Source organism: Arthrobacter sp. NamB2, assembly GCF_005281365.1.
GTDB lineage: Bacteria > Actinomycetota > Actinomycetes > Actinomycetales > Micrococcaceae > Arthrobacter_D.
Genome location: NZ_SZWI01000010.1, coordinates 1 through 50,758, shown reverse-complemented (window position 1 = coordinate 50,758; position 50,758 = coordinate 1). Strand labels below are relative to the sequence as shown.

Genomic DNA, 50,758 nt, shown 5'->3' with positions numbered 1-50,758 from the left:
TTCACCACAGCGCCCGGAGCCGGGAACACCCCCGGCCCGGGCGCTGCTTCGCGCCAGCACACATCTACAACCCGCCCGTAGGTGATCCAGAACACCTGCTGACCGTGGCGGGCGATGTCCGGTCCCTCTACCGGGGCTGGCTACCGCACACCTCCGCTTCTTCGTGCTCACGGCAGATGCCGGCGGTAGTGCGGCCGCGCTGCCGCCTGAGTTGGATGCCGGCCTAGGCTGCAATGACGGAGGCTCTCGGGCACGGTGGAGAGCCGGGCCGGACCTTCCTCAGTGGATGCGACGCCGCCAGTCAGCAGGAACTCGGCCCGCCGGGCCCGGCACGGTCTGGTCCAACGGCCGACTGGTGGGCTCGGCGAGGGGCGGGCCGTCGAGGAATTCCCCGCTCCGATAGTTCCAGAACCAGTCCTCGCCCGGTTCGAAGGACATGGCGATCGGGTGGCCGCTGCCGGCGGCGTGGCCCGAGGCGTGCTGCGCGGGCGAGCTGTCGCAGCACCCCACGTGACCGCAGGCTGCGCAGCGGCGGAGGTGCAGCCACCAGCCGCCGGAGTCCTCGCACTCGGCACATCCGGTACCCGATGGAGCCGCGCTCGTATCGATGGCGTCGTTCGTCATTCCCGTCGTCCTTCCTGGTGGTCCTTCGCAAAAGCTACTCCTGCCAACGCGGCGAACCGATCAACCGCGTCCTCGGGCAGCGACGCGGCGGCCACGAAGCCGTCGGGCCGGACGAGGTAGAGGGTACCGGGCTCGAGAGCGGTCCGACCCGTGGTCGCGAACGCGTGCAGTGCAAGGCCGAGGTGGCGGGCGACGCCGTCCGCCTCGTGGATGCGCCCTCCATCCGCCGCATAGACGTGCACCTGCCATCGGGCAGATCGAAGCACCCCGAAGTTCGCGCCGGTCCATGGCAGACGGCGCCCGACGACGGGGTGGCGGCGCCCTCGACGCGCATTCTCGTCCATCGGGTAGCGGATGCGGATCTGCCCGAGATACCCGGCGAGGCGGCGCCCGATCGGCAGATGGGGAAGGACAGCGACGCCGATGGGCAGCGCCACGCGCGGCGCGAACCTCCGGACCGCGGTCATCACCACGGAACGGGATACGACGCCGCGGAACAGCCTGTCCGTGGTGCTCAGGAGATGCAGGGCGACGGGCCTGCGTTCTGCTGCGTAGCGGTCCAGCGATGCCGGGGATGCGCGGGCGGCGACGACATCCGCGAGCTTGAACGCGAGGTTGTGTGCGTCCTGGAGGCCGGTGTTCATGCCCTGTGCCCCGACGGGCGAATGGACATGGGCTGCATCACCGGCGAGGAAGATCGGTCCGGCGCGGAAGCGTGCGGCAATGCGGTAATGCAACCGGTAGGTGGAGAACCAGCGGTAGTCCTCGTAGGTCACGCCGAACGCTTCAGCCAATCGGTACCGGGCGAACTCTTCAGTGACGGCGGCGACGTCGTCGTCGCTCGCTACCCCGATGAGGCGCTGGCCGCTCCTGCCGGCGTCGTCCGGCTTCATGGGGAAGGCCAGCAGGAATTCGGCCGCTCCCTGGCGGATGTTCACGGAAGCGGGGGCGAGACCGCTGACCCCGACCGCGTCGACGAGGTAGAACGTCTGTCGGCTGGTCCTGCCCTCGAAGGGGATGCCGCACAGCGAGCGGACGGCGGATGACGCGCCGTCGCACCCGACGGCGAACCGCGCGCTGATGGTCCGCAGTCCCTCCGCGCTCTCGACGACCGCGCGCACGGCGGACTCCGACCGATGAAGGTCCACAAGCCGGTGCCGCCAACGGACCCAACCACCCAACGCCTGCAGGTTGTCGGCGAGAATCCGCTCGTTGGCGCTTTGCTCCAGTACGTACATCCCGGGGTACGGCGTGATCCCCCTGCCGAGGTCGGTCAGCGGGACCGGCGCGAAGGCGACGCGCCCGAAGCCCTGGCGCATCGACTCCACCCGGACAACCTGCCCCAGCACGAGGTCGGCGACGCCGAGCTGGTCGTAGATCTCCATGGAGCGGGAGTGCACGCCGAGCGCCCGCGACTCCACCGTGGGCCCGTCCTTGCCGTCGATGATCCCGACGCGCACTCCGGACTTCACGAGCCAGTTCGCCAGCATCAGTCCCGTCGGTCCGGCTCCGACCACGAGGACCTCGACGTCGTCGTTCCGGTGGTCCGCGCCCTCCGCCTCAGGCACCGGACGGGGATTCTCAGCGCTCAAGGATGGTGCAGACGCAGGCCCGGTTGCCCTCGGGATCGGCCAGGACGGTGAAGGCGGGTGCCTGGGCTGCGTCGACGACGGTGCCGCCGGCGGCGACGGCGGCCGCTATGCGTGCCTCAGCGGCGTCGTGCGGGACCCAGACGTCGAGGTGGAAGCGCTGCCGTGGGGTCTCGTGCGCATCGGTGTGCTGGAACCACAGCAGGGGGACGCGGCCGGTCGGGTCGGCGACGTCGTCCCCGTCCACCGCGCGTGCGTCCCCTGTCAGGAGTGCGGCCCAGAACGGGCCGGCTGCCGCTACGTCCGCGGTGTCGAGGGCGAGTTCGACGACGACGGCGGCCGAAGGGTCGGCCGGAATGCCGCGCTCGCTAGCCAGGGTGCTGATGCCGCGGGCCAGGTCGACGTCGCGCTCCGTCACCCCTGATGCGTCGTGGCTGATGAGCTTCACGTCCACGTGTGTATACGTCAGCACGATGTCCGGATGGTGGTTCGCCTCCTCGGCCAGTTCACCGATGGCCGAGACGAAGGCCAGGCCCGCGGAGAAGTCGCGCGTCAGGAAGCGGGCGTGCAGCGCCTGCGCCAGTTTGCGCCAATCGTCGAGGCCGGCGTCGAGGATCTGCGCTGTGTCGAGGATGCTCATGCCGTCAGTATGTCGTCCTCACTACGGCATGAGAAGGCCCGGCGGAGCCCAGTGCCTGCCCGTCCCGGCCCGAGGTGCAGTGCGGGCACCCCTGTGATTTGACTCCAGACCACACACCGTTCAGGGTTCTATGTCTGTCACATTCATCCAGCCCGCGCACCTTCAGCCAGTCCGTGTGACTGCGCGTGGGGAAGGAAAATTTGCCCACATGTCTGATCCCGCACTCTCCGTGCATACTTCCGCTGCATCCGGCGCAGGAGACCATAGTCGATCCCCGCAGCTGACGCGTGCGCTCAGCAACCGGCACATCCAGCTGCTGGCCATCGGCGGTGCCATCGGCACGGGTCTCTTCATGGGCTCCGGCAAGACCATCTCGCTCGCGGGGCCGTCCGTGATCTTCGTGTACATGATCATCGGCTTCATGCTGTTCTTCGTCATGCGCGCCATGGGAGAGATCCTGCTTTCGAACCTCGAGTACAAGTCCTTCAGCGACTTCGCCGGGGATCTGCTCGGTCCCTGGGCCGGTTTCTTCACCGGATGGTCCTACTACACCTCTGGGTCGTCACGGGTGTCGCCGACATCGTGGCCATTGCGGGCTACGTCGACATCCTCGCCCCGGGCACTCCGCTGTGGATACCGGCGCTGGCCACCCCCGTGGTGCTGCTGCTCCTGAACCTGCCGACGGTGAAGGCCTTCGGCGAGGCAGAGTTCTGGTTCGCCATCATCAAGGTGGTGGCGATCCTCGCGCTGATCGTCACCGGGATCGTCATGATCGCCACGCATTTCACCTCGCCCGGTGGGCAGGTCGCCGCACTCGCGAACATCTGGAACGACGGCGGAATGTTCCCGCACGGGCTGTTCGGTTTCATTCTCGGATTCCAGATCGCGATCTTCGCCTTCGCCGGTATCGAACTGGTCGGCACGGCTGCGGCCGAGACCAAGGATCCCGAGAAGACACTGCCCCGCGCCGTGAACTCGATTCCCGTGCGCGTACTGCTGTTCTACGTAGGTGCTCTCATCGTCATCATGGCGGTCAACCCGTGGCGCACCATCGACGCCTCCACCAGCCCTTTCATCGGCATGTTCACCCTCGCGGGGCTCGGAATCGCCGCCGTCGTCGTCAACCTCGTCGTCCTGACCTCCGCGGCTTCAAGCGCGAACTCGGGCATCTACTCCACGTCGCGCATGGTGTACGGGCTCGCACACGACGGCAACGCCCCTCGGTCCTTCGGGAGGCTGAGCTCGCGGAAGGTTCCGCAGAATGCGCTGCTGTTCTCCTGCATCTTCCTGCTGGCCGGGCTCATCCTGCTGTACTCGGGCGACTCCGTGATCGGTGCGTTCACGATCGTCACCTCCGTCGCCTCGGTCCTGACGATGTTCGTCTGGTCGATGATCCTCATCAGCTACCTGGCTTTCCTACGCCGCCACCCTGAGCGTCACGAGCAGTCCGCGTTCAAGATGCCGGGCTCTGCCTTCATGCCCTACGTGGTGCTGGCGTTCTTCCTGTTCATGCTCGTGGCCCTCGCGCAGGCCGACGACACCCGGCTGGCCCTCGTCGTGGCTCCGCTGTGGTTCCTCCTTCTCGGTGGCGCATGGTTCGTGAATAGGAAGACTCCGCTGCAGCAGGCGCGCATCGAGAGGCACAGGGCAGCGGTAGAGGCAGAGAAGCCTGCAGTGGTCGCCGGCTAGCGGCGTGCTGCATCCCCACGAAGGACTGCTCCCGCAGGAAGCGGTCCTTCCGTTCTCCGGCTCCGGTCGAACGGCTCGAGTGAGTTGGTTGGTTGCTTCCGCCCGATGAGCGAAGCGTTCAGGGCGCCGATTGCCGTTGCGCTGTCGGCCATCAAGTGCCCCGAGGGCGCAGCAGCGCTCATCCCGGGCCAGTCGGTCACGTGCACCGCGACCTACACGACGACCGCAGCCGACCTTGCTGCCGGTGCGGTCATCTTCGGTGGTCTCTCGGCCCTGCTCCTCGGAGCCGGCGCACTGGACGTGGCCAGGACACGCCGCAAGGACCAGTAGGTCCGATACACCCCTGGTATGGTCCTCCCTGGTGAGGGAGGGACACACCAGGACATGAAAAAACAGCAGCGCCCGGCGTCGGGGGGTACCCCGATACCGGGCGCTGCTGCACGTCAGTGAACATCCAGACTTCATAGCGCCGATGTCCGCCTGCTGAATCCGCAGGTTCCTTCGGCATGTCCGTTGGGCCAAGCCGAGTCGTGATGCAGCGTTCCGTTCGGCAGCCAGCGCTCGGTCACGCAGAACACCGCGCCATCTATAGCGGCCTCAAGGGGTCCTGTGGTGATGAATGGCAAGGCGCGTGCAGGACACACGTAACACCGGCGAGGGCATAGAGTCGATGGCAGGCTCGATCCCCGATGAATCTTCGCCGGGCGACGCGAAGTAAAACCCGTCTCCCACAATCCGAAGGAGCACGCGCTCGATGAACGACACACGTATCTCTGCAAGCCGCACGATCGATGCACCGGCCGACGCCATCTTCACCTTCCTTTCGAATCCGGCGCACCACGCTGCCTTGGACGGCTCCGGAATGGTGCAGTCGGACAGCAAGTCCGACCGCATCACCGCCGTGGGCCAGATGTTCACCATGAACCAGAACTGGGACAAGATGGGCGGTGACTATCAGACGGACAACCATGTGGTGGGCTATGACGAGAACAAGCTACTCGCATGGAAAACTGCGCCGGCGGGGGAGGAGCCTCCGGGGTGGGAGTGGGTGTGGCGGTTCGAGACAGCCGGTCCCGGTTCCACCGAGGTGTCCGTCACCTACGACTGGTCCGGCGTTACTGACAGGGAAACCCTGAAGAAGCTGAGTTTCCCTGAGGTGTCGCAGGACGCGCTGGACTCGACGCTGGCCAATCTTGCAGCGCAGGTGTCCGAAGCTTAGGTCCGTTTCCTAAGAGCAGGACGACGACGGCCGGTTCCCTCCTGCCCAGGGGCCGGCCGCCGTCGTCCTTGCACGTGGCCGCGACCGGAATCCAGAGGCCCGGCAGCCACCTACTCGGAGCCCTTCTTCTATCCGTAGACTCGGCTCAGCGCGGCATGGAGCTAGGGGCACACAAACAATCACGATCCCGAAAACATCTAATGGCAGGGCCCGCCCCGGCATGATCGCCCTTGGCATGGCCCCCCTGACCTGGGCGCAGGGCACGACAGTCCGTGCGGGCATGTGGCCGATGTTCTCGAGCGCGCTGCTGACCTGGTCGCAGGAGCTCCCTACGCCATCCTGATGGATCTTCGGGCCCATGGAACGGATGCTTTCGGCCGGCTCTGAACAGGCCAGTCATCCCGCGCGATACTTCCTCTCGTCATTCCTGCTTCCGCGTTGCGGCAGTCCACGGGCTACGGGCGGGCGGGCTGCTTCCGGCCCAGGAGCGAGGCGTTCAGGCTCCCGATGGCCGCTGCCGTCACGACGCTGTACAGGACCGCGGACTGCAGCGCCCGGCCGGTCTCGGTGTGTGCTGCGACGAGGATCGGGGTCACGACAAGGATGGTGGCAAGGAACCAGAGGGCCCTGCTGTGGACGAACCGCATGTCTCCTCCTTCTTCCGACCCTTCAACGCTAGGCCGATGGCGCGGCCGGCGCGTCATCCCTGAGTAGGAACGGCAGGCGAACGGTGTCATCCCTGCGAGCGCACTGCCCGTACGGGAGCAGGACGACCCACTACCCCTCACCGGTCCACTGCGCGCTCGAGGGGGTTGTCGGCGACCCGAAGGGCTGCCATGGCAGTCCGAGAAGGAGGCATGAAAAGGGAGGAGAGGCACGACGGCTCGTGCCCCTCCTCCCGATGATGCGTATCAGGTAAGGTCGCGGGTCTTCGCGAATCGCTCGATCGCCCTCTGCGTGGAGCGGTTGGTCAGCACCTGGATGGTGGTGCTGACGGCTCCGGAGATGATGGCGAAGACCAGGGCGGAGCGCAGGGTGTTTTCCAGCCCGTCCTTGCTCTTGGGGGGCGCCTCGCCCGTGATCTTCTCCCAGAGGAAGTCCACGAGCTTCGTCCCCACGTATCCGGCACCGACGCTCATGCCTACACCGAGCAATTTGAACACTACTTGCATGGTTTCTCCTTTTGATCCGATAGTCCTGCGCCTAGCCTAACCGCGGCTCAGGAGCCATGCAGGGAGTAGGCAGCAGGTGTAGGATCGGTAGCGCTCAACCAACAAACGACAGGGGAGCGCCGATCCGCAGCTGGCTGCGGAACGGGCGCTGAGAGTGCGGACCGCCGCAGACCCTCGAACCTGATCCGGCTAGTACCGGCGAAGGGAGTCGAGTTCTCAGAGTGCTGTGCGCTGCCTCCGCTGCAGCCCCGCGCTATCCCCTCCTGTACCTCAGGAGGAATCATCATGGCTTCACCAACAGCCCTCAAGGGCACCACCCCGCGCTCAAGCCAGTGGCGCGTCGTCGACATCGTGGTGGCCTCGGTCATCGCGGTCGCCGTCGGCGTCCTCTTCTTCGCCTGGTCCGCGGGCTACTCCGGCATCAGCCTGCTCACCGCAGGGTTCCCGCCCCTGGCGGGCCTGTACTCCGGCGGATGGCTCATCGCCGGTGTGCTGGGCGGACTCATCATCCGCAAGCCCGGAGCCGCGCTCTACTGCGAAGTGCTGGCAGCGGCGGTATCGGCCCTCATCGGCACGCAGTTCGGCATCCTCGTCCTGGTGTCCGGCCTCATCCAGGGACTCGGGGCAGAACTGGTCTTCCTGCTGTTCCTGTACCGGAAGTGGAACCTGCCCGTGGCGTTGCTCGCCGGCCTCGTCGCAGGCCTCGCCCTCGCGATCAGCGAGAACATCATGTACAACGCGCTCTGGACGATCGAGTTCAAGCTCATATACACGCTTTTCGCCGCGATCTCGGGAGTCGTCATCGCAGGGCTGCTGTCCTGGCTGGCGATGCGCGGACTCGCGAAGACCGGGGTGCTGTCCTCGTTCGCGGCCGGCCGCACGGCGGACGTGTGACACCAGCGCACGCTCCGGCCCCGGGAGCAGTGCACGTCCGTGCCCGGGGCTGGGGCTGGCGCCATGCCGGCCGCAGAGCTTTCGCGGCTCGCCACCTCGACCTCGACATCCAGGCGGGGGAGCGGGTGCTGCTTCTCGGCGCGTCCGGTGCCGGCAAGTCCACCGTGCTGCACGGGCTGGCAGGGGTGCTGGGATCCAGCGACGAAGGCGAGCAGGAGGGCGAGCTGCTGCTCGACGACGCCGCGCCCGCCGCCGCACGGGGACGTGCAGGGCTGGTGCTGCAGGACCCTGAGACGCAGGTGGTCCTGGCACGGGTGGGTGACGAGGTCGCTTTCGCCGCCGAGAATCTCGCCGTGCCCCGCGACGAGATCTGGCAGCGCGTGGGACGCGCGCTCGACGACGTCGGGCTGGACCTTCCACTCGATCACCCGACCACTGCGCTGTCCGGCGGGCAGAAGCAGCGCCTGGCGCTCGCTGCCGTCCTCGCGATGGAACCGGGGCTGCTCCTGCTCGATGAACCCACCGCGAACCTCGACCCCGACGGCGTGCTGGAGGTGCGCGACGCCGTCGTCCGTGTCCTCGAACGCACCGGGGCGACGCTCGTCGTCGTGGAGCACCGGGTCGCGGTGTGGGCAGACGTCGTCGACCGCGTGATCGTGCTCGACGCCGGGGGAGGGGTCCTCGCGGACGGCGCGCCCGCAGCGGTGCTGGGTCAGGAACGCACGCGCGACCGCCTGGCCGCGGCGGGCGTGTGGGTCCCGGGTTGGCAGCCTCCCGTCGGCGGCCCCCTGCCGGGCACAGGCGGGGAGGTACTGCTGTCGAGCCGCGACCTGACCGTCGCTCGGACGAAGCGGGGGCCAGCCGCCGTCGAGGGCCTCCGGCTCGAGGTGCGGACTGCGGAAGCCCTGAGCATCACCGGGCCGAACGGTGCCGGGAAGTCCACGGCGGCCCTCACCCTCGGCGGTCTGCTCCGCCCGCGTTCGGGAAGGCTCGACGCGTCGGAAACCCTCGCCGGCACGGCCGGCACCGACCCCTTCCGGTGGCGCTCGTCGCAGCTCGTGCAGCGCATCGGGACCGTCTTCCAGGAGCCGGAGCACCAGTTCCTCACCGCGACGGTGTCCGAGGAACTCGAGTTCGGCCCGCGGAGGGTCGGCGGGAACGACGACCCACGACGCACCGCCGACATCGCCGAGCGTCTTCGCCTCACCCACCTGCTGGAGGCCAATCCCTTCACGCTGTCCGGTGGGGAGAAGCGCCGGCTGTCCGTGGCGACGATGCTCGCCACGGCACCGCGGATCCTGATCCTCGACGAACCGACCTTCGGGCAGGACGCCGGAACCTGGGCAGAGCTCGTCACCCTGCTGCGGGAACTGATCCACGACGGCGTCGCCGTCCTCTCGGTGACCCACGACACCGAGTACATCGCGGAGCTCGGCGGCGCGACCCTGCGCATCGCGGATGGCGCGGGACGGCTGGTGGCGCAGTGAGCAACGACTACCTGACACCCGTTCTGACCGGGAGGACGCTGGTGCGGGCCAACCCCGTCTCCAAGCTGTTCGCCGCCGTCGCCATCACCCTTGCCCTCCTCGTGAGCATCGACTGGGTGAGCGCGGCGGTGGTCCTGGCCTGCGAACTCGCGCTCATGCCGATGCTGGGCATCAGTGTGTGGGGCCTGGCACGGAGGATCTGGCCCCTGCTGGTCGCCGCGGTGATCGGCGCCTACGGCACGGCACTGCTCGCCGAGAAGACCGGAAATGTCCTGCTCGACGTCGGCCCGTTCCTCTTCACCGAGGGGTCCGTCACCGCCGGAATCGCCGTCGGGCTGAGGGCATTGGCACTCGCGCTGCCGGGGATCTTCATCCTCCTCACCACGGACCCCACCGACCTCGCCGACGCACTGGCCCAGAAGCTCCACCTGCCCCACCGCTTCGTCCTGGGCGGCCTGGCATCGCTACGGCTCGCGGGCCTGCTCGTGGAGCAGTGGGAGACGCTGGGGCTGGCCCGCCACGCCCGCGGCATCGGGTCGGACGGCTCGATCGTCGCCCGGACGCGCAACCTGCTGGGACAGTCCTTCGGGCTGATCGTGCAGGCGATCCGTAGGGCCACCCGCCTCGCGACGGCGATGGAGGCACGCGGGTTTGGTGGCGGGACGCGCACCTGGGCACGCGAGAGTACCTACGCCCGGCTTGACGCGGTCGTCGCCGTCGTCGGGCTTTTGATCGCTGCGGGCGCGGTGACGGCGGCCGTCCTGGCCGGGACGTGGAACTTCATCCTGTCCTGACCGGGTCGACCGCCGTCCTTCGATGGGGTGCGCGATGATCCGCCGTGGTGCCTAGAGGACGTCCGAGAGGAACGACTTCAGGCGGGGTGTCTGCGGATTGTCGAAGATCGCGGCCGGAGGGCCGGACTCCACGACGACGCCGCCATCCATGAAGGTGACCGTGTCCGAGACGTTGCGGGAAAAGCCCATCTCGTGGGTCACCACGACCATGGTCATTCCGGCCGCGGCGAGGTCCGCCATGAGGGCCAGGACTCCCTTGACCAGCTCCGGGTCGAGAGCGGAGGTCGCCTCGTCGAAGAACATGACCTCCGGGTCCATCGCCAGTGCGCGCGCGATCGCGACGCGCTGCTGCTGTCCACCGGACAGGTTGCCCGGCCGGACGTCGGCCTTGTGCTTGAGTCCCACGAGGTCCAGCTGCGCAAGTGCCTTGTCCCGCGCTTCGTCCGCCGGCATCTTCCGGAGCTTGCGCAACGCCAGCGAGACGTTGTCCACCACGGTCTTGTGGGGAAAGAGGTTGAACTGCTGGAAGACCATCCCGATGCGCCGGCGCAGCTCGTCCGGGTTGTCCTTGAGGACGGACCGGCCGCCGAGCAGGATGTCGCCCTGGTCGGGTTCGATCAGCCGGTTCAGGACGCGCAGGAGTGTCGACTTGCCGGAGCCGGACGGGCCGATCACCGACGCCGTCGTGCCGCGCTCCACATGCAGGTCGATGCCGCGCAGGACATGGTTGGACCCGAAGGACAGGTGCAGGTTCTTCCCCGTCAGGGTTCCCGATTCGATCGTCTTCACGCCTTCGCTCCTTCGCCGATCCTCGCGGCCAGTTCGTCCGGTTCCGGCTTCTCCTTCTTGCCCATGCGCAGCCGGTGGTCGATGAAGTTGACCAGGTGCGTCAGCGGGATCGTCAGGCACAGGTACAGGACGGCGGCCGCGATGAGCGGCGACAAATTGCCCGTGGTGCTCGCCGCGTCATTGCCCACCCGGAAGAGTTCGCGTTCACTGGCGACGAGGCCGAGGAAGTAGATGAGCGAGGACTCCTTGATGAGGGCGATGAACTGGTTCACCAGGGCGGGCAACACGCGCCGCACGCCCTGGGGAACCACCACGAGCTGCATCGAGGAACGGTAGCTGAAACCGAGCGCACGGGATGCCTCCAGCTGACCCTTCTCGACGCTCTGGATACCGGAGCGGAAGATCTCCCCGATGTAGGCCGCGGCCATGAGCGACAGGGCGAGGATGCCCATGGGGAACGGGCTGGTGCTGCCCGTGAGCTGCCGGAAGATCGGCCCGAGCCCGATGCCGATGAGCAGGATGATCACCACGGCCGGCACGCCACGGAAGATGTCCGTGTAGACGCGGGCCGCCCAGCGCAGGGCCCGGTTGCGGGAGATCCCCATGATGGCGAGGACCATTCCGAGGACCGTTCCGATGATGCCGGAGGCTAGGGCGAGGATCAGGGTGTTCGGCAGTCCGACCGTCAGGAGGTTCGGCAGGACGGCGGCCATCGCCTCCCAGTCGAAGAAGGTCTGCGCAAGCTGTTCAAAGGCATTCATGCAGGGTCAGCTACTTTACTTCCACGGCTTTGCTGCCGGGCTTCCAGTCCGAAGGCATCTCGCGGTCCGGGTACCACTCCTTGGTCAGCTCGGTCCAGGTACCGTCCTCGATCACGGCGTCGAGGCCGGCGTTGAGCGCGTCGATGAGGGGCTGGTTCTCGCTGTTCACCGCGTAGGCGGTGAAGTTCTCGGTGTTGATGATGGTCTCGGCGATGGTGGTGTCGTCGCCCTCCTTCACCTGGCCGGTGGCCTGCTGCGACGGCGCTACCCACGCGTCGACCTGCCCGTTCTTCACGCTGGCGTACACCGTGTTGTAGTCCGCGAACCGCACGGGCTCGAGCCCGAGCGTGTTGGTGACGTAGTCGTCCTGCACGGTGCCCTGGACGACGCCGATGCGCGTGCCGTCGGACAGCGAGTCGAAGCCCGTCACGGAGGAGCCGTTCTTGGTCACGACGGCCATGTAGCCGAAGTCGTAGCCGTTGGTGAAGCCGACGTTCTCGCGGCGGGCGGCCGTCGTGGAGATCGACGACGATCCGACGTCGAACTGCTTGTTCTGCACCTGGGCCAGCAGGGCGGAGAAGTCGGTGGACGCGAACTCGACCTCGAGGCCCAGCTTGTCGCCGATCGCACGCAACAGCTCGTTGTCGTAGCCCGTGAACACGCCGTTCTCGATGAAGATGTTGGGCGGTGCGTCCGAGAGGGTGCCGACCCGCAGGGTGCCATCGGTGATGAGTCCGAGCTCGGAGGTGTCGATCTCGTCGATCGGCGTGGTGTCGGCGGTCGTGTACTGGTCCAGCGACTGCTGGTCGCTACCGGCCAGGGCGTCGGTGGTCTCGGCGGGCTCGCTGCTGGTGCTGCCGCAGGAGACGGTCAGGGCGAGAAGGGGGACGGCGAGAGCCGCGAGAACCTTGCGGGAGATGTTCATGATGTCCTTCGTGAAAGCCGGCCCGTTGTACGGGCGCTGATGGTGATGCGGGGTGCCGGGTGACGGCAGGGAGGAAGACGGCTGGCTGCTGGGTGACACGCTCGCTGTTCTGGGCTGTGCGCGCTGTGGCGGCACCGGCCGGAGGAATTCCGGGTGGGACCGCACGACGCCGTACTTGCCGACCGGGGGACTTGGCCCGGCGGCCGAATCTTCACCTGGAGCACCCCACTACGGGAGAGGGTTGCTGTCCAGCCGGCCAGGGCCTATGGCTGGATCTCTTGATTGCATGAAAAACGCTAGGGCAGCACGAAGGCCCGGGTCAAAACGCAGGAGGCACGAAACCCGCCGTTGACGCCGGAATAGTGCCCGCAAGGGCACTTTTGTGGTGGAAATTACACGAAACGGTCCACGAGCTCGGTGAGTTCAGCGGTCAGGGACGGCGAGGTGCGGAGCTCCTGGCCGTCGAGGGAGAGGACAGGGGCGAGCAGGCGGATGCTCGAGATCAGCCAGACGGCGTCGGCCTCGAGGAGGTCGTGCGGCTCCAGCGGTCCGTAGCCGAGCTCCCACCCCTGCTCCTTCGCCGCGGCGAACAGTGCGCTCTGCGAGGTCCCCGCCAGGATTCCGCTCTCGAGCTGGGGAGTGAGGAGGGTCTTCTGCCCGTCGCGGTCGTAGGCGAGCAGCACCGTGGAGGTGGGCCCCTCGAGGACCTTTCCGTCGGAGGACGTGAAGATGACGTCGTCGGCACCGTGCGCCCTGGCGTACCTGACCGCGGCCATGTTGACGGCGTACGAGAGCGTCTTCGCTCCCATCAGCAGCCAGGGAGCGCGCTGGGCGACGGTGCTGTCGTACCCCCGCTCGAGGAAGAGGACCTTCAGGCCCGCCTCGCGCTGCGCCACCGTCGACGCAGGGACCGGCGCGACCTGCACCCATGCCGTCGCGCGCCCGGCACCCTCCACCCCGCGCGTCGCGAGGAGCTTCACGACGGCGCTGTCCTCGTCGGGCTCCGCCGCAGCGAACTCGCGCAGGCCCGTGCGGATCGCGCGGCTCCAGGCGGCGGCGTCAGGCACCACGAGGTCCAGGGCGGCAGCCGACGACGCCAGCCGGGCCAGATGTGCCTGCTCCTTGCGAGGTGTGCCGCCGACGGCGAGGAGGGACTCGAAGATCCCGTCCCCGCGGGTTGCTCCGAGGTCGGTGGCCATCAACTGCGGCTGCGACGCGTCGACGACCTTGCCGTCGTCGTACGCCGGGTCCAGGAACACGAGAACAGTCATGGCGGACATCGTATCGGCTGGGCTCGCGCTTCCCCGTGCCACCCGGCGTGGCACACCGGGTCGTAGGCCTACCCGGCGTTCGGCTGCGCTTCGGCAGCTGCGATCGCTCTGTTGGTGAGGATGGGCATCATCCCGAGCAACGCGAGCGTGAGCAACCCCATGATCCCGAACATCGCCTGCAGGCCCAGCCATTGGGCCAGAAGGCCTCCCGTTGCCGCTCCGAGCGGCATGGTGCCCCAGGCCAGCAGGCGGTAGGCGCTGTTGACCCGGCCGAGCAGGCGGTCGGGCGTGATGCGCTGGCGTAGCGACACGGTGATGACGTTCCACAGCACGATGAGGAGGCCGCCCAGGAGGAAGATCGGGCCGAGGACGAAGGGGCTGCTGGTCAGGGCGGGTGCGCCCACGAACAGCGCACAGCCCACGATCGTGAGCATCAGCGACACAGCGCGGCCCAGTCCCGCCTCGATCCGCTCTGCGGTCAGCGACCCGATGAAGGAACCGACGGCCGACGTCGTCAGGAGCACCCCGAATCCCACCTCGGACAACCTCATCTCCGACGACGGGCCCACGGCGAACAGAACGAGGACCGCGAAGGCCGCGCTGGAGGCGAAGTTCAGCACTCCGGTCATCGCTGCCAGCGTCCGGAGGACTTTCTGGTTCCACAGGAATCCCAGGCCTTCCCTGATGTCGGATCTCAACGTCGTCCTCCCCTCCCGCTCCACACGGAATGTGCCCGGAAGCAGGAGCAGGCCACCGACGGCCGCGCACCACAGCGCTGCAGGCACGACGAGGCCCGCAATAACGCCGATGCCCACCAGCAGCCCGCCCAACGGGGGGCCGACGAACTGATTGGTGGTGAGCTCGACGGTGTAGAGGCGGCCGTTGGCGCGCGAGAGCTGGTCCCGGTGCACCACCTGGGGCAGGATCGACTGCGCTGACGTGTCGTACAGAGTCTCCGCCACCCCCACTATCAGGGCGACGACGTAGAGAGCCCAGATGGAGCCCAGATCCAGCAGCAGCACCGTGACCAGCAGCGCGGGAAGTACTGCGCGGCTGAGGTTGGCCCACGCCATCAGTCTGCGCCGATCCATCCGGTCCGCCAGAGCCCCGGCAGTCAGGGCGAAGAAAAGCCAGGGGAGCGTTGCCGCGACCGTGAGTCCGGCGATCAGCGTCGGAGACTGGGTGAGCTGGATGGCCAGCAGGGGAAGCGCGATCTTGAAGACGCCGTCCGCGAGGTTGGACAGCCCGGAGGAAACCCACAACTTCCAGTAGGACGCGCCGAGCGGCGTCCGATTCCCCTGGTCGGTCCCCACTGAAGGATCAGTCATGGGGTGAACCATGCCATAGAGACGGAAGCCTGGGTCCCTGAAGCACAGTGCCCGGGTGGGCAATAGTCAACTTTTTTCACTATTCCCCTCAAATTGCGCTAAAAGTGTTGAATGACGCTTAAAACCTCGTCGTCGAGGCGCTCCCCGTACGGGCTCTTCCACGTCCCGTTCGCGGTCGCGGCTTCCTTTGCCCTACTGACCGGCTTCACGGCGATGGTTTTCGGTCTGCCACTGCGCGACCCCGACGGTTTCCTCGGTCCCAGCTATATCCGCCTGCCGTTGCTGCTGGTCGCGATGATCCTGGCTGACGTCCTCCCCCGGACCCTGTGGAGGAAGCCCACCCTGCGGACCGCGCATCGTGTGGCGCTGGTCGAGTTCCGGCGTCGCTGGCCCGGGCCACGGCTCGTGCTGACGTCCGTGGGCCTCGCGACCTTCTACCTGGCGTATGTCTCGTACCGCAACATGAAGAGTTTCCTCCCGTTCGTCCGCGACAGGGTCGTTGATCCCTTCCTGCAGGAGACCGACCGGTGGCTCATGGGTGGCGACCACCCAGGTGACGCGCTCCAGCAGATGCTGGGTACCGGAGTGAGCGCGCATGTGCTGTCCGCCGTGTACCTGTCCTACCTGGTCTTCGTGCCCCTGTCGGTCGCCGCCGCGCTCGTGTGGTCCCGCACGATCTCCCACGGAGTCTGGTACGTCAGCGCGTTGTCCTTCAACTGGATACTGGGCGCTGCAAGCTATTACGTACTACCGTCCCTGGGCCCGATCTACATCGAACCGAAGCACTTCACGGACCTGGCCGACACGGGGGTCACCAGCCTGCAGGAGTCCCTGTACCGCAACCGGGTGCGGGTGCTCGCGGACCCGCATGCCACGGAGTCGGTGCACGGCATCGCGGCGTTCGCTTCCCTTCACGTATCCGTCGTCTTCACTGCGGCCCTCGTGGCTCACCTCATCCGCCTTCCGCTCGTGGTCCGGGCGGTCCTGTGGGCCTACGTCGTGCTGACGGCCCTTGCCACCGTCTACTTCGGCTGGCATTACGTCGTCGACGTCCTCGCAGGCGCGGCCCTGGGTGCGCTCGCCACCTGGCTCGCGGCGAAGGCCACCCGGTCCAACGACCTTCCGATCCGGATTCCGGCCGCCCAGGCAAGCAGGGTCACCGCACCGAGCCAGTAGCGGACAGGGTCACGGCTCGACGGTCCTGACTCTCCCTGCGGCGCTTCCATCGGGGAATACCGAACGGAGGGCCGACAGGACCCCGCGTGCCTTCGTCCGCACCTCGTCCCACTCCTCGGCCGGATCCGAATCGGCCGTGATCGCGCCGCCGACTCCGAGCGTGAGCCGGGCTCCGCCGTCGTCCTCCTGCACCACGAGTGTGCGGATGACGACGGCGAGATCAGTCGCCCCCGTGAGGCTGAAGTACCCTGCTGCTCCCGAGTACGGTCCGCGGGGCGTCCGCTCCAGCCGGTCGAGGATGTCCATCGTGCTGATCTTGGGTGCTCCGGTCATCGACCCGGCGGGGAACGCGGAGGCGACGACGCCGGCCCTCGCGCTGCCCGGCCGTAACCGGGCATCGATGGTGCTGACCATCTGGTGCACGGTGGCGTAGGTCTCGATGTCGCAGAGCCGGCTGACCGTGACGGACCCGGGCATCGCATGGTGGGAGAGGTCGTTGCGGAGGAGGTCCACGATCATGATGTTCTCCGCGCGGTCCTTCGCGGAGGCCCGGAGGTCCTCGAGGAGTGCGGCGTCGGCGGCGGGATCCATGGACCGGCCCCGGGTCCCCTTGATGGGCTCCGCCCGCATGAGGCCTCCGGCCGTGAGCTTCAGGAAGCGTTCCGGCGAGGTACTCGCGACGGCGAGACCGGGGAAGCGGAGGAAATGCGCGAAGGGGGCAGGGCTGACCTCACGCAGCCGAAGGTAGGCCTGCAGGGCGTCGAAGCTCTCCGCGTGGGCGGTCAGCGACGTCGTCAGGCACACCTCGTAGGTGTTTCCGTCCGCGATCTCGGTCTTGGCCAGGTCGATCTTCGCGAGGTATTCCTCGCGGCTGTCACGGGTTCGGAAGGATGGCACCGGTCGCGGCACCGGTGGCCGGTTCGTCGCAGGGGCCGTCGCTTCGACCGCGGCCCGTGCATGTTCGAGCCAGTCGTCGCGCTCGGGATCGGGCCGCCCGTCGGACAGGAACAGCAGGAAGACGGAGCCCTCGAGATGGTCGACGACGACGGCCCGCCCGGCGAAGACGAGGGCGGCATCGGGCAGCGCGCCGTCGGGCGTCGAGGTGTCCGAACCGCCTGTCTCCCGCTTCAACTCGTACCCGAGGTACCCCAGCCAGCCCAGCCCGAACTCACAGGCGAAGCCCTCGGGCACACGCACGGCCCGGCGCCCCCAGACGTCGTCGAGCCAGCGGAAGAAGGGTGCCCGGACACGGGCGGTGACCGCGCCGGCGCTGATCTCCGTGACGCCGGCACGGTGCAGCGCCTGCTGCCCGAACACCCCGCCGGCATCCGCCAGGATGCTGAACCGGTTACGGTCGGTGGGCGGGCCGGTCGTGGCTGCATCGGAGCTGTCGAGCCAGACCGCTGCGGGCGACAACCCGTACAGCGCGGTGAAGAGTTCGGCGGTGTTCGGGGTGGCGTCGATGCGCTCGTAGTCGAGCGTCAGTCCACGACGGCCCGCGCGCTCCGGAGCCAACAGGACCGCGCACGACGGCAGGCCGGTCAGGGCCAGGCGCACCGCACGGGGCGAAGGCGGGCCCCGGTGGCCCTGCATGATGATGTCCGCTGAGACGGAAGGGTCGTCCTCGCTCAGCCAGGCAACCTCCTGCTCGGCCCACCGCTCCCAGAACGGCGCGTACGTGGCGCCGTCCCGCTCGATCGCCGTCCGGCGCCGGACATCGGGGTCGGCCTCCACCCAGACGACGGCGTCCAGGTAGGGACGGGCCGCCGACGCCCCTGCGCCCACGCCTTCGAGCAGCACGATGTCCGCCCCCGGTGTCACGCGTTCCTCGCCGTCCTCACCGCGGGTCCAGTCCCACGCGTGCCATCGGGCGGTGCGCCCCTCGCCGAGCGGCCGGAGGACGTGCTCCACATAGCGGCTGATCCCGTCGGCGAGCCCGTCCCAGCCGGGATAGATGTCTTCGAGATGGAAGAGGCTGACGCTGTGGTGCTCTCGGAGGAGGGCCGCGAGTTCCACGGCGAGGGTCGTCTTCCCGGCGCCGGACCGGCCGTCGACGGCGATGAGGAGGGGTCGGGTGCCGGGCACGGCTCAGGCCAGCGCGAGGAGCGCGCCGACGCCCACGAAGAGCGACCCGAAGGTGCGGTTCAGGATCACCTGGCCGCGGTCGTCGCGCGTGAAGCGCCGGAACGAGCGTGCGGTGCCTGCGTAGAAGAACCACATCACCAGCAGGTCGATGGCGATGACTGTTGCCGCGAGCACCCCGTACTGGCCGAGCAGGGGCTGATCCGGCCGGATGAACTGGGGGATCAGGGCGAGGAAGAAGACGATGGCCTTCGGATTGAGCAGATTGACCCACACGCCGCGTCGGAACATCGAGAACGGACTCTCACTACTCTGCAGCGCCCGGACGTCACTGGGCTCGGGTCGCTGCAGGAACTTGCGCACGCCGAGGTACACGAGATACGCGGCCCCGGTGTAGCGGATCAGGTTGAAGGCGAGGGGGGAGTTGCTGACGAGGATGCCGACGCCGGCTGCGGCGATCGCGATGTGCACCAGCAGTGCCACCTGCTGGCCGAGGACCCCCCAGATGGCACGCCGGAATCCGACGGTCAACGCATTGCTCATGGTGTTCACGGCGCCGGCACCAGGGACGAAGCTGATGAGTGTCTGGGCGCCGAGCAACGCCAGCCAGAGGGAGGGATTCACCCGTTCATGGTAAGCGCCGCTCGTCAGGCGTCCGAACCGTCGGCATCGAGCTCGTTCCGGACGTACCGGACGACGCCGTCCACTGCGCCGTCGACCATCTTCCACGTGGCCTCGAAGTCGCTGGCATCGCCGTACCAAGGATCGTAGATGCCCAGTTCCTCGAGGTCGGTGTCCGTCGTCGAGGGATCGAACTCGCGCAGGAGATGGATGCGGTCACGCGCGTCGTCGTCGGGCGCCTCCTCGCGCAGCTCCCGGTAGTGGTCGAGGTCGAGGGCGAGGATGAGGTCGCGCTCGCGGTACCAGCCCGGTTCGAACTGGCGCGCCCGGTGCAGGTGGCTCTCGATGCCGAGCTCGGTCAGCTTCGCCGCCGCCCGCTCGTCGATGGGCCTGCCGGCCTCCCAGCCGGTGGTACCCGCGGAGTCGACGGCGACGTCGTTCTCCATGCCGGCCTTCGCGAACGCACGGACCAGCATGAGTTCGGCCATGGGCGAGCGGCAGATGTTCCCGGTGCAGACGGTGACGATGCGGTACATCCGGACAGCCTAGCTGCGGTGGTCGCCGCCGGGGGCCCGCCGCTCAGTCACGGGCCAGGATCTCCACGCTCGGCATCAGGAACACGCCGTCGTCCATGCGGGCCCACCTGCGCCAGCCCGCGGCCAGCCGGTCGAGGGTCTGCTGGTCCGCGATGCCGCGCTCCAGGGTCTGCTCCGCGAAAGCCGAGTGCAGCACGCGCTCCGCCCACGACTCCGCGTGGAAGTTCCGCTCCTCGGGTGTCGCATACACCCAGTTCGACGACGACACCTCGACGACGGCGAACCCGGCTTCGGCCGCCCACCCCGGGAGCCTCCTGCCCGCGTCCGGCTCGCCGCCGTTGCCGCGAGCCAGGTCCCGGTACAGTTCCCGCCACTCCTCGAGCTCGTCGACGGCGGGGTACCAGGTCATCGCGCCGAAGTCCGCGTCGCGGGCGGCGACGATTCCACCGGGACGTACGACGCGCCGCATCTCGCGGAGCGCCGCCACGGGTTCGGCGAGGTGCTGCAGTAGCTGGTGTGCATGGACGACGTCGAAGGACTCGTCCGGGGCGTCGAGGTCGTACACGTTCCCCACGCGGAACTCGACGTTCGCGAGATCGACGTGGGCCTCGGCTGCCTGCGCGATGACGTCCGCCGAGCTGTCGATACCGAGCACTGTCCCCGGCGCCACGATGTCGGCCAGTCCGGCAGTGATACTGCCGGGCCCGCAGCCGATGTCGAGGATGTCCATGCCGGCTTCGAGGAAGGGCTCGAGATAGGCCGCGGATGAAGCGACGGTGCGCGTCGCGTGTGCTGCCGTCACGCTGGGATGGTGACCGTGGGAGTAGACCTCGTCGTTCATGCTTCGAAGGCTAGCGCGCGGCGGGCGAATCAGTCAGCGCCGGCGTCTTCCCGCGCCTCATTCTTGGCGGCAACGGTGGCTTCGGTTATTTTCCGCATCATGTCCCGCAGGAGTTCCAGCTGCTCCTCCGGGTACTGGTCGAGGACGGCTCTGATGTGCCGCGCCAGCGGAGCGAACAGTGACGCGCCGGTGACGCGGGCCTTCTCCGTCATCTCCAGGTGGACCTGCCGCCGGTCGACGTCGCTGCGACGCCTGGTGACGTGCCCCGCGGCGTCGAGGCGGTCGATCAGGGCGGTCGTCGCGGGCGAGCTGAGGTTGAGCTCCTCGCGCAGCAGCCCGGGAGTCACGGTGACCCCTGCGCGTGCCGCCCCGACCATGATGCTGAGGGCCTGGAGATCGGTGCGGTACAGGCTGTCGCGCTCGCCGGCCGCCTCGACGTACCGGTCCGTCTCGATGGTGAACTGCTGCATGAGAGCCATGAGCTCGTCCCGCGTGGCCATGAATCCTCGTCTTTCTTTCTCCAAGTCTAGGCAGACCTCGAATATCTCCATCATGGATATACTCGATGAAAGAGATATCGCGAGGAGAGGGTTGCATACATATGAGGAACCATTCGGTGCGGGTGCTCCTGCCCGTCGTCGTCGTCCTGATCTGGTTGGTGGGCGCAGCCGTGGGCGGCCCGACCTTCGGGCGGCTCGAGGAGGTGTCCAGCAACGACCAGGCATCGTTCCTCCCGGCGAGTGCAGAATCCACCGAGGCCGGCGAACTGCAGCAGCAGTTCAGCGACTCTGACGCCGTTCCGGCGGTCATCATCGCCGAGTCCGACAGCCCGATCGACCTGCGCGACCTCGGCCCCTACGAAGCACTCGGTTCCGCGCTCAGCGGGGTCGAGGGGCTCGATGCCCCGGCCGGGGGGCCGCCGTCCGTCGCAGGCCCCATCCCCTCGGAGGACGGATTCGCGGTGCAGTACGTCGCCTTCGTCTCCGCCGATGCCGAACCCACCGAGGTCGTGGACGGTCTGCGCGCGGTCCTGGCGGACGAGCTGCCCAGCGAGGTCAGGGGATATGTCACAGGACCGGCAGGCTTCACGGCGGACCTGGCGGGCGCCTTCAGCGGCATCGACGGCATCCTGCTCGGCGTCGCACTCGGAGCGGTGTTCATCATTCTCCTCGCCGTCTACCGCTCCATCGTGTTGCCGTTCCTGGTGCTCCTCACCTCGGTGGCCGCACTGGCAACATCGATCCTGCTCGTCTTCGCGATCGCGAAGCTGGACTGGATCCAGCTGAGCGGCCAGAGCCAGGGCATCCTGTCGATCCTCGTGATCGGGGCAGCCACCGACTATGCGCTGCTGCTCGTCGCCCGGTTCCGCGAAGCGCTCGCCGAGAAGGAGACCCCGTGGGAGGCGATGCGCGTTGCCTATCGCAGCTCTGTCGAACCGATCCTGGCCTCCGGCGCTACCGTGATCCTCGGACTGCTGTGCCTCCTGTTCTCGGACCTCAACTCGAACCGGAGCCTTGGCCCCATCGCCGCGATCGGCATCCTCTTCTCACTCGGGGCGGCCCTCACGCTCCTCCCCGCCCTCCTGCTGCTCCTCGGCCGGTCGGCCTTCTGGCCGCTGCGTCCGCGCTACGACGTGGCCAAGAACGCCGCTCGGCACGAGGGCATGCATGCGGCGCCGAGCGAGGCGGGTCCGGAGACGGGACTCGAGCAGCTCAGGGGTGTCTGGAAGCGCGTCGCCCTCCTCGTCGCACGTCGCCCTCGCGTCCTGTGGATCGCCTCGTTGCTCCTCCTCGTCACGGGCGCCCTCGGGTTGACCCAGCTGCAGGCCAGTGGAGTACCGCAATCCGCGCTGATCCTGGCTCCGTCCAACGCCGTGGACGGCCAGGAGGCCCTCGCGCGCCACTTCGACGCCGGCTCCGGCAGCCCCGTCCAGGTCGTCGCTCCGCAGGCCGATCAGGATGCGGTACTCGAGGTGGTCACGTCACAGCCCGGCATCTCGGACGCGGAGGTGACCTCGGATCCGAGCGGTGTGGCTGTCGTCATGAACGGACGCATCCTCGTCAGCGGGACCCTCGCGGACCAGGCGGACTCCGACCAGGCCGAGGACGTGGTGCGCGCCCTGCGGACCGAGCTCGACGACGTCAGCCCGGACGCCCTTGTGGGTGGTGTCACGGCGACGGCCATCGACACGAACGACACGGCACTCGCTGACCTCGTGAAGATCATCCCCCTCGTGCTGCTGGTCATCCTGGTAGTGCTGATCATTCTGTTGCGCTCGATCCTTGCGCCCGTGCTCCTCGTGGCCAGCGTCGCGCTGTCCAACGCGACGGCGCTGGGGATATCGGCCCTGGTGTTCAACGGGATCCTCGGTTTCGAGGGCGCGGACGCCTCCGTGCCGCTTTTCGCCTTCGTCTTCCTGGTGGCGCTCGGCGTGGACTACAACATCTTCCTCATGACCCGCGTGCGTGAGGAGTCACTGCGGATCGGTACGAGGCCCGGCATCCTCCGGGGGCTCGGGATCACGGGAGGGGTGATCACATCCGCCGGCGTCGTCCTCGCCGCGACCTTCGCGGCACTGGGCGTCATCCCGATCCTGTTCCTCGCGCAGATAGCGTTCATCGTTGCGTTCGGTGTCCTGCTGGACACCGTCCTCGTGCGCTCGCTGCTGATCCCCGCGCTCGCCTACGACATCGGACCGAGGATCTGGTGGCCGTCGACGCTGGGCGCTGTGCCGTCGCAGCGGTAGTTTCCGCAGGCGGCACCGGGCTCGGCCTTGCGATCGTCCAGGCTCTCGTCGAGGCCAACGGTCGGGATATCGATGGGACCGGCGTCCCGGCAGAAGGCAGTTCCGGGTCGAGCTGCCGCTCGTGCAGCCGGTCCCACCAGGCCTACCAGAAGCCCGGCCAGGACTGTCATACGCAGAGCTCCTCCATCCTCTGCCTGCCGCGGGGTAAATCCTCCAGCAGAGCGGAAGCGCCGACGGCTGCGTCCTTCCGCAGGCTTTGCGCAAGAACATGCGGCTCCTCCGTCGGTGGCAGCAGGGATCGATACCCTTGTCCCATGTCCAGCCCTCCCATCCCGCCACGTCCTGGCCTGCAGCAGGACGGCGGGCCGGCGACCCTGCCGAAGGACGCCGTCGGCGATCCGGTCGCGGGAGGCAGAGCCGCCCCGTTGATCGATCTCCGCGTCCTTGAGGACATGGAGGACGACTTCTCCGACCCGTCCGTGGTCGGACGGTTCGCGCTGGACTTCTCGGCGACGCTCGACGGGAAGGTCCGCCGACTGGAGCAGCGGCTCCAGGACGGTGACCTGGCAGGAGCCCGGGACGCCGTCCTCAGCCTGACGACGTCGTCGGTGATGGTGGGAGCCCGCCGGCTGGCCCAGGCGGCGCTGGCCGTCCAGCGTTTCCTCTCGGCTGCAGACCTCGACGCCTGCCGGCGCTCGATCACGCTGCTGCGCGCCTGCGCCTCCGACACCGAGCACGAGCTCCGCGCCACCTATCCGAGGCGACCCTGACTGCGACGGCCACCTAGCGGGGATCAACGCTCCGCGGCATGATGCGGAAGCCGACGCCGCGCACTGTGGTGATGAGGTCAGGGTCCGCGTCCGCCCTCGCGAGCTTCTGGCGGAGATTGGCGATGTGCACCTCGATCGCCCGCTCATCCGTGCGGCTGACGAAGTTGTAGCCGCGGTAGTCCGTGCCCCGGGATACCCGGACCAGTTCCTCCTTGGTCCGGACCGCCCCGTTGCTCCTCAGGAGTTCGTGCAACAGGTTGAACTCGGTCTTGGTCAACGGCAGTTCGACGCCGGTGCACGTGACGGTCCGGGCATCGCCGTCGAGTACGAGGGCGCCCCGTGTCAGGAGCTGACCTGCCGGGTCGTTGTCCGTGAGTCCTGCGGTCGTCCCACTCGAAGCGACAGGCGCGGACGACTGGAGCGGCACGTCCCGTGCTTCTTCCACCTGCGACTTCCGTCCGATGCGGGGCCGCCGGAGCATGGCGTCGATACGCGCCCTCAGCTCCCGAGGGCGGAACGGCTTCAGGACGTAGTCGTCCGCTCCCGCCTGCAGTGCCGTCAGGATGTCCATCTCGTCGCTTCGTCCGCTCAGGACGATGACGTAGCAGTCCGTCGTCGAGCGGATCCGCCGCAGGACCTCATGCCCGTCGATATCGGGCAGGCCGACGTCCAGGGTGACCACCGTCGGATGTTCACTGCGCACGACGGCGACCCCGTCCCTGCCGGTCGCCGCACCACTGACCTGGAAGCCACACTGCTCGAGGATGGCGCAGACGAGGTTCCGGATGTCCAGATCGTCCTCGATGACGACGGCCGAGCGGCGGTCCGTGGAGGGGGAGCTACTCATGACCCGGAGCTCCGCGCCGGTTCCGCAGCGCACGACGCCGGCCGGGATCAGGGTATGCAACCGCGGAGGGATCGGCTGCTGCGGGGACCGTATGAAAGTGAGGCGTCCGAGGCATTGTTCGTGGACCTGTTCCCTTCGGCGGCCCGGCTGACCGCGTGGGTCCCGTGGCTTTGCGTCCCCGGCTCGCACCGGGTTTGCCCTTATCGACGAGCGGTTGCCCGCCCTTCGATATTAGCAACCGCCCGGGGCGCTTCCGCGACCGGACACCCCCTGCCCGGCGCGCGGTGCAGTCGTCCCCGCGTCCTCACGGAGCCCCCGTCGCGGGCCGGCGGAGGACGGCGGCGGCCTGCCGCACGGCCTCGCCGACCGTCGCCAGGGCCGTCGAGCCGTGGCGCCACTGCTGCCAGTAGAGGCGGACGTCCACGGGACCGCCGGGTGAAAGCGGCACGAGGTCCTGCGGATCTTCACCCAGTTCCAGTTCGGAGACGAGTCCCCAGCCCATGCCGAGCCTGATGGCATCCTTGAACTCCTGGGCTGCAGGAACGTAGTGGCGCGGAGGGTCGAGGACGCGGCGCGTCCGTGACCGGAGGTACTGGTCCTGAAGGTCGTCCTTCCGATCGAACACGATCACGGGGGCCAGGGCGAGCTGCTCCGCCGTCGCGCCGTCGCGGAACCATGTCTGCCGGAATTCACGCGTGCAGACGGGGATGTAGCGCATGATGCCCAGCGCATGGGAGGAGCAGCCGGGCATGGGCGCGTTGACGGACGTGATGGCCGCGGCCGCGGCGCCGCTGCGCAGTAGTTCGAGGGAGTACTCCTGGTCCTCGCGCAGCATCTCGATCTGCAGCGACTCGGCAACCGGAACCAGGGCGGGAAGCACCCAGGTGTGCAGGGAATCGCCATTGACCACGATCGTTATGCGTTGCCGCGGGCCGTCGTCGGACGCCTCGAGTTCGGAGGCCAGATCTGCGGAGAGCAGATCGAACTGGCGGGCGAACCGGACGATGGCGAGACCGGCTTCCGTCGGCAGGAGTGGCCTGCTCCGCGTGATGACAGGGCGTCCCACGGCGACCTCAAGGGCACGAATGCGCTGACTGACCGCGCTGGGAGTCACCGAGAGGGCGGCGGCCGCGGCTTCGAAACTGCCCCCGCTCACGATGGCTGCAAGAGCATGTGCCTGCGCAGGATCGATCCGCTTCATAAGCAACTCTTACCATGCTGAAGTACGTTTAGCTGGTCTGAACCAGCGAACGACCCTAGATTGAGTCCGTGCTCGCTTCCGCTGCCACCGGCCTCGCTGCCGGCCTCACCCTGATCGTCGCCATCGGTTCCCAGAATGCGTTCGTGCTCCGGCAAGGGCTGCGGCGCTCCCACGTGGTGCTCGTCGTGACCGTCTGTGCGTTCTCGGACCTCGTGCTCATCGCGCTCGGGGTCGGGGGCCTCGGGGTTGTCATCGAGCGGATGCCGATTCTCCTCGAGGCGGTGCGGTGGGCGGGTGCTGCCTTCCTGGCCGGGTACGCCGTGCTGGCCGCGCGACGAGCCGTGACAGGGGAGGAGCTCGACACGTCCGGGGAGCGCAGCGCGATGTCCTGGCGCACCGCTCTCGGGACCTGCCTCGCCCTGACCTGGCTGAACCCGCACGTGTATCTCGACACAGTCCTCCTGCTCGGGTCCCTGGCGAGTACTCACGGTACGCCGGGCAAGTGGTGGTTCGCGGCGGGTGCGGGACTTGGAAGCCTTCTCTGGTTCACCGCACTCGGCGTCGGTGCCCGGTACCTCACGCCACTCTTCGAGCGGCGTTCTGCATGGCGCGTGCTCGACGCGCTGATCGCCGTCGTCATGCTCGCCCTGGCGGTCACGCTGGTCGTCTGAACTGAAGCAGGCCCGATGCCGGTCGGTGCCGGCGCCGCTGACGACGGCTGCCGGTCAGGATTCAGGTGTCCTGGCCGGCCTGGTCCTTGCCGTTGGCTTGCTCCTCGATCCAGTCCATCGCCGCGTCGGAGAGGAAGACACCATCTGGGCCTCGCTGTCCCAGCCACCACGCGTCCGACGCCACGAGGCCGCCGGCCCTGCTGATGTCGGCGACGACCTCGGGCGTCAGCGCCTCGCCGTTGTGGGCAGCCAGCCACTCGCGCGTTACGGGCATCACGCGCGTCCACCACTGTTCAAGGTCCATGTCGGCAGTATGTATCGCTCGGCCACGGACGGGCTAGGGGGGGAGCTGCCAGAACGATTCGTGGACATGCCTGTCGATGTCGTCGCGTACCAGCCGCATGCGCTCGATACCGTCGATGCCGGGTACCGGGTGTCCCACCGCTGCGGCATGTGCTGCAGACGTTGTGACTGGCGAACGCGCAGCGCCGACGTCAGGCCGTGGTGCTGGTCCCGTTGATGGGGAGGAGTTCGCTGATGAGCTGTTCGATGCGGCCTTTGATCTCGTCACGGATCGGGCGGACGGACTCGACGCCCTTGCCGGCGGGGTCTTCCAGGACCCAGTCCTCGTACCTCTTGCCGGGGAAGTACGGGCACTCGTCTCCGCAGCCCATTGTGACGACGACGTCGGAGGCCTTCACGGTTTCGGTAGTGAGGATCTTCGGGGTCTCGGCGGTGATATCGATGCCCTCCTCCTTCATCGCCGCGACGGCTGCAGGGTTGACCTGGTCCGCTGGTTGGGAGCCGGCGGACAGGACCTCGATGCGCCCCTCGGACAGGTGGTTCAGGTAGGCCGCGGCCATCTGCGACCGGCCCGCATTGTGGACGCACACGAACAGGACCGACGGCTTCTTGCGCGCCAGGTCATCAGCCGACTCGTTGGTATCAGGGGTATGTCCTGCTGTCTCGGTGGTCATGGTGATCCTTCGGGTCTGGCTCTGTCCCGGTGCTTCGGACAGGCCTCGTGAATAGTGAAAAACTCCTTGGCGCGTCGATCCCGGCGCTCACTGGGCCACCATACTCAAATGCAGGACCCTGTTCTGCGTCATCGCAGTTCTCTTGACGTTGATCGAGAAGGTGCTCTTCATCACTCACTTCTTCCCGACCAATGCGCTCACCATCCCACTGGGTCCCCGGACCCACCTTTGCATCACCGAGGGCATCATCATCGGCGTCGTCGCGGCACTGACGGGACTCAGCGGAGTCGTACTAATGCTGCACCGTCCAGCGCGAAGACCTGCCGGCGGACAGAACCAAGCCATGAGACATTGGTCCCGGCTCGTCATTGCCGTGACCAACGCCCAGAGGCCTTGTCTTCTCCGTCTCCCGAGTGAGAAAGGGCCGCAGGGCGACGGATGGGTGGGCCCTAGACCGATCTGGTTTCACCGGCCCTGTCCCTGTACGCGTCATCGACATTGCCCCCCAGTGCCAGTTCGACTCGTGCGGCGAGGTCGCGTACCGCGTCACCGTCATAGGGAAGCACCTGTTCGTCCATCGACTCGAGGATCAAATCGACCTGATCCTCGATGTTTCCGCGGTGCGTGTCGTCCCTGGCGTTCACGGCGCAGTCCCTGAGCATGCGCAGCAACGCCGTGAGGACCAGTGGCTCGGAGCATCCGAATCGGCGTATCGGCGCACACACCAGGTCCAGGTAGTACCGGTGGTCCCGGTCCGGTGTCACGACCCGCGGTGTGCCGTGCTCGTCGTTGTGCTGCTGCGGACCGAGCTTGCGCCCCTGTAACTGCACGAGCAGATCAGCGCAGTAGCCCACAGCATGAGCCGCGGTGATCGGGTCATTGATCGACGGTGAGATGGCTTTGACCGCGATGTCGGTGAGCTGGCGCAACCCCAACGCTGCATCCTGCTCCAAGGTTCGCTCGAAACCCAGGTCAACCGCCCGGATCACCGCTTCGCGAACCAGCTCCCCGACCTCCGCTGACGCTGAATCGCCGTCGTCGGCCCAGATGCTGGCCAAAGGCGTACCGACCGTCACATGGTCACCGGGCCGGACGCCGACGAGGATGAACGCGCCGTGCTCGGCTGCTGCCTGGACCAGGTCCTCGGGCCAGACAGCCTTGATGAAGCCGCTGCTCGGCGACACCACCAGAGTTCCCCGCTCGGGTCCGGGGAGACCGGGCCGTGGATTCTTGGAATGATCCGCGTACTCCGGGTAGGACTGCCGTGTCGTCCGCGAGGCTTCCGCATGGACGGAAACCATCATCGTGTCCACCCGCAACGACTTCACGATGTGGCCGACGAAGAACAGCAGCGCCAGCGCGGAACCGATACCCAGGACAAGCACGACGGCGGGCACGAGCACCGGCAACGGACGATCAGCGTCCATTCCCCGTAGTCCGGTCACGGACACCACGAACGTCGACACGAGAATGGCCAGTACCACCTGCGTCACCCGGTCCCGAGCGAACTCACGGAGCAACCGTGGCGAGAACTGCTGGGACGCCAGCTGAAGTGCGACGACCGTCAACGAGAAGATCAGGGTCGTGGCCGTCATGATCGAACTCGCGACCGCCTGCAGCAGCGTCGTCGCCGCGTCCACGCCGCTGGGCCATAACCAGGTCGCCCAGACAGGACCAGGATCCGGACGAACCATCAGAAGCAGGATCGTCACGACCACGGAAACGACGGCCGCGACGAACGGCCAGAACCACAACGTGGCACGCAACGCTCCGTCGAATCGGGACCTCTTACCAGTACTCATATGCTCCTTCAGGTCCAAACAGCCAGGCCTAGTCAGCTATACCCCATCAGATCATCACCGGCCACGTGCGCCGCCAGTCCTGCATCCGAGGTCAGACAAACGCAGGTGACCCGGGGAACGAGTGGGTCCTTGCCCTGCCTGACCTTCCCGCCTTGGTGTTGATCATCGGTTCCTCCTGATGGTGCGCGAGCCTCCCACGTTCCTCGGCGCTACCGGCGACGAGCAGGTGTCATTCGTGGTCGCCGCGATCGCGGGTACCGTGGGCGGATGGCAGCCACAGATTCCCGTCAGCAGCACATCGTCAGCACCCTCGTCGAAGCGCACCAGGACCTCATGAGCGTCGATCCGCTGGCCTTCCGGGCGAGATTCCGCAAAATGGCGGCGGATCCGTACGCCTTCTACCGTGGCAGCGCCTCGCTTCTCTACACCGACATGGCGACGCTCGACGATGCCTGGGCCGACGAGCGCACGGGCCGCGTATGGATCCACGGTGACCTGCACGCGGAGAACTTCGGGACCTACATGAGCAACGAAGGGCGGCTCACGTTCGACGTCAACGATTTCGACGAGGCGTACGTGGGCCATTTCTCCTGGGACCTTCGCCGCTTCGTCGCCTCGCTGACGCTGCTCTGCTGGCAGAAGGCCCTGCCGTCGCAGGCGGTGAGGGACCTCGCGCGCATCTACCTCGAGGCGTACCTGGGGCGCGTCGAGGACTATGTGGACGATGAGCAGTCCGCGTTCGCCTTCGGTCTCGACAACACCGACGGCACTATCCATCACGTCCTGCAGCAGGCCCGGGCGGCACGGCGGACGCGCCTGCTCGACTCGCTCACGCTGATCGAGGACTACGAGCGCCAGTTCCGCGACGACGGCACCATCCGGACGCTGGACGACGGCGAGTACACCGAGGTGGCAGAAGCCTTCGATCGCTATCTCGGCACTATTCCCGACAGCGAGCGCTCGCGCCGGCGTGTGTTCTACCGGGTCAAGGGAATCGTCGGGAAGAAGGGCTTCGGTATCGGCAGCGCCGGTCTGCCGACGTACAACGTGCTGATCGAGGGTTTCGACGAGGCCCAGGAGAACGACATCATCCTGACGATGAAGCAGTCGAACATCGCCGCACCCAGCCGGATCGTCCATGACGAGCGTGTCCGCAGCTACTTCAGGGACGACGGCCACCGCGCGGTCATCAGCCAGCGATCCCTCCAGCCCCACACCGATCCCTTCCTCGGCTACACGACCATCCGCGGCGTCTCGTTCGTGGTCTCGGAGCTGTCGCCCTACAAGCGCGACCTCTCCTGGGAGGACCTGACGGAGCCGGAACAGATGGGGCCCGTACTCGAAGCGCTCGGGCAGGCTACCGCGAAGATCCACTGCTCGACGGACGAGGACAGCGACCACGATCTGGTGCCGTTCCGCACCGAGACCGCGATCATCGCCGCTGTGGACCGCTCCCGTGCCGACTTCATCGAGGACATCATCGCCTTCGGTGAGCGGTACGCCGACACAGTCCGGGAGGACCACGCACTGTTCGTCGACGCCTTCCGCGAAGGGCTCATCACCGCTGTCCCGGCGGCCTGACGAGGAGGAGTTGAGCCAACCACGCTCAACTTCATTTTGAACTCCGGCGGCCCGGCGCTATACTTGAGTGCAGAACGCTCAATCTACGCGCCCGGCGGATGAGCGCCTCGCAAATCCCGGGCAGTCGAAAGGAAATTGCATGTCACGTGCAGTAGGTATTGACCTCGGAACCACCAACTCGGTCGTCTCGGTCCTCGAAGGTGGCGAGCCCACCGTCATCGCGAACGCCGAGGGCGCGCGCACCACGCCGTCGATCGTCGCTTTCTCCAAGTCCGGTGAGGTGCTGGTCGGCGAGATCGCCAAGCGCCAGGCCGTCAACAACATCGATCGCACCATCGCGTCGGTCAAGCGCCACATGGGCACCGACTGGACCGTCGACATCGACGGCAAGAAGTACACCGCGCAGGAGATTTCTGCCCGTACGCTGCAGAAGCTGAAGACGGATGCCGAGAGCTACCTTGGCGAGAAGGTCACGGACGCCGTGATCACCGTGCCCGCGTACTTCAACGACGCCGAGCGCCAGGCCACCAAGGAAGCCGGCGAGATCGCCGGACTGAAGGTGCTGCGCATCGTCAACGAGCCCACCGCGGCAGCGCTCGCCTACGGCCTCGACAAGGGCAAGGAAGACGAGCTCATCCTCGTGTTCGACCTCGGTGGCGGAACGTTCGACGTCTCCCTGCTGGAAGTCGGCAAGGACGAGGACGCGTTCTCCACCATCCAGGTCCGCGCGACCGCCGGTGACAACCGCCTCGGCGGCGACGACTGGGATCAGCGCGTCGTCGACTACCTGCTCTCGCAGGCCAAGGCGAAGGGTGCCGACCTCTCAAAGGACAAGATCGCCCTTCAGCGCCTGAAGGAAGCCGCAGAGCAGGCGAAGAAGGAGCTGTCCTCGGCGACGTCCACCAACATCTCGCTGCAGTACCTCTCCGTCACCGCGGACGGCCCCGTGCACCTCGACGAGCACCTGTCGCGTGCCAAGTTCCAGGACCTGACGAAGGACCTGCTGGACCGCACCAGGAAGCCGTTCAACGACGTCATCGCCGAGGCCGGGATCAAGGTGGCCGACATCGACCACATCGTCCTCGTCGGCGGGTCCACCCGCATGCCCGCCGTCGTCGAACTCGTGAGGGAACTCGCCGGTGGCAAGGAGCCCAACAAGGGCGTCAACCCGGACGAGGTCGTCGCCGTCGGCGCCGCACTGCAGGCCGGTGTCCTCAAGGGTGAGCGCAAGGACGTCCTCCTGATCGACGTCACCCCGCTGTCCCTCGGCATCGAGACCAAGGGCGGCATGATGACCAAGCTCATCGAGCGCAACACGGCCATCCCGACCAAGCGCAGCGAGACCTTCACCACGGCGGACGACAACCAGCCGTCCGTGGCCATCCAGGTCTTCCAGGGCGAACGCGAGTTCACCCGCGACAACAAGCCGCTCGGAACGTTCGAGCTGACCGGCATCGCGCCGGCCCCGCGCGGCGTCCCGCAGGTCGAGGTCACCTTCGACATCGACGCCAACGGCATCGTCCACGTGTCCGCCAAGGACAAGGGCACGGGCACCGAGCAGTCGATGACCATCACCGGTGGGTCCTCCCTCTCCAAGGAGGACATCGACCGCATGGTCCGCGAGGCCGAGGAGCACGCAGCCGAGGACAAGAAGCGCCGCGAGGCCGCCGACACCCGCAACGGTGCCGAGCAACTCGCCTACTCGGTGGACAAGCTGATCGCCGACAACTCGGACAAGCTGCCCGAGGACGTCCGCAACGATGTCCAGGCCGACGTCGACGCCCTCAAGAAAGCGCTCGAGTCGCAGGACAACGACGACGAGGTCAAGTCGGCCTTCGAGAAGCTGCAGGCCTCACAGTCCAAGCTCGGTGAGGCGATCTACGCTTCCGCGCAGCAAGACGCCGGCCAGGCAGGAAGCGCGACCGCTGATGACCAGCCATCCGCCGCAGGCAGCGACGAGGACATCGTCGACGCCGAGGTGGTTGACGAAGACGCCAACGAGAAGAAGTAGCCATGCCGCACCACGGAAATGAAGAAGAGCACCAGTCAGAGCCGGTGAGCTTTACCGACAACCGGAAGATCGACCCTGAGACGGGCGAAGTCCGTGGGCAGCAGAACGATGCCGGCACTCCGGCCGCGGAGGAACCCGCGGCCGGAGGGCAGGCCGGTCCCGCTGATGACGCCATCGACGGGGACGCCCTGGCCCAGGCGGAGGCGATCCTCAACGAGGCCGGCGCCGAGGGGGACAGCAATCCTGCGGTGGATGTCGTCGCCGAGCTCCGCGATGATCTGCTCCGCCTGCAGGCCGAGTACGTCAACTACCGGCGCCGCGTCGAGCGAGATCGTGACGTCGCCCGGGACCAGGCGGTCATCGGCGTCATCAACTCGCTGATGCCCGTCCTCGACGACATCGACGCCGCGCGTCAGCACGGCGACCTCGCCGAGGGACCGTTCGCGGCGATCGCGGGCAAGCTCGAGAACGTCCTCAAGACGTACGAGCTCACCCGGATCGACGAGGTGGGCGTCGCATTCGACCCGAACATCCACGAGGCACTCATGCAGCAGCCGAGCGCGGATGTCCAGGTGGACAGCGTCAGCCAGATCCTTCGTGCGGGCTACCGCAAGGGCGAGCGCGTTCTCAGGGCCGCGCAGGTCATCGTGGCGGTACCGGAGTAGGTTGTTCGTCGCTGGGCGGATGCCGAACGGCGGCAACGAAATTTCCCGGCTCGCAGAGCTCGCTGGGAAATATTGAAGCCGCCTTCCTCGGCACTCCGCTCAGCTCTCCCGGGTTGCGTGGTCCTTCGGGATCACGCAACCTGACCACACTCAATCGTTCTAGGAAAGGAGACGCCAATTGGCTAGTCAGGATTGGGTCGACAAGGATTTCTACAAAATCCTGGGTGTCTCCAAAGATGCGTCCGACGACGACATCAAGAAGGCGTACCGGAAGCTTGCGCGCAAGCACCACCCTGACCAGAACCAGGGCGACGCCGGTTCCGAGCGGATGTTCAAGGACGTGTCGGAGGCGTATTCCGTCCTGTCCGATTCCGAGCAGCGCCAGCAGTACGATGCCATTCGAGCGATGGGCGGCGGAGCGCGTTTCTCGGCCGGCGGTGCCGGTGGGAACGCCGGTGGCAGCGCCGGTTTCGAGGACGTGTTCGGCAATCTCTTCGGTCAGGGCGGCGCAGGCACGCGCCAGCGCACGGGATTCTCGAACGGCAACCTCCCTCCGGAATTCGCCGACCTGTTCGGCGGCGGCATGGGCGGCAACGGCTTCCCGGGCGGATTTCAGTCGACGCGCCCGCAGAAGGGCGCCGACCGCACCGCCAGCACGTCCATTTCGTTCGCGGGATCGATCAACGGGACGACGATCGGCCTGCGAGAGCCCTCGGGCGAGCAGATCGACGTGCGCATCCCGGCGGGCATCCGGGACGGGCAGAAGGTCCGCGTCAAAGCGAAAGGGCAGCCCGGCCAGGCCGGTCCGGGTGATCTCATGGTCACCGTCCACGTGAAAGAGCACCCGGTGTTCACACGCGACGGGGACAACATCCGCATCCATGTGCCCGTCACCTTTCCCGAGGCGGTCCTCGGTGCGCAGATCGAGGTGCCGACGCTCACCGGGGAGATGGTGAAGATGCGCGTTCCGGCCGGAACGCCGTCGGGCAGGACGCTGCGGCTCAAGGGCAGGGGCGTGAAGACATCGAAGGCAACGGGCGACCTGCTGGTGACCGTCGACGTCGTCGTTCCACAGAACCTCTCGAAAGAGGCCGAGGCCGCCGTCGAGGCGTTCCGGGATGCGACGAAGGATGCCGATCCGCGGGCGGGTCTGGCCGCGAAGGCCCGCCTGTAACAGTACATTTGAGCGATCGCCGGGCACACCGGCAACGGAAGGAGGCACGCAATGGACTACACAATGCCCATCTATGTCATCTCCGTGGCCGCCGAGCTCGCCGACATGCACCCGCAGACCCTGCGCCAGTACGACCGGCTCGGCCTCGTGACGCCGAGCCGGGCGCCCGGCCGTGCGCGTCGATACTCGCAGAAGGACGTCAGCACGCTGCGGGAGATCCAGAGGCTCTCGCAGGAGGGAGTGTCCCTCGAGGGCATCCGGCGTATCCTCGAACTCGAGAACCAGGTGTCGGCGCTGCAGTCGCGCGTCAGCGAGCTCTCGTCGGAGTTGGCCAGCCGCCGTGTCCAGGCCGAGTCGAGCAGGATTTTCGCGGCGGGCCTGGCGGGCGACGTCGTCACGCTGTCGCGGGGGCAGCGCCCGCGCCCGCGCAGCCAGGCGCTCGTCGTCTGGCGACCGGAGTCCGCCCGGACGGATACTGCCCGGGCGAATTAGGCGGGTCGGGTTACTGCCCGCCGGTGGGCGACGCGTCCGTCTCCTGTACCGGTGCCGGGCTGTCGGGGAGCATCAGCCAGCCGCACTTCCTGGCGTCGCGCGTCGACCGACGAGGACACCGCTGCGCCGAGGAGCAGCAGCCGCATGGTGCGCTCCGTCGCTTCGATCAGGAGCTGCTCGCCGTTCGCGACGGCATCCTCGAGATTCATGGGAACGGTCATGATGGAGGCGATGGCGTCGATGCCGACGTCGTGCACGTCCGGTGCCCCCTTGCCGAGGGAACCCGCCAGAGCCAGGACCGGCACTCCCGCAAGTTGCGCCCTGCACGCCACGACGGCGGGCACCTTGCCGTTCGGCGTCTGGAAATCGATGGCGCCCTCGGCCGTGATGACCAGATCAGCCTTCTGCATGAGGGCGTCGAGATCGATGCCCGCGAGCCCACTGTCGATCAGGGCCTCGAAGCGCGGAAGGAGATGCGCGCCGATGGCCGCGAGCCCGGCGCCCAGGCCCCCGGACGCCCCCGTGCCCGGCCCGGTGCGATAGTCCACACCGACGGCGAGACCGTCGCGTTCGAGCACCCGCGCCCACTGCCGCATGGCCTTCGCGAGTTCCTCCACCTGTTTCGGTGACGCCCCCTTCTGCGGTCCGAAGACGCGCGCCACACCCTTCTTCCCGCAGAGGACGTTGTGCTGGTTGCAGGCGAGGACGATCCTGGCCTCACGCACGGCCGGGTGGAGTCCGGACAGATCGAGGCGGTCGGCGCGAAGGAGGTTGGCGCCGCCGAACGGGATGTCGTGTCCCTTGCTGTCCAGCACTCGGGCTCCGAGCGCCTGCAGGGCGCCGGCGCCGCCGTCGCTCGTCCCGGAATCGCCGCAACCGACCACGATCGTCCGGATGCCCTCGTCGAGGGCGGCGCGGATCAGTTCTCCCACGCCATACGTCGTGGTGGCTCCGGGGTTGCGCAGCTTGCGGGGAACGAGGCGGAGACCGGCCGCAGCGGCCATCTCGACGACGGCCGTCCCGGTTGCGGCCCCGCCGAGCCTCGCGAAGTGGGATTCCACCGGTTCCCCGACCGGACCCGTCACGTTGACGGGCACGAGGACGCCACCGGTCGCCGCGGCGAGTGTCGCCGCCGTGCCCTCGCCGCCGTCGGCGATCGGTACCGCCGTGATCTGCACTCCAGGCAGGACGCGCCGGACGCCAGCGGCGATCGATCGGGCCACCGTCTCGGCGTCGAGGGATTCCTTGAAGCCGCTGGGGGCGATGAGGATGCGCTGGGGTACTGCCATGGTGGTTCTCCTTCGATAGGGGTATCGCGGGGGGAGGAGGGAATCAGGGGAAGAGAGGTAGGCCGAAGAGCGGCCAGACCAGGAAGCTGAAGAGCAGCACCAGGGCCACGTTGACCGGTGCGAGGAGGGTGGACAGCCGCAGGAGGTCCTTGGGCGAGTAGGTTTCGACGCCGTCCACCGCCGCGAACATCGCCACCGGTTTGGCGGAACTCGTCAGGGTGTGGCAGAAACCGGCCGCCGCCGTCGAAGCGAATGCTGCGGCCATCGGGTCCACTCCGGCAGCGGGTGAGAAGGCGATCACGATAGGGATCAGGACGGCGGAGCGCGCCGACCTGCTCTGGATGACGAGGTGCGCGACGGTGGAGAGCAGCACCACGAGCACCACGAAAAGGGGAGCGGCCGCGGATCCCAATGACCGGATGGGTTCCAGGGCCCCGCCCGCCAGCCACTCCGCCGTGCCGGTCTGGACGAGTGCGTTGCCCAGCGCCAGGGTTGCTGCCATGAAGAGCAGCAGGGACCACGGCACCGACTTCAGCCCTTTCGCGAGGTCCACCGATCCGTAGCTCGGTGATGCCGCCACCAGGGCGCCGATCAGCGCTACGAGTGCCGGGTGGAGGCCGTGGAGGGGTTCGGTGCACCACAGCACGACGACGGCACCCAGCAGGAGGGCCGCGCGCGATTCCGCCACGGACAGGGGACCCGTGACCGGAGTCTCGGAATGGTGTTCGAGGTCATCCGCACTGATGCGAAGGCGCTCGTTCCTGTCGGCCGGGGTCGTGAACATCCACAGCACGATTTCGGCACATCCATGGGACGCCACGAGCGCCAGCGGTAGACCGAGGAGGAGCCAGGTCGCGAAGTCGAAGCCATTGCCGGTCGCCGTCTCGAGGATCTGGCTCGTGATGAGGTGTGCGCCTGCTCCCAGGAAGGACCCGACAGCCGAGAGCAGGATCACGGACGGGAAGAGGATTGCGAGAGCCTTCACCAGCGCGGGGCGCGCCCCGAGCGCCTGCCGCAGGGCCAGGAAGACCGGCAGCGCCAGCGCAGCGCGTCCGGAGGTCGAGGGGACCGCGAACGTCGTGACCACGAGGGCGAGGGTGGTGAGATGGGCGAGCTGCCGCGGGGTAGTTGCGCCGGTGATGATGAAGGCCGCACCACGGTTGGCGAGGCCCGAGGCACGCACGCCGGCCGCTATCACGAACGCAGCGAGGAGGAGCCAGATGGTTTCCTCGCCCAGGGTCGAGAAGAGGGACCGGGTGTCCATGGTCCCCGTGAGGATCAGCACGGTGGCTGCTCCGAGCGCGACGTAGGTGTCATCGATCGAGGTGAAGATCCAGAGCCACACCGCGAGGACGAAGACCATCAGCGTGACAGCACCCTGCGGCGACAACCCGGCGTCGGGCTGTCGGGCGGCGACGATCACGGCGGCGGCGATGGAGAGTTCGACGACGGCGGCCATGGACCGGACGACGAGGGACCGGCGAGCAGCGGCCCGGGCTCCCGCCGTTGGGGCGGGAGTGGTTCCGGTTGTCCGTGCGGGCCGCGGTGGGGTGGTGGCGTGTTCGACGAGATTCATGGCAGCCGGTACCCCGCACCCCTGATGGTCTCGATGCGCTCGGCGCCGATCTTCGCGCGGAGGGCGCGGACGTAGACGTCCACGACGTTGGAGCCCGGATCGAAGTCGTAGCCCCAGACCTGGTTGAGGAGCTGCTCGCGGGAGATGACGCGGTCGGGGTGGCGCAGGAAGACCTCGAGGATGGCGAACTCGCGCGCCGTGAGTTCCACGGCGTCGTCACCGACGCGCACTCGCCGTGAGTGGAGATCGAGGGCCAGGCCCCTGTGCTCGATGAGGTTGCCGGCCGCTACGGGTACCCGGTCGGCGAGGCGCAAGCGGATGCGCGCCAGGAGTTCGGCGACGTGGAACGGCTTGGTCATGTAGTCGTTGGCGCCTCCTTCGAGTCCGGCCACGGTGTCGGGGACACTGTCCCGGGCCGTCAGGACGATCACGGGTGTAGGCACTCCTTCGCCCCGGATTTGGGCGAGGACCTCGAAGCCGTCCAGGAGCGGGAGGCCGATGTCGAGGATGATGAGGTCGAATCCGGCGGCGCGCGCAAGGAAGAGCGCGGTCTCCCCGTCGGCTGCATGTTCGGTGGAGTAGCCCGCCGCCTGCAGGCCCTTCTGGACGAAGGAGGCGACATGGGGATCGTCCTCCGCGATGAGGATGCGGCTCATGGGGTTCCCTTCTGCGTGGGCTGCTCGATGACGGGCAGGACGTCGGTGATCGGGCGGGCGATGGCGAGTGCGTCCTGCCCTCCCTTCGGAAGAACCAGCGCTCTCGTGCTCTGTGGGGGGCGCGCGGGCGGTGGTGCGGCGGGGTAGGCGGCGATGCGTTCGGGCACGGGCAGCAGGAGCCCGAAGGTCGAACCGCGCCCGGGTTCGCTGCGCACCCACGCCGAACCACCGTGGCCGTCCGCGATCGCCCGCACGATCGAGAGCCCGAGGCCCGCCCCACCGCGCTGGCCGCTGTTGTGCAGGCGATCGGCGGGCAGGGCGTTCGCGGAACCATGCTCGAAGCGTTCGAAGATCACGGCGGCCTCCTCCTTCGTGACCCCGGGACCGGAGTCCTGCACCCAGATCCGCAGCTGCCGGTCGTCGCCCGTGCCCTCGAAGGCGGACCCGAGCTTGATGTCGGACTTCTCGGGCGTGTACTGCACCGCGTTGGCGCCCAGCTGGAGCACCGCCTGCGTGATGCGCTGGCTGTCGACGGCGACGACGCCCTCGGCAACCTCCATCAGAAGCCAGCGGCGGTCGCCGAGAGCCTGCATCTTGGCTTCGAGGTCGAGCATCAGTACGGCGATGTCCACGGGTGCCGGCTGGACGAAGTCCGCGCGTTCGGCCTTGACCAGCAGCAGGAGGTCGGAGACGATCCGAGCCATGCGGGACAGCTCGCCGTCGACGAGGGACAGCGTGGCTGCCCGGCTCGCTGGATCGTCGTCGATCAGTTCGAGGTGCCCGCGGATCACGGTGATGGGGGTGCGCAGTTCGTGGCTGGCATCGTCGATGAAACGGCGTTGCGTGACGTACGCCTGCTCGAGGCGGTCCAGCATGTCGTTGAACGTGACAGCGAGGGCCGCGACATCATCGCGCCCCTGCACGGGGACACGTGCCGTGAGATCGGATTCCGAGATCTCGGCGGCCACCCGGCGCACGTCCCTGATGGGGCGCAGTATCTGGCCGGCCACGAGCCAGGCGATCCCGGCGGTGAACAGCAACCCGCCGAGAGCCACGAAGAAGATGACGGTGATCGTTTCCTGGACCTGCTCATAGCCGGTGCGGGTGAACTCGGCAATCACGAGTGTCCCGCTCTCGCTGCCGGCCTCGACATCGACCTTCCCCCAGCGCATGGCGCCCGCAGCGGTCTCGCGGACACCGGAAGCGGCCGGATCATCGCGTAACTCCTGCAGCAGTGCCGTGTCGGTGGACAGACGGTACTCGTCATTGCTGCCCTGCCCGTAGGCCCCCAGGTAGAGCACTTCGCTGTCGGTCACGCCGAGGATCACCTCACCCGCTGCGGAGTTCTGGCGCGACAGATAGCGCTCGAGCAGCTCGCTCACCGACGTGTATCTCCGTGCCGTCTGCGGGTCCACCGCCTCTCCCGCGAAGGTCGTGAACTCCTGTACCTCCTGCACGACATCCTCATTGGCGTCCTGGTCGACCCCGGCGATCAGGAGCGAGCGGACGGTGACGAGCAGGGCCAGGAGTGCGAGGGCGGTGGTGAGGACGATCCAGCCCACGATGCGCCAGCGTGCGGAGACCGGGGACCCGACCGAGGGCTTGGCGGACCGTCCGGTCGTGGGCTCGTCGGCAGGCAGGGCCGTGCCGGTGGAGCGCGACTCGGGTGCCATCAGTCGTCCCCGTCCGGCGCCGCGGCATCGTCGTCGATGCCATCTGTTCCGTCGTCGTCCATGTCGTCGCCGAGGACCTCCCGCTCCACGAGCCCGGGCGTCCCCTGACCGGCAGGAGGAGCAGGAGAAGTAGGAGGAGCGGGAGCAGGCTGTGCAGGTGCAGCCGGGGGTGCCGGGGCGGGGGTGCTCGGCGGTGCTACCGGAACGTCATCGGGCCGTGGAGGCGCGGGGGCATCGGTCGCGGTGTCCCCGGTGGCTCCGCCGTCAGCGGCCCCGGCCGGAGCAAGGTCCACCTCCACTGTCTGCGTATCGACGAGCGGAACCTCCGCGGGGCGGCTCAGTGCCTGACTCCCCACCGCAAGGAGCGCTGGGACGGCGAGCAGGCACGCCGCAGCGATGATGCGTGGAGCGAGGGACATGACGGTCTCCTAGTGGTCGGTCGGAGCGGGCGGAAGCGGAGGTGCAGGAGCCCTCCCGATCGCTGTATTCGTTGCTACACCTACTGTGGCCTACTCGCGTGAGCCTCCTATGAAGCCCACATGAGGACTTCTTCATCCAGCAGCCCTGGGGGTGTCCTCCAGCCGCACGCGCTCGTGCGCACGGTGGGAGGAGCGGTGGGAGGAGCGGTGGGAGGAGCGGTGGAAGGAGCGGTGGGAGGCGCGGTGGGAGGACCGGTGACGGAACCGGAGGTACGGTGGACTCCGACGCACTTAGCCGGGTCATGGCCGGTGGAAATTGTCAGGGTACGCAGGCAGACTGGAGTGATGGACAACGCTCCGGAGTCACACCATGGTTGAGGAATTCGTCGAGGCCCTCGTGGTCGGACTCGGTGTGTTGACCGCGCTGGGAGCCGGGACCGGTGTGGCCGGGTGGCTGGCGGTACGTAAGATCCGCCGATCGCGGATCATCGAGCGGACCAAGGATCGCGGGATGCTGGCTGCCCGCGCCTACGCGCCGGACAAGCTGACGCGGGAGCCCGCCCGGCTGATCGGCGAACTGAAGCGATCTTCGCACGCCACCCAGCTCGCCCTCGGCGAAGCCACAGCCCAGGGCCGCCCCGTCGGCGACCTGCCCCGGGCCGCCGCGGAGATCGACCAGGCAGCGGCATCGCTGGAGAACCTGTTGAGGGTGGCGGACCGCGAGCCCAACCGGGCCCTGAAGCAGGAATGGACCACGGACCTCGCGGCTCAGGCCCGCGCGCTCGACGAGCTCTCGGCCGATCTGCGCCGCTGCCTCCTGCAGACGTCGCGGTCCATCGATACCCTCCAGCTCGAGCAGGCGACGAAGAGGCTTCGCACGGAGCTATCGGCGATGTCGACGTGGCGGAACTCGTACGGGAACCGGCAGATCTGGTAACCGGTTGAACAGGTAACTCCAACCATCCGCTCCAGCTCCGGGGGTCCGATCGTGTCGATCAAACGCCGTATCACCCGCATCGTGCGGGCGAACCGCACTGCGGCGGCCGAAGCAGGGCAGGACCCTCAGGCCCAGGCGCAGAACGCACAGCAGGTGCAGCGGACGCTGCTCGATCAGGCGCGGCGCGGCGCAGCCGATGTCGCGGCACATCACCACCGCGTGGGCCTCGCCGCCAACGAGGCTGCGGCCTATCTCGACCGCGTGGAGGCCGCCGCGGCTGCGGCCGTACAGAGGGGCGACGACGACACCGCCCGAGGCGCCATCCGTGAGTCGATGGCCGCTCGACGCCGCCTCGATGCCCTGGTCGTCCAGCTGCACGAAGTTGAACGGCAGTCACGGCAGCTCCATGAGGACGTCCAGCGGATCGAGCGCCGTGTGCAGCAGAGCGCCATGGAGTGGGACACCATGCTTGCTCGCCGCGCTGCAGCGCAGGCTGCTATTGGTGTGCACGACGCGCTCGCTTCGTCGGCCGGTGAAGCCACCGCGCTCGACGCTGCACGCCGTGACGCCGAACTCGACGTCAGACGCCTGGAGGCCCAGGCCAGGGGGCGCGAGGAGCTGTCCTGGACCGACCCGTCATCACCGCGCCTGAAGCAGGCTTTCGAGGAGCTGGAAGCTGAGGCAGAGGCGCAGCAGGAGCTCGAGAACCTCAAGCGGAGGAACGCTCGCGGCTATCCTCCAGCGCAACGCTGAGGGCACCGATGAGCGCGTCATCGACGTCGTCCTCGTGCCGTAGCCGGACGCGCCAGGCAAACGGATCGTTGGTGGCGCGCAACGCTTCCAGCGTGGCCAGGTTCGGCACGGCCAGCCTGAAGTGCAGATCGACGGCCGTTTTCGTGGTCGGCGTCAGCTGCGCGAACTTGCGACGCGGAGTCTGGAGCGAGACGTAGTTCTTTCGCATCTGGATGACGACGCCGGGAGTCTCAGCGGCCCACAGGAGGATCCGGTCGGCGATGGGTTTGAGGGCCTGCCGATCGGAGTATTGGCCAGCGTAGCGTTCGTCAGCGGAGTGCAGGAAGAACTCCGGAATCCCGAAGACCTCCCAGTCGACGCTCATGAGGTTATACCCCGTAACCCCTCGGGACCTGAGCCAGCGGGACAGCTCTTCGCGCCCGATGATGCCCGAGGCACGGGCCTCCGCTGCCCACTCTGCCGCTGTCCTGCCGGTCGTCCTGAGTAGCCGTTCCGCGTTGGCGTCCAGCATCGGCTGCCAGCTCTGCATCTCGCCCATCCTCACACTGTAGTAGCGCGTTCAGCGCGTCAGTAGCGCCGGTTCCGCCCCCTCGCCGGCGATCAGCGCAATCCGATCAGCGCAACCCGATCGGCACCCGCGCCCGTGGCTCGCACCGGGAGCTACACTCGCCCCATGGTTGAACTGAGCGGTTCCCACGTCCTCGTCGTCGGTGCTACCGGCGTCCTCGGAGCCGAGCTCTCCCGCCAGCTCGCCGCGCAGGGAGCCGAGCTCACGCTGTCGGGGCGGTCGAGGGAGAAGCTGTCCAAGCTCGCGGACGAGCTCGGCGACGCCGTCGTCGGTCAGGTCGCTGCCGATCTCGGCAAGCCGAGCGGCCCCGCGGACATCGCCGCTGCCGTGTACGGACGCGAATTGAACGGTGTGGTCTTCGCTTCCGGCGTCGTCGCCTTCGGTCCCGCGGTCGAGGTGGACGACGACACCCTGGACGAGCTCATGCTCGTGAATCTTCTCGGATACATGCGACTGATGCGGGATGTCGCCCCACGCCTTCCCAGGGATTCGTTCGTGGCGCAGATCAGTGCCGTCGTCGCGGAGAGCCCGACGGCCGGGATGGCCGCGTACTCGGCCTCGAAGGCCGGCCTCAGCGCCTACGGCGCAGCACTCACGCTGGAACTGCGCCGGCAGGGCGTCCGGGTCCTGGATGCACGTCCGCCGCACACCGAGACCGGGTTGGCCGCCAGACCCATCGCGGGAGAGGCACCCAGGCTGCCGCAGGGCAAGGACCCGGTGGCCGTGGCGGGGCGCATCGTCGCGGCGATCCGCGAGGGTGAACGGGATCTCCCGTCCTCGTCGTTCTGACGCCTGCACCCCGCGTGCCCTGCTATCCCGGTGTGACAGCGCTCCGCGCCGACAGTGTTCCGACCGCCTGCAGGAGCGACCAGCCCAGCAGCACCGCTCCGGAGCCGACGCCCGAGACCGTGGCAACAAGGACGGCGTCGTGCAGCGTGAACGCCAGGAGCAGCCCGACGACTCCGAGGATGGTCATCGCGGTGGCGATGGAGAGCAGTTGGCGCCGCCCCTCGCGCCACAGCCGCGCGAGGGGATAGAAGTGCACGCCTACCACCAGTGCGATCCAGCCGAGTGCCGCAGCGGGTTCGATCGGGCGCAGGACGGCGAGCCCACCGAACAGCGCGACCGCCTCGATCACCACCACCAGCCAGAAGAACCGCGTGAAGCCCACCGGGGGACGGTCACCTGCTGCGCGCAGGACGCGTACGGTGCGGACGAAGGCCACGAGGACGACAGCGAACGCCGCCACCGCGAGGATCCGCAGCGGAACCGCGGTAGCAGCCCCGAGTCCCGCAGCGTTGACGATGACGAAGACCATGCCGAAGGACGCACCGATGAGGTGGCCGACGAAGGTGGGTCTGCCAGTAGTCATGCGAAGTCCTGCACTTTCTTCCAGCCCGGGTCGAGGACGTGGCGTGCCGAGACGGTGGGGTGTTCGCGGGCGGCCGAGTCGAGGACATCGCGGCCGTTCTGGTCCTCGGAGTCGGAGTAGAAGTGGAACGTCCGGATTCCCTTCGAGGTCTCGACGGCGACGAGCATTCCGCGGGTGCCCATGGCGCGCACGAGCGCGTCCTCGAATCCGTCCAGTGCTTCGGACGACTCCGGGGTAGGAAGGCCCTGGGCATCGGCTTCGAAGGAGGCCCGCAGCGCGGTGTGCAGGTCGAAGCGCGGATGATCGATCCAGCGCAGCGGCCGTAGTACGCGGACGAGGATGGTCTCGCCTCCGCCCAGCGTGCCCTGCATCAGGAGCCAGCCGGGCTCGGGCAGGCTCCGGGCGAGGGCCGCCACGCGATCGGGCAACTCTGAGGCGGGGATGCTGTCGACGACGTCGTAGGCGATGCAGTCGATGCGTCTCACCCAACGTTCGACGTCGTCCTCGCCGAGCAGCCATTCGAGCAAGAGGACACAGAGCCCGTACTCGTCGTCCCACTGACCGGTGAATCCAGGATTGTGGACGGACACGATGAACCCGTAGCCGGCGGGGGTCGTGGCGACGTGGACCCGAGTGCGGCTGAGGTCGAAAGTCCTGCCGCGGTAGGTGATGGTGGAGTCCAGCATGTCCGGTTTGGCGCTGCGGGCCGGGATGAATTCCCAGCGCCGGGTCGGCGGTGGTGACGCCCTATACCATCGCTCGGCGATCGGGCGCAGCGACGGGTCGCCGCCGCTCGAGACGCAGAGGGCGTGCTCGGCATCCGTGCCGGCCCGTGTCTCCCACTCCAGACCGCGGGCGATCGCCTTCACCCGTCGGGTGACGACATCGACGTAGGCGTCGAAGTCACCGGCACGCGTGGCGGTCGTCAGCAGGTGCTCGCCGTCGTCGGCCCACCACTGCCAGAACGCCGCGACAGGGTCTTTTCCTGTCGCCCGGCGGGAGGTAGTACGACGCCTGAAAATACCCATGTTTCCTGCGTTCCCCTGGTGCTCGCAGCCGGGATCGTCCGGCCTGCTCCGACTCCAGCGACGGTACACCCTCCATGGCCCCGGCCGTCACCCGCTCGTGCCCCTCCCGCCGATCCCGGCCGGCGGGGCGGTACTCCGGGCGCTGCAGCGCTGAATCTCACTCGGTTCTCGGAGCAGGCGGTCCGCTCCCCGGAGCACCCCGCAGCGCGACGACGGCGAGAAGCCCGGCGGCTGCAGCCAGGGAGCCGCTGAATACAGCCACACCCGCCCAGCCGAACTGCCCGAAGAACAGGCCGCCCAGCCAGCCAAGGACGCTCGACCCGGCGTAGTACGCCACGTTGTACAGCGCCGACGCCTGTGCCCGCCCGTCGGTTGCCAGGACCGTCGTCCATCCCGACGCGACGGCGTGAGCGGCGAAGAAGCCACCGGTGAAGACGACGAGGCCGACGACCACGAGCGGAAGGAACGCCGTGAGGGTGGTCGCGAGCCCGACCATGATCACCGGTATGGCCGTGAGCAGCACCGGAAGGCGGCCGAACCGTGCACTCAGCCCACCGGCGAGGCGCGACGTCGCCGTGCCGGAGAGGTAGGCGAGGAACAACAGGCTGACGAGGGAGGCGGGCAGCACGAAGGGTGGCGCCTCGAGGTGGAAGCCCAGGTAGTTGTAGACCGCGACGAACCCGCCCATGAGCAGGAAACCCTGCGCGTACACGGCCACCAGCCCGGGCGATCGCAGGTTCATGGTGACGCGCCCGACCAGCGAGGGCTCTGCGCCACGGATGACAGGGCGGAAACCGCGGGGCCGCGGGGCGAGCAGGATGAACGCCACTGCGGAACCACCGGCCATGATGCCCACTGCCAGCACGCCGTAGCGCCAGCCGAATGCGTCGCCGACCGGTCCGGCCACGAGACGTCCGGCGAGTCCGCCGAGTGTCGTTCCTGCGACGTAGGTGCCGGCAGCGACGGCGGCGTGCAGCCTCTGCACCTCCTCGTACAGATACACGAGCGCGGTGGCGGGAACCCCGCCGAGGGCCACGCCCTCGAGGAAGCGGAGGATGATCAGCAGCTCGAAGGTGGGCGCCAGCGCCGCGACGGAACCGAGGACGACGGCGCCACTGATGGCCCACGCCATCGTCCGCCTCCGGCCCGCCCGGTCGGCGACGGCGGACCAGGGGATGACGGCGGCGGCGAGTCCCAGGGTGGCGGCGGAGACCGAGAGCGCCGCATCGGCGGGGGACACCCCGAACTCGGCGGCGACACCCGTCAACACTGCCTGCAGTGAGTAGAGCTGCGCGAAGGTGGCCACACCGGCGAACAACAGGGCGGCGAGGATCCTCCTGTAGGCAGGGGAGCCCTGCGGATGGCCCGGCCAGGTCCCTTCCGTCACGTGTGCACTCCCGAAGGCGTACGACCGGTCACGGGTGCTGTCCGGTCAGCGGCGGCGGTAGGCGAGGTCGAAAACCATCCGCCCGGCCTTGATCGCCTTGTTCTCGAAACTCGTGAGGGTCCGGCCGTCGAAGCGTGGCGCCCATCCGCCGACCTCGTCGATGCCCTCGTTGACACCGGTGTTCCCGGTACTGACCGGGTCCCGGCCCTCGCGCACGGGCGCACCGCCGACCACCGACTCCACGCCGCTCTCCCATACCTGGGTGAGAGGGCTCTCGGCACCGGCGCGCTCGCCGTCGTGGAGGTTTTCGAAGTGCCCGCTGGCGTCGAGCACGGCGCGCATCTGCACCGCGTAGCTGGACCAGTCGGTGGCGAGCCGGAAGATCCCGCCAGGCTGGATGACGCGTGCTGCGAGCTCCACGTAATCGTCCTTGACGAGCCTGCGCTTATGGTGGCGCGCCTTGTGCCAGGGATCCGGGAAGAACGTCCACAGTTCGGTGACGGACGACGCCGGGATCATCCCCGCGAAGGCTTCCGCTGCGTTGACCTGGGCGGTCCGTACATTGGTCAGGTCCTTCTGGCTGATGCGCAGCATGGTCTGGGCCAGTCCCGGACGGTATACCTCGAGCGCCAGGTAGTCGCGGTCCGGGTCGAGTTCGGCGGCATGCGTGATGGCCTCGCCGAGTCCCGACCCGACCTCGACGACGAGTGGGGCGGACCGCCCGAAGGTGGCGTCGACGTCGAGCACGAAGCCCGGCGCCACCGAGGTGTCGGCAGTGTCGATGCGCGGCACGTCGATGAGGAAAGCCTCCGCGAGCTCGTCCCAGGCTTCGCGACGCCGGCCCTGCAGGCGCGAGCCCCGTCGGACGAAGGACACGGGCTGCGTGCGGTGCGGCTGGTCGGGGGTCTGTTCTTGTGGCTCCATCACCGTCAAGGCTACCGGCAGCTGCAGCGGGGCGGCCGCGCACGGAACGGGCGGTCGTCGGTGCTGGGGCAACAGGCCGCGGACGCCTGCCGATGCGGGGATCCGGCACCCCTCCTGATAAACTGGCTTTACTTGCCTGCGCACGCCGGATCAGTCCGGCGAGTTCAACGCGCAGCCTGCGTCGATGAACGCATTCTTTTGTCCCGCATCCAGCTCCCAGTTTCGTGAGCGCGGTGGACACTGTCTGACTTTCCTTCGGCGAACCCCTCCGCCAACCGGCGCCGGGGAAGATGAGAAGAAAGTTCGTGCTAACTACATGACTACTTTTGCCGCCCTTGGTGTGCCCAAAGCGCTGGTCGAGAACCTCGCCGCGCAGGGAATCACCGAACCTTTCCCCATCCAGGTCAAGTCCCTTCCTGACTCCCTCGCCGGGCGCGACGTCCTGGGGCGTGGCCGTACCGGCTCGGGCAAGACCCTGGCCTTCACTCTTCCCATGGTTGCGCGCCTTTCCGAGCAGGAAGCGGCCTACCGCCGCAAGCCGGGCCGTCCCCTGGCGCTGATCCTCGCCCCGACGCGCGAGCTCGCGACCCAGATCAACGCCACGGTGGAACCCCTGGCGAAGGAACTCGGCCTGAACACCACCGTGATCTATGGCGGTGTATCGCAGCAGCGCCAGGAGAAGGCCCTGCGCGCAGGCGTGGACATCGTCATCGCCTGCCCCGGACGCCTCGAGGACCTGATGCGCCAGAAGCTGATCACGCTCGAATCCGTGGAGATCACGATCCTCGACGAGGCCGACCACATGGCCGACCTCGGCTTCCTGCCCGTGGTCAAGAAGCTGCTCGACACGACGCCGGCCGACGGTCAGCGCCTGCTGTTCTCGGCGACGCTCGACAACGGCGTGGACAAGGTCGTGAACCGTTACATGACCAACCCGGTCACCCACTCGGTCGACGATCCCCAGGCCGCGGTCACCACGATGGAGCACCACGTGCTCCTGATCGGTGACCAGACGCAGAAGAAGCAGCTGATCGTCCAGCTGGCCTCGGGCACCGGTCGCCGCTTGCTGTTCATGCGCACCAAGCACCACGCGCGGAAGCTCGCCAAGACGCTGACCGACGCCGGCATCCCCGCTGTCGACCTGCACGGCAACCTGTCACAGAACGCCAGGGACCGGAACCTCGCCGAATTCTCCTCGGGCGATGTCCGCGTCCTCGTGGCGACCGACGTCGCCGCTCGCGGCGTGCACGTCGACGACGTGGAGCTCGTGGTCCACGTCGATCCGCCCACCGAGCACAAGGCGTACCTGCACCGCTCAGGCCGCACGGCGCGCGCGGGCTCCTCGGGAACGGTGGTCACGATCACCCTGCCCGAGCAGAAGTCCGAAGTGCAGAAGCTCATGAAGGCTGCCGGCGTCGACGTGGCTTTCGAGAACGTCAAGGCGACCTCGCCGTTGGTCCTGTCCCTGACAGGTGACCTCGCGGACAAGATCGATCCCCGCACCCGCGCAGCTCTCCTCGCGTCCCGCGAGGCCTCGCGCGGTGCGGGTACCTCGACAGGGGCCAACGCGGAGCGCAAGCGTGCGCGTCGTGGTGCTGCTGCTCCCGCCGCAGGCGGACGAGGTGGCAGGGGTGGACGCGGCCGCGTGTCCGCTGACCCGCAGTCCGCGCAGGGCAACCGGGCCGAGCGCCGCAAGGACCAGCCACAGGCGCCTCGCTTCGGCACCGATGCTGGTGCTGCTGCGAAGTCGGGTGGATCGCGCCGTCGGACCGAGGAGCCGCGCACCGCGTCGGAGACGGCGACACGCAGCCGCCGTCCTGCGTCGGGCCAGCGAGTGGGCGACGCCGTGCGTCGCCCGGCCGCGGGTGCACCCGTCGCCGGCGGTCAGCGCAGCCATGCGCCGTCGTCCGCCCCGCGGGCCGAGGGCGGCGCCCGCCGCGCAGGTGGCTCACGCAGGGCCAGCGCTCCGGCATCGAACGACCGCCGCTCGCACTAGCGTTCTCCGAACGACGAGTGCCTGAAGGGCCTCCTACCCGAGGGGTAGGAGGCCCTTTTCGTCCTCGCCGGGTGCGGTGCAGGACCGGGTGCGGAACAATGGGCGCATGAACGCACTCCTGAACGTCATCTGGCTCCTGTTCGGCGGTATCTGGCTCGCGCTCGGTTACTTCGCGGCCGGCATCATCTGCTGCCTCCTCATCGTGACCATCCCGTTCGGGATCGCCTCGTTCAGGATCGGCGTGTATGCGCTGTGGCCCTTTGGACAGACCGTCGTGAACCGGGGCGGCGGGACCGGCGCCTTCTCCGCCATCGGCAATGTCATCTGGCTCCTGGTCGCCGGTATCTGGATCGCCATCGGGCACGTGCTCACGGCCATCCCGATGTTCGTCAGCATCATCGGTATTCCGCTGGGAATCGCCAACCTCAAGCTCATTCCGGTGTCACTCGCGCCCCTCGGCAAGGTCATCGTGCCGTCGTCCGGGACGTACTTGCCGACCTACCGCTGACTCGACGTGGTGCCCTGACGACGACAGCACCTGGGGACGGAATCTCGTCCCCAGGTGCTGTCGTATCTACCAGTCGTGCGTTTCCGGCAGCTCAACCCGTCCTGTTGTGGCCGGGCGAACCGTCAGGGTGATCAGGCGTTTCCGCGGCGTCGCACCCTGGATGCTGCGACGGCGCCTGCTCCGAGAAGCAGGACCGCGAGGCCGCCGAGGGCAATCTGGCCGGCGGTGGAGCCGGTGTACGCCAGCTTGCCCTTCGCCGGAGCTGCCGGCTCCTTCGGAGCGATGACCACAGGTGCC

The 50,758-nt window shown here is 67.9% G+C and carries 49 protein-coding genes, 1 pseudogene and 3 riboswitches; of the genes and pseudogenes, 20 read left to right on the top strand and 30 right to left on the bottom strand.

Going from position 1 to position 50,758, the window contains the following annotated elements:
- Nucleotides 1–279 precede the first annotated feature (279 nt).
- From FDK12_RS14735 to FDK12_RS14725, 3 genes are read right to left on the bottom strand one after another with little or no spacing between them, the layout of a single operon-like run.
- Nucleotides 280–624: a UBP-type zinc finger domain-containing protein gene (locus tag FDK12_RS14735; protein ID WP_137370254.1), complete on the bottom strand. Its 345-nt coding sequence runs from the start codon at nt 622–624 to the stop codon at nt 280–282.
- Nucleotides 621–2,192 (bottom strand): FAD-dependent monooxygenase, encoded by a 1,572-nt coding sequence (locus FDK12_RS14730; RefSeq protein WP_223263317.1) that lies wholly within the window; start codon nt 2,190–2,192, stop codon nt 621–623. The genes FDK12_RS14735 and FDK12_RS14730 overlap by 4 nt, the downstream gene beginning before the upstream one ends.
- 13 nt (nt 2,193–2,205) lie before the next feature.
- The gene (locus FDK12_RS14725; protein WP_137370253.1) at nt 2,206–2,853 is read right to left on the bottom strand and encodes a 4a-hydroxytetrahydrobiopterin dehydratase; all 648 of its coding nucleotides are present in this window, start codon (nt 2,851–2,853) and stop codon (nt 2,206–2,208) included.
- A 208-nt stretch (nt 2,854–3,061) separates the two neighbouring features.
- Here FDK12_RS14725 and FDK12_RS14720 point away from each other — a divergent pair.
- The 3 genes and pseudogenes from FDK12_RS14720 to FDK12_RS14710 all read left to right on the top strand — a co-directional run bounded on the left by FDK12_RS14720 (nt 3,062) and on the right by FDK12_RS14710 (nt 5,761).
- A pseudogene (locus tag FDK12_RS14720) lies at nt 3,062–4,542 on the top strand (amino acid permease).
- 105 nt (nt 4,543–4,647) lie between these two features.
- On the top strand, nt 4,648–4,872 hold the full coding sequence (locus FDK12_RS14715) for a hypothetical protein (RefSeq protein WP_137370252.1): 225 nt from the start codon (nt 4,648–4,650) through the stop codon (nt 4,870–4,872).
- A 424-nt stretch (nt 4,873–5,296) separates the two neighbouring features.
- Nucleotides 5,297–5,761: an SRPBCC family protein gene (locus tag FDK12_RS14710; protein WP_137370251.1), complete on the top strand. Its 465-nt coding sequence runs from the start codon at nt 5,297–5,299 to the stop codon at nt 5,759–5,761.
- 455 nt (nt 5,762–6,216) lie between these two features.
- Here the strand turns inward: FDK12_RS14710 and FDK12_RS14705 are convergent, their stop codons facing one another.
- Nucleotides 6,217–6,408, bottom strand: coding sequence for a hypothetical protein (locus tag FDK12_RS14705; RefSeq protein ID WP_137370250.1), 192 nt, complete (start codon nt 6,406–6,408; stop codon nt 6,217–6,219).
- Between the two features lie 264 nt (nt 6,409–6,672).
- Nucleotides 6,673–6,933 (bottom strand): DUF4235 domain-containing protein, encoded by a 261-nt coding sequence (locus FDK12_RS14700; protein ID WP_137370249.1) that lies wholly within the window; start codon nt 6,931–6,933, stop codon nt 6,673–6,675.
- A 100-nt stretch (nt 6,934–7,033) separates the two neighbouring features.
- Nucleotides 7,034–7,157: riboswitch (TPP riboswitch) on the top strand.
- Nucleotides 7,158–7,218: 61 nt separating this feature from the next.
- On the opposite strand from FDK12_RS14700, the gene FDK12_RS15315 reads away from it, so the two are divergent.
- From FDK12_RS15315 to FDK12_RS14690, 3 genes are read left to right on the top strand one after another with little or no spacing between them, the layout of a single operon-like run.
- Nucleotides 7,219–7,827 (top strand): ECF transporter S component, encoded by a 609-nt coding sequence (locus tag FDK12_RS15315; protein WP_223263316.1) that lies wholly within the window; start codon nt 7,219–7,221, stop codon nt 7,825–7,827.
- Nucleotides 7,824–9,314, top strand: a complete 1,491-nt coding sequence (locus FDK12_RS14695; protein ID WP_223263315.1) for an ABC transporter ATP-binding protein — start codon at nt 7,824–7,826, stop codon at nt 9,312–9,314. Before FDK12_RS15315 ends, FDK12_RS14695 begins: the two co-directional genes overlap by 4 nt.
- Nucleotides 9,311–10,108 (top strand): energy-coupling factor transporter transmembrane component T family protein, encoded by a 798-nt coding sequence (locus FDK12_RS14690; RefSeq protein ID WP_137370247.1) that lies wholly within the window; start codon nt 9,311–9,313, stop codon nt 10,106–10,108. The genes FDK12_RS14695 and FDK12_RS14690 overlap by 4 nt, the downstream gene beginning before the upstream one ends.
- Nucleotides 10,109–10,159: 51 nt before the next feature.
- Here the strand turns inward: FDK12_RS14690 and FDK12_RS14685 are convergent, their stop codons facing one another.
- The 5 genes from FDK12_RS14685 to FDK12_RS14665 all read right to left on the bottom strand — a co-directional run bounded on the left by FDK12_RS14685 (nt 10,160) and on the right by FDK12_RS14665 (nt 15,182).
- Complete coding sequence (locus FDK12_RS14685; RefSeq protein ID WP_137370246.1) at nt 10,160–10,897, bottom strand: amino acid ABC transporter ATP-binding protein; 738 nt, start codon at nt 10,895–10,897, stop codon at nt 10,160–10,162.
- Nucleotides 10,894–11,658 carry an amino acid ABC transporter permease gene (locus FDK12_RS14680; protein WP_104116290.1) on the bottom strand — a complete coding sequence of 255 codons (765 nt, stop codon included), beginning with the start codon at nt 11,656–11,658 and terminating at the stop codon, nt 10,894–10,896. The genes FDK12_RS14685 and FDK12_RS14680 overlap by 4 nt, the downstream gene beginning before the upstream one ends.
- Before the next feature lie 10 nt (nt 11,659–11,668).
- A complete protein-coding gene (locus FDK12_RS14675) occupies nt 11,669–12,583 on the bottom strand; it encodes an ABC transporter substrate-binding protein (protein WP_137370245.1) in 915 nt (304 codons plus the stop codon).
- 166 nt (nt 12,584–12,749) lie between these two features.
- A riboswitch (SAM riboswitch) is annotated at nt 12,750–12,867 on the bottom strand.
- A gap of 108 nt (nt 12,868–12,975) precedes the next feature.
- Complete coding sequence (locus tag FDK12_RS14670) at nt 12,976–13,854, bottom strand: aminodeoxychorismate lyase (protein WP_137370244.1); 879 nt, start codon at nt 13,852–13,854, stop codon at nt 12,976–12,978.
- Between the two features lie 68 nt (nt 13,855–13,922).
- A complete protein-coding gene (locus tag FDK12_RS14665; RefSeq protein WP_137370243.1) occupies nt 13,923–15,182 on the bottom strand; it encodes an MFS transporter in 1,260 nt (419 codons plus the stop codon).
- A gap of 111 nt (nt 15,183–15,293) precedes the next feature.
- Here FDK12_RS14665 and FDK12_RS14660 point away from each other — a divergent pair, with 111 nt between their 5' ends.
- The gene (locus FDK12_RS14660) at nt 15,294–16,358 is read left to right on the top strand and encodes a phosphatase PAP2 family protein (protein ID WP_137370242.1); all 1,065 of its coding nucleotides are present in this window, start codon (nt 15,294–15,296) and stop codon (nt 16,356–16,358) included.
- A 9-nt stretch (nt 16,359–16,367) separates the two neighbouring features.
- On the opposite strand, the gene pabB is transcribed toward FDK12_RS14660, so the two are convergent.
- Genes pabB through FDK12_RS14635 form a run of 5 tightly spaced genes read right to left on the bottom strand, consistent with a single transcriptional unit; the run spans nt 16,368 to nt 20,938 of the window.
- On the bottom strand, nt 16,368–18,443 hold the full coding sequence (gene pabB / locus FDK12_RS14655; RefSeq protein ID WP_137370241.1) for an aminodeoxychorismate synthase component I: 2,076 nt from the start codon (nt 18,441–18,443) through the stop codon (nt 16,368–16,370).
- A 3-nt stretch (nt 18,444–18,446) separates the two neighbouring features.
- Nucleotides 18,447–19,064 (bottom strand): LysE family transporter, encoded by a 618-nt coding sequence (locus tag FDK12_RS14650; RefSeq protein ID WP_137370240.1) that lies wholly within the window; start codon nt 19,062–19,064, stop codon nt 18,447–18,449.
- Nucleotides 19,065–19,087: 23 nt separating this feature from the next.
- Complete coding sequence (locus FDK12_RS14645; RefSeq protein ID WP_137370239.1) at nt 19,088–19,597, bottom strand: low molecular weight protein-tyrosine-phosphatase; 510 nt, start codon at nt 19,595–19,597, stop codon at nt 19,088–19,090.
- Nucleotides 19,598–19,640: 43 nt separating this feature from the next.
- Nucleotides 19,641–20,438: a methyltransferase domain-containing protein gene (locus FDK12_RS14640; RefSeq protein WP_137370238.1), complete on the bottom strand. Its 798-nt coding sequence runs from the start codon at nt 20,436–20,438 to the stop codon at nt 19,641–19,643.
- Between the two features lie 29 nt (nt 20,439–20,467).
- The gene (locus FDK12_RS14635) at nt 20,468–20,938 is read right to left on the bottom strand and encodes a MarR family winged helix-turn-helix transcriptional regulator (RefSeq protein ID WP_137370237.1); all 471 of its coding nucleotides are present in this window, start codon (nt 20,936–20,938) and stop codon (nt 20,468–20,470) included.
- A 101-nt stretch (nt 20,939–21,039) separates the two neighbouring features.
- Between FDK12_RS14635 and FDK12_RS14630 the strand changes: the two genes are divergently transcribed.
- Both FDK12_RS14630 and FDK12_RS14625 read left to right on the top strand, forming a co-directional pair.
- Nucleotides 21,040–23,184, top strand: coding sequence for an MMPL family transporter (locus tag FDK12_RS14630; RefSeq protein WP_137370236.1), 2,145 nt, complete (start codon nt 21,040–21,042; stop codon nt 23,182–23,184).
- 314 nt (nt 23,185–23,498) lie between these two features.
- The gene (locus tag FDK12_RS14625; protein WP_137370235.1) at nt 23,499–23,954 is read left to right on the top strand and encodes an Hpt domain-containing protein; all 456 of its coding nucleotides are present in this window, start codon (nt 23,499–23,501) and stop codon (nt 23,952–23,954) included.
- 13 nt (nt 23,955–23,967) lie between these two features.
- On the opposite strand, the gene FDK12_RS14620 is transcribed toward FDK12_RS14625, so the two are convergent.
- Nucleotides 23,968–24,801: a response regulator transcription factor gene (locus FDK12_RS14620; RefSeq protein WP_137370234.1), complete on the bottom strand. Its 834-nt coding sequence runs from the start codon at nt 24,799–24,801 to the stop codon at nt 23,968–23,970.
- Between the two features lie 134 nt (nt 24,802–24,935).
- Nucleotides 24,936–25,010, bottom strand: a riboswitch (cyclic di-GMP riboswitch).
- A gap of 95 nt (nt 25,011–25,105) precedes the next feature.
- A complete protein-coding gene (locus tag FDK12_RS14615; RefSeq protein ID WP_137370233.1) occupies nt 25,106–26,002 on the bottom strand; it encodes an ArgP/LysG family DNA-binding transcriptional regulator in 897 nt (298 codons plus the stop codon).
- A 68-nt stretch (nt 26,003–26,070) separates the two neighbouring features.
- Here FDK12_RS14615 and FDK12_RS14610 point away from each other — a divergent pair, with 68 nt between their 5' ends.
- Entirely contained in the window at nt 26,071–26,673 is a 603-nt protein-coding gene (locus FDK12_RS14610) for a LysE/ArgO family amino acid transporter (RefSeq protein WP_137370232.1), read from the top strand.
- Between the two features lie 61 nt (nt 26,674–26,734).
- Here FDK12_RS14610 and FDK12_RS14605 read toward each other — a convergent pair whose 3' ends face one another.
- The 3 genes from FDK12_RS14605 to FDK12_RS14595 all read right to left on the bottom strand — a co-directional run bounded on the left by FDK12_RS14605 (nt 26,735) and on the right by FDK12_RS14595 (nt 29,452).
- Nucleotides 26,735–26,977: a hypothetical protein gene (locus tag FDK12_RS14605; RefSeq protein ID WP_137370231.1), complete on the bottom strand. Its 243-nt coding sequence runs from the start codon at nt 26,975–26,977 to the stop codon at nt 26,735–26,737.
- 190 nt (nt 26,978–27,167) lie between these two features.
- A complete protein-coding gene (locus FDK12_RS14600; protein WP_137370230.1) occupies nt 27,168–27,650 on the bottom strand; it encodes an arsenate reductase ArsC in 483 nt (160 codons plus the stop codon).
- 449 nt (nt 27,651–28,099) lie between these two features.
- Nucleotides 28,100–29,452 carry a DUF2254 domain-containing protein gene (locus FDK12_RS14595; RefSeq protein ID WP_137370229.1) on the bottom strand — a complete coding sequence of 451 codons (1,353 nt, stop codon included), beginning with the start codon at nt 29,450–29,452 and terminating at the stop codon, nt 28,100–28,102.
- A 267-nt stretch (nt 29,453–29,719) separates the two neighbouring features.
- On the opposite strand from FDK12_RS14595, the gene FDK12_RS14590 reads away from it, so the two are divergent.
- The 5 genes from FDK12_RS14590 to FDK12_RS14570 all read left to right on the top strand — a co-directional run bounded on the left by FDK12_RS14590 (nt 29,720) and on the right by FDK12_RS14570 (nt 35,375).
- Nucleotides 29,720–31,033: a DUF2252 domain-containing protein gene (locus FDK12_RS14590; RefSeq protein WP_137370228.1), complete on the top strand. Its 1,314-nt coding sequence runs from the start codon at nt 29,720–29,722 to the stop codon at nt 31,031–31,033.
- Nucleotides 31,034–31,172: 139 nt separating this feature from the next.
- Entirely contained in the window at nt 31,173–33,044 is a 1,872-nt protein-coding gene (gene dnaK / locus FDK12_RS14585) for a molecular chaperone DnaK (RefSeq protein WP_137370227.1), read from the top strand.
- Nucleotides 33,045–33,046: 2 nt separating this feature from the next.
- Complete coding sequence (locus tag FDK12_RS14580) at nt 33,047–33,709, top strand: nucleotide exchange factor GrpE (protein ID WP_137370226.1); 663 nt, start codon at nt 33,047–33,049, stop codon at nt 33,707–33,709.
- A gap of 178 nt (nt 33,710–33,887) precedes the next feature.
- Complete coding sequence (locus FDK12_RS14575) at nt 33,888–34,883, top strand: DnaJ C-terminal domain-containing protein (RefSeq protein ID WP_137370225.1); 996 nt, start codon at nt 33,888–33,890, stop codon at nt 34,881–34,883.
- A gap of 51 nt (nt 34,884–34,934) precedes the next feature.
- Nucleotides 34,935–35,375: a heat shock protein transcriptional repressor HspR gene (locus FDK12_RS14570; RefSeq protein WP_137370224.1), complete on the top strand. Its 441-nt coding sequence runs from the start codon at nt 34,935–34,937 to the stop codon at nt 35,373–35,375.
- On the opposite strand, the gene FDK12_RS14565 is transcribed toward FDK12_RS14570, so the two are convergent.
- From FDK12_RS14565 to FDK12_RS14545, 5 genes are read right to left on the bottom strand one after another with little or no spacing between them, the layout of a single operon-like run.
- Nucleotides 35,372–36,664 (bottom strand): glycerate kinase, encoded by a 1,293-nt coding sequence (locus tag FDK12_RS14565; protein WP_137370223.1) that lies wholly within the window; start codon nt 36,662–36,664, stop codon nt 35,372–35,374. The two genes, FDK12_RS14570 and FDK12_RS14565, sit on opposite strands and share 4 nt — an antisense overlap.
- Before the next feature lie 43 nt (nt 36,665–36,707).
- Nucleotides 36,708–38,240 carry an SLC13 family permease gene (locus tag FDK12_RS14560; protein ID WP_189636366.1) on the bottom strand — a complete coding sequence of 511 codons (1,533 nt, stop codon included), beginning with the start codon at nt 38,238–38,240 and terminating at the stop codon, nt 36,708–36,710.
- Entirely contained in the window at nt 38,237–38,896 is a 660-nt protein-coding gene (locus FDK12_RS14555) for a response regulator transcription factor (protein ID WP_137370222.1), read from the bottom strand. Before FDK12_RS14555 ends, FDK12_RS14560 begins: the two co-directional genes overlap by 4 nt.
- Nucleotides 38,893–40,569: a sensor histidine kinase gene (locus tag FDK12_RS14550; RefSeq protein WP_137370221.1), complete on the bottom strand. Its 1,677-nt coding sequence runs from the start codon at nt 40,567–40,569 to the stop codon at nt 38,893–38,895. The genes FDK12_RS14555 and FDK12_RS14550 overlap by 4 nt, the downstream gene beginning before the upstream one ends.
- Nucleotides 40,569–40,988, bottom strand: coding sequence for a hypothetical protein (locus FDK12_RS14545; protein ID WP_137370220.1), 420 nt, complete (start codon nt 40,986–40,988; stop codon nt 40,569–40,571). Before FDK12_RS14545 ends, FDK12_RS14550 begins: the two co-directional genes overlap by 1 nt.
- Nucleotides 40,989–41,358: 370 nt before the next feature.
- Here FDK12_RS14545 and FDK12_RS14535 point away from each other — a divergent pair, with 370 nt between their 5' ends.
- Nucleotides 41,359–41,925: a hypothetical protein gene (locus tag FDK12_RS14535; RefSeq protein ID WP_137370219.1), complete on the top strand. Its 567-nt coding sequence runs from the start codon at nt 41,359–41,361 to the stop codon at nt 41,923–41,925.
- A 51-nt stretch (nt 41,926–41,976) separates the two neighbouring features.
- The gene (locus FDK12_RS14530; RefSeq protein ID WP_189636365.1) at nt 41,977–42,678 is read left to right on the top strand and encodes a PspA/IM30 family protein; all 702 of its coding nucleotides are present in this window, start codon (nt 41,977–41,979) and stop codon (nt 42,676–42,678) included.
- Here FDK12_RS14530 and FDK12_RS14525 read toward each other — a convergent pair.
- Entirely contained in the window at nt 42,635–43,216 is a 582-nt protein-coding gene (locus FDK12_RS14525; RefSeq protein WP_137370217.1) for a DUF5655 domain-containing protein, read from the bottom strand. The genes FDK12_RS14530 and FDK12_RS14525 overlap by 44 nt on opposite strands.
- A 135-nt stretch (nt 43,217–43,351) precedes the next feature.
- Here FDK12_RS14525 and FDK12_RS14520 point away from each other — a divergent pair, with 135 nt between their 5' ends.
- On the top strand, nt 43,352–44,035 hold the full coding sequence (locus FDK12_RS14520) for an SDR family NAD(P)-dependent oxidoreductase (RefSeq protein WP_137370216.1): 684 nt from the start codon (nt 43,352–43,354) through the stop codon (nt 44,033–44,035).
- A gap of 22 nt (nt 44,036–44,057) precedes the next feature.
- Here FDK12_RS14520 and FDK12_RS14515 read toward each other — a convergent pair whose 3' ends face one another.
- From FDK12_RS14515 to trmB, 4 genes are all read right to left on the bottom strand, one after another.
- Nucleotides 44,058–44,618 (bottom strand): hypothetical protein, encoded by a 561-nt coding sequence (locus FDK12_RS14515; RefSeq protein ID WP_137370215.1) that lies wholly within the window; start codon nt 44,616–44,618, stop codon nt 44,058–44,060.
- Nucleotides 44,615–45,646 carry a DUF695 domain-containing protein gene (locus FDK12_RS14510; protein WP_137370214.1) on the bottom strand — a complete coding sequence of 344 codons (1,032 nt, stop codon included), beginning with the start codon at nt 45,644–45,646 and terminating at the stop codon, nt 44,615–44,617. The genes FDK12_RS14515 and FDK12_RS14510 overlap by 4 nt, the downstream gene beginning before the upstream one ends.
- Before the next feature lie 157 nt (nt 45,647–45,803).
- The gene (locus FDK12_RS14505; protein WP_223263314.1) at nt 45,804–47,033 is read right to left on the bottom strand and encodes an MFS transporter; all 1,230 of its coding nucleotides are present in this window, start codon (nt 47,031–47,033) and stop codon (nt 45,804–45,806) included.
- A 45-nt stretch (nt 47,034–47,078) separates the two neighbouring features.
- Nucleotides 47,079–47,957: a tRNA (guanosine(46)-N7)-methyltransferase TrmB gene (gene trmB, locus FDK12_RS14500; protein WP_137370213.1), complete on the bottom strand. Its 879-nt coding sequence runs from the start codon at nt 47,955–47,957 to the stop codon at nt 47,079–47,081.
- Between the two features lie 316 nt (nt 47,958–48,273).
- Here trmB and FDK12_RS14495 point away from each other — a divergent pair, with 316 nt between their 5' ends.
- Both FDK12_RS14495 and FDK12_RS14490 read left to right on the top strand, forming a co-directional pair.
- Nucleotides 48,274–49,953 carry a DEAD/DEAH box helicase gene (locus tag FDK12_RS14495; RefSeq protein WP_137370212.1) on the top strand — a complete coding sequence of 560 codons (1,680 nt, stop codon included), beginning with the start codon at nt 48,274–48,276 and terminating at the stop codon, nt 49,951–49,953.
- Between the two features lie 106 nt (nt 49,954–50,059).
- On the top strand, nt 50,060–50,461 hold the full coding sequence (locus FDK12_RS14490; RefSeq protein WP_104116320.1) for a YccF domain-containing protein: 402 nt from the start codon (nt 50,060–50,062) through the stop codon (nt 50,459–50,461).
- Nucleotides 50,462–50,758: the final 297 nt, after the last annotated feature.

Coding starts and splice junctions, on each gene's coding strand:
- FDK12_RS14635 (WP_137370237.1), bottom strand. CDS start 20,938: ATGGCCACGCGGGACGAGCTCATGGCTCTCATGCAGCAGTTCACCATC.
- FDK12_RS14555 (WP_137370222.1), bottom strand. CDS start 38,896: ATGAGCCGCATCCTCATCGCGGAGGACGATCCCCATGTCGCCTCCTTC.
- trmB (WP_137370213.1), bottom strand. CDS start 47,957: ATGGAGCCACAAGAACAGACCCCCGACCAGCCGCACCGCACGCAGCCC.
- FDK12_RS14615 (WP_137370233.1), bottom strand. CDS start 26,002: ATGAAGCGGATCGATCCTGCGCAGGCACATGCTCTTGCAGCCATCGTG.
- FDK12_RS14640 (WP_137370238.1), bottom strand. CDS start 20,438: ATGAACGACGAGGTCTACTCCCACGGTCACCATCCCAGCGTGACGGCA.
- FDK12_RS14680 (WP_104116290.1), bottom strand. CDS start 11,658: ATGAATGCCTTTGAACAGCTTGCGCAGACCTTCTTCGACTGGGAGGCG.
- FDK12_RS14565 (WP_137370223.1), bottom strand. CDS start 36,664: ATGGCAGTACCCCAGCGCATCCTCATCGCCCCCAGCGGCTTCAAGGAA.
- FDK12_RS14510 (WP_137370214.1), bottom strand. CDS start 45,646: ATGGGTATTTTCAGGCGTCGTACTACCTCCCGCCGGGCGACAGGAAAA.
- FDK12_RS14630 (WP_137370236.1), top strand. CDS start 21,040: ATGAGGAACCATTCGGTGCGGGTGCTCCTGCCCGTCGTCGTCGTCCTG.
- FDK12_RS14665 (WP_137370243.1), bottom strand. CDS start 15,182: ATGACTGATCCTTCAGTGGGGACCGACCAGGGGAATCGGACGCCGCTC.
- FDK12_RS14535 (WP_137370219.1), top strand. CDS start 41,359: ATGGTTGAGGAATTCGTCGAGGCCCTCGTGGTCGGACTCGGTGTGTTG.
- FDK12_RS14525 (WP_137370217.1), bottom strand. CDS start 43,216: ATGGGCGAGATGCAGAGCTGGCAGCCGATGCTGGACGCCAACGCGGAA.
- FDK12_RS14620 (WP_137370234.1), bottom strand. CDS start 24,801: ATGAGTAGCTCCCCCTCCACGGACCGCCGCTCGGCCGTCGTCATCGAG.
- FDK12_RS14725 (WP_137370253.1), bottom strand. CDS start 2,853: ATGAGCATCCTCGACACAGCGCAGATCCTCGACGCCGGCCTCGACGAT.
- FDK12_RS14495 (WP_137370212.1), top strand. CDS start 48,274: ATGACTACTTTTGCCGCCCTTGGTGTGCCCAAAGCGCTGGTCGAGAAC.
- FDK12_RS14710 (WP_137370251.1), top strand. CDS start 5,297: ATGAACGACACACGTATCTCTGCAAGCCGCACGATCGATGCACCGGCC.
- FDK12_RS14660 (WP_137370242.1), top strand. CDS start 15,294: ATGACGCTTAAAACCTCGTCGTCGAGGCGCTCCCCGTACGGGCTCTTC.
- FDK12_RS14580 (WP_137370226.1), top strand. CDS start 33,047: ATGCCGCACCACGGAAATGAAGAAGAGCACCAGTCAGAGCCGGTGAGC.
- FDK12_RS14570 (WP_137370224.1), top strand. CDS start 34,935: ATGGACTACACAATGCCCATCTATGTCATCTCCGTGGCCGCCGAGCTC.
- FDK12_RS14560 (WP_189636366.1), bottom strand. CDS start 38,240: ATGAATCTCGTCGAACACGCCACCACCCCACCGCGGCCCGCACGGACA.
- FDK12_RS14625 (WP_137370235.1), top strand. CDS start 23,499: ATGTCCAGCCCTCCCATCCCGCCACGTCCTGGCCTGCAGCAGGACGGC.
- FDK12_RS14605 (WP_137370231.1), bottom strand. CDS start 26,977: ATGGACCTTGAACAGTGGTGGACGCGCGTGATGCCCGTAACGCGCGAG.
- FDK12_RS14675 (WP_137370245.1), bottom strand. CDS start 12,583: ATGAACATCTCCCGCAAGGTTCTCGCGGCTCTCGCCGTCCCCCTTCTC.
- FDK12_RS14515 (WP_137370215.1), bottom strand. CDS start 44,618: ATGACTACTGGCAGACCCACCTTCGTCGGCCACCTCATCGGTGCGTCC.
- FDK12_RS14715 (WP_137370252.1), top strand. CDS start 4,648: ATGAGCGAAGCGTTCAGGGCGCCGATTGCCGTTGCGCTGTCGGCCATC.
- FDK12_RS14520 (WP_137370216.1), top strand. CDS start 43,352: ATGGTTGAACTGAGCGGTTCCCACGTCCTCGTCGTCGGTGCTACCGGC.
- FDK12_RS14700 (WP_137370249.1), bottom strand. CDS start 6,933: ATGCAAGTAGTGTTCAAATTGCTCGGTGTAGGCATGAGCGTCGGTGCC.
- FDK12_RS14705 (WP_137370250.1), bottom strand. CDS start 6,408: ATGCGGTTCGTCCACAGCAGGGCCCTCTGGTTCCTTGCCACCATCCTT.
- FDK12_RS14490 (WP_104116320.1), top strand. CDS start 50,060: ATGAACGCACTCCTGAACGTCATCTGGCTCCTGTTCGGCGGTATCTGG.
- FDK12_RS15315 (WP_223263316.1), top strand. CDS start 7,219: ATGGCTTCACCAACAGCCCTCAAGGGCACCACCCCGCGCTCAAGCCAG.
- FDK12_RS14545 (WP_137370220.1), bottom strand. CDS start 40,988: ATGTCCCTCGCTCCACGCATCATCGCTGCGGCGTGCCTGCTCGCCGTC.
- FDK12_RS14600 (WP_137370230.1), bottom strand. CDS start 27,650: ATGACCACCGAGACAGCAGGACATACCCCTGATACCAACGAGTCGGCT.
- FDK12_RS14670 (WP_137370244.1), bottom strand. CDS start 13,854: ATGACTGTTCTCGTGTTCCTGGACCCGGCGTACGACGACGGCAAGGTC.
- dnaK (WP_137370227.1), top strand. CDS start 31,173: ATGTCACGTGCAGTAGGTATTGACCTCGGAACCACCAACTCGGTCGTC.
- FDK12_RS14645 (WP_137370239.1), bottom strand. CDS start 19,597: ATGTACCGCATCGTCACCGTCTGCACCGGGAACATCTGCCGCTCGCCC.
- FDK12_RS14595 (WP_137370229.1), bottom strand. CDS start 29,452: ATGAGTACTGGTAAGAGGTCCCGATTCGACGGAGCGTTGCGTGCCACG.
- FDK12_RS14590 (WP_137370228.1), top strand. CDS start 29,720: ATGGCAGCCACAGATTCCCGTCAGCAGCACATCGTCAGCACCCTCGTC.
- FDK12_RS14550 (WP_137370221.1), bottom strand. CDS start 40,569: ATGGCACCCGAGTCGCGCTCCACCGGCACGGCCCTGCCTGCCGACGAG.
- FDK12_RS14735 (WP_137370254.1), bottom strand. CDS start 624: ATGACGAACGACGCCATCGATACGAGCGCGGCTCCATCGGGTACCGGA.